This window comes from Martinezella tropici (assembly GCF_003287875.1).
GTDB lineage: Bacteria > Pseudomonadota > Alphaproteobacteria > Rhizobiales > Rhizobiaceae > Rhizobium > Rhizobium tropici_C.
In genome coordinates, this window is record NZ_QMKK01000058.1 from 1 (window position 1) to 57,281 (window position 57,281).

The window sequence follows — 57,281 nt, forward strand, 5'->3', positions numbered from 1 at the left end:
AGGGACACGAACGTGTGACCAGTTATTTACGTGGTCAGCGAAATCGATTTGTCATTGCTCCATGACCGGGCGATTGTGAGCAAAATGCTCATTTGCGCAGCCTCACAGCGGCAATGACGTGTGGCGTCAGGAACGCGGCAATCTCTGTGATGACATCCTTCAGATCGCCGGGTTCATGTGCAACGCTTTCAACGAATGCGTGCCATTGCCGTTGCTTTTCCTGGTCCTTGACAAAGGCGTCCGTCAGGGCGTCGGGTATCTCCGGGGGATCGGTGTTTCTCGACGTTCGAAAGTCGCTTTGATCGCACACGCCATTCTGTCATCATCGAAATCGAATGACCTGTTGAGAATCCAGATATCGTAAAAGTCCTTCATGCGGCTGTTTGCACGCCCCAGCATGACCATCGCCTGGAACTTTTCGGCAATGACCGTCTCCCGCGCATAGGCTCTGAGCCGGGCCGTCGGAAAAACGAGCATAGAAGGATAATCTAGCATCTCCACCCCAGGCTCGAGCGCATCGCCAAATCCGATGTCGATCGTCAGGGTAATCCGGGCGCCGCTGATAGAAGCGACCACCCGTAATCTGAGCCCACCATATTCCAGTCCCTCGCGAATGCGATCCACGCGGAGGGTTTCGGCGTCGAACGTGACGCCATCGTCAGCCTCTTGCGCTAAAATCTCTCGAAAGGTCTCAAGCATCGGTTCTGGTTCAGGATTGCCAAAGCCCAAAAGGTCAAGGTCGCGCGTGCCGCAGTGCGGATCGTCAAACCAACTCATCATCAGCATCGCGCCCTTCAGCACGAAACGGCCCGCATGGGGTGACTGGCTGAGCCGGAACAGCAATCGTTCAAGAGCGAAGCGCGTCAGGATCAGATCAAAACTTTGCCCGTTTGCCTTGGCGAGTTGCAACAGGCGAGCGCGCACCGAGGCTCCGAGATTTCTGATTCCTTAGCCATTGGCGGTCAGTGCCTCGAGATACGGACGGATTACGGTGCCAACACCACCGCGCTCGGCTTGGTCAGTGATTTCGCCGGGAGTAGCCCTTCGTTGCCGCAGCGTCTCCTGCAGCCCCTCTATCGCTACGGACAGGCCAATCTTGTTGCGATAGCGAAAGCAATCGGCAATCGTCTTGGCGATTCCAAAAACCTTCACCGGAACGCCTTCTACAACATGGGTCTCGACGCTTTCGTTAAGAAGGCTGTCTGTGAAACGCACGATGCGCATAGCAGGGCCTTCCGGTTGCGGAGCCCAGTCTTTGCGGCCTATGGCAAGCCAGATTTGTCTCGGAAGTTGATCCGTCAAGCCGTGGAAAGCGAGGGCCGAAACAAGGCAGATAACGGCCTTCGGGGCGCGTCTGGCAATCTCCGCCAGGCTATGATTGGCATCGAGCTCTGCATCGGGAAGTTGATAAAGACCGCGGGCAAGCCGCACGACCTCACCATTCCGTTCCATTCGGCTCACGGTCGCCGCCGTCACGCCTGCATTCCGCAGTTCCGCGAGACGTGCTATCCCGCGTTCAGCGAGCACGGTTCGGGCGATTTGGCGTTGCGTGACGGAAGCCGGCATTGATACGAGAACTCGGAGCATAGAATCTATTATCCGAGGATTTGTATCACAATCCTTAAACCCAAAAAAGCCGCCAATTGGCGAAGTCGCCAGCCGATAACAAACACTTGCTTTTGAATGGAGTCGAACCAACGAACCGAAGCCCTCAAACTGCTCACTCCTTGTCTCCACCGCTGCGAAAGGCTATATAAAGCAATGTATTCATTGCGGTAAAAATCGATGACGTTTGTCACTATGACAGTATTAGCCACGGTAAACGCCCCTTACGGGACGAGCCTTTCGGCTGAACAGTTGGCGTCGAAGATTGTCGACCCGGCAAGCGCCGACCATTACGACGCATCTGCGTTTGCGTTCTTTTCTGAAGTTAGCGAAAGCCTTCAGCATTCGTTTCTGGATGAAATGCACGTCAATCTTACTGATGCCTCCGTCGTTGCACAGCGGTTTTCCGACATGGCCGGATACGAATTGCCGCTTGCCCGGGCCGCCTAGTGACACAATCGCAAAATAGTCATTGGGCAGAGCTCTTTGACCAGGCCCTGAAAATAATCAGCCAAGTTAATTCGAAGTTCCCCGTTCTCGACAGCTGGAGTTTCGGCGGCGGCACTGCGCTGATGCTCCAAATCGGCCACCGGGAAAGTTTCGATGTTGATATCTTCATCGACGATCCTCAGGTGCTACCTTATCTCAATCCACAAACGCAGGGCTTCGCTCTCGATCTGTATCCTGACGCTTACACTTTCGACGGCACGCACGCTCTCAAAATCGTGTTCAAGGATATCGGAGAGGTCGACTTTATCGTCGCAACACACCTTACGTTTGGGCCCACGACAGAAAGAGAAATACGTGGGCAGAGGGTTTACCTCGAAACGCCAGCCGAGATCGTTGCGAAAAAGATTTTCTATCGCGGGGGCTCAATGCAGCCACGCGACATGTTCGATATCGCATGCGTCCGCGAGAGCGAAGGCCATGATTATCTCGTAACGGCGCTCATTCCATTCAAGGACTCATGCAGACGCGCGCTGAAAACGGCGCGCGTGATGGACGCCCGGCTCGCCGAGGCTGTTATGTCTAAACTTCTATACCAATCAAAATACTCAAGGATTCCATCGCAAGCACAGCAGATGACAATTGAGATTTTAGAGGCCGTTTGTGGCTATGGGCCAACAACCGAGGTTTAAGCGGGCTCTTGAAGAGAACCGAACCGACGGCCCCATTTTTACGAAGGCCATCTGTCTGAATTTCCCCAGTAACGGACATTAGTCCTTCTGGCATGTAATGACCGATTTAGGGACCGGAACCGGACTGACATCCCGGGATGGCAAGAGATAGCTTCTTGTGGTTGAGCATGTGGAAACCCTATCGCAAATGGCGATGCAAGCTCGGCAGCGGGTCGTGGAGGAACAGCGCGCCCCATGCCGAATTCGCGACGCAGGAGCCCCAAAAGGTAAACTTTGCGTGGAAAATGCAGAGCTTTGTTTGTAAAGCACCGGCCCACGTCAAAAAGCACAAAAGGGCTATGCCGCTAGCGTGTTATCGCTTCCAGTGCTTTTTGCAGATGCCGCTACGCCACCTCTTGCAGTTAGCCACGTCGCCGGAACTTCCCTGGCCGGCGCGGGTTCTCTTTCCCAAAGAAGAAAGGAGGAATATCATGACCGACGAACTCAGTGCTGGCTTCACAGGAACACCCGCAGAGCCCCTGACAGGTGTCCCGAAGGTGGCGAAGGGCGCCAAGGACGCCGTCGTCCGTGAGAGTGCCGCAGTGGTCGCGGGCGCCGCTGAGCATCCGCACGCGGCAACAGGGATTGTCCTTACGATCGGCGCCCTCGCCTTCGCGATTGGATATGTTCTCGGACGCGATGCGTCGTCAAATAGTTCGCGATGGTGGTGATCGGGAGTGCTGGCCCACGGAGCGCCATTTGCGTTGCGTCCCACGGTGCATACTCAATCATCTCGCTCTGATCGAAGAGCATACATCAGCGGTCAACCTCTCTCCGGCCGTGATCTCACTCGTCGCGTGATGCAGCAAGATTATCGGCGGAATCGGATGTGCTGTCCAACACCTTTGGATACGAGATTAAAGGACCTTAACATGCTATCTGGCAGGCAGATTTCGGCCGCTCGAGCGCTCGTCGGCATGTCGCGAGCAACGCTCGCTCTCGCTGCGAATATCTCAGTGCCGACGCTGAAACGCATGGAAGCAAGCAAAAGGCAGGTTGCCGACACGCGGAATGATGTTGCCGCAGTCCGTATAGCCCTCGAAACAGCCGGCGTGACGTTCCTCGAGGCCGGTGGCGTTGCGTCCGGTATGGGCGTCTCGCTGCGTAAGGCGAATGGTGCTGCGATCGATGTAGACGAAAGTGAGTTTGTACAGTACCCCGAGAACTTGGAGAACGACGCGCCGCCCGGCGCCGGTGGCTAGGTCCCGGGATTGATCGCTTACGCGCCCCGCAATAACCTTCATCTGCGCCCACCAATCGGCACGCACACCGCCAGCACTGAGGAAAACATAACAGAGCTTTCCGACGGGCGAGCGCGGCGGCAACAGATATGATTGGGTTGTTGGGTTGGTACCATGAGTATAAGGTTGGGCGCAGGCTGGTGACCGAAGATGGACGACCTGACAGATGACTTGCAAGACCAGCGCCAAGCTCAAGTTTCACATCGAGTAGGTGAAAAGCCACCTCTCCGAATTGGAATCCGGCGCGGTAAGGATCTCTCTTCGGGGCCTTTGAAGCGGTCCACCTTGGGATAAATTGGAAGCTTTCGGACAAAAGGCTAGGCTAGCTAATGTCGTCAGGAATAAAACCGCCGATCTGGCGTTTCCATAACCGAGCATTCAAGTCGTGGTCGCGAACATGCTTTGTACAAACTTGTTCTTTTCGGCGGACTGTTGCGGCGAACTGCCCCTGGTAAGGGTGATCATCCTCCACACATTAATTACCAGATACGACAATGATCACCTCGACCGCAGCATCCTTGAACTTCACAGAGCTTTTGGTGGCACCCAGGCCAGGCATGGTCTGGACCGTGATTGGCTGCCATTCCGACGTTATAGTAATGCTCGATGCTATCGCGTGCTTGATGGCATCGGCATAGCTAAGGGCGTTTACCCCTTGAGATCCATATTGTTCGTAGCCGAAAATGACCTCCGCCAGCAGTTCGCTCGAAGCAGAGTGGAAGGCGCGGCCGCCATTTTTCTCCATCTACATCGGCGCGGTCGCGCACCGACCTGGCCATCTCCGACAGGGAAAGGTAGCTCTCGTCGGCCGGACGCGAGATTTCATTCGGACGAGATTTCGCCGATCCGCTGGCCAGGGCTGACATCCACCTTGTAACCGTCACGCCCATCACGGCGCGAAGCGAGAACCTGCATGTTCGTGGGTCCAATCTCCGCGACGGGCGCCGGAGCCTCCCTCCCAGCCTCTTCCCGTCACGGAAATCCAGTCCGCTCTCTCACTCTGAGGGCATTGCGGAGATCTCCCCGCTCGAAGGGTTGACCGGGACCAATGCTCGGACGCAGCGGAAGGCTTTTCTCCTCCCGCAGATATTGAAGCGAGACGCTGGCGCTGCCGGGCGGGTGCGGACCCGAATCCTTGACTACGGCTTTATTAAGTCATATATGATTGATTATATAGATTATTAAGTCAAATATGATCGATTGAAATGAGCTCTCCCAAGACGAAGCCAGCACTGGAACAGCTGGGCCAAGATATCAGGAACGCGCGTCTGCGGCGTGGCATCGCCGTGGCGGATCTCGCCGTACGTGCGGGGACGTCGCCGAGTTCCATCGCGCGCCTTGAACGGGGTGATGCAGGCGTTGCCATTGGCACGCTTGCCGACGTTCTCGTTGTGCTGGGTCTTCTGGAGCGTCTCGCTGACCTGATCGATATCCGCAAGGACGATCTGGGGCTGGCGCTGGCAGCGGAGCACGGACCGCGCCGGGGCCGCTCCTTCGCGGCAAGGCTGAGAAAGCAGAAAGCTAAGACGGAGGAGAAGCAGGAACGGCAGGACGTTGTGGACCCTGATGGGGTTTCCTTCTGATGGCCGAGTTCGTCGCCCACGTCGCGCTTGGCGAAAGCCAAACATCGGTGGGCCAGTTGCGTTTCACGCATGCCGGTCCACGGCAATTCTCGACCTTCGCCTATGGCGCCGAATGGATCGAAGACCCGCGCGCCTTTGCCATACAGCCCGATTTTCCTCTTGAGGCCGGCCCATTCCACACTTCGGGACAGCCCGGCCACATGCGCGACGCATTGGCAGGCGCTTTCGCCGATGCGGCTCCCGACAGTTGGGGACGCAGGCTGCTCGAGCGCGCATATGGCAATGGCCTCAACGAATTCGAGTATCTGACGCTTTCCGACGATACCTGCCGACAAGGCGCGTTACGCTTTCTGGATGACCACGGCGAGGTCATTCGGGGCAAGGCAGCAGACGCCATTCCGCGTCTGGTCGATCTCGAAACCATAACGGCGATCGCGCGAGCCTATGAACAGGGCAAGGAAATTTCGCCCGAGGAGATGCAGGCCCTGGCCGGCGCCGGCGGCTCCGGCGGCGATCGCCCCAAAGCGAATGTCAGGGATGGCGATGTGCTATGGCTGGCGAAATTCACCTCGGTCCACGATCAGCAGCCCATAGAGCGCGTCGAGGTAGCGACCCTTCGTCTGGCCGAAGCCTGCGGCAGACACGCCGTTTCCAGTTGCTCTGATCCGGCGGTTCGACCGACGCAGGGCCGCACGAATTCCCTACATCTCCGCGCGCACCGCGCTCGGCAAGACAGGGGCGGAGCTGGGTTCCTATACCGAGATCGTCGATTTCATGCGCTCTTATTCCCCCGATCCTTCTCACGATTTCCGCGAACTTTACCGGCGTCTGCTCTTCACGATCCTCGTGTCCAACAAGGACGATCACCTGAAAAACCACGGCTTCCTTTATGTCGGGGCCGGTCAGTGGCGCTTGTCGCCGGTATTCGACGTGAACCCGGCGCCGGATCGCAACCCGCATCTTGAGACGGCAATCCTAGAGGGAGGAGCCCATGATCGGTCGATCAACCTCGCACTGGAAGCCTGCGAGTTTTTCGAAATTCCGGAGGCCGAGGCACGAGAGACGATCCGGACAATGGCGCAGCGTATTGCGGACGGATGGCGGGAAGCCCTTAGACAGGTTGGGGTCTTTGGCGCGCTGGCGCGCGACTATGAGGCTGCCTTCGTGGGCGATGAGTTGGAATTGGCGCGTAGCCTTTAATGCATATCTGGTGAATAATTGGCCATTATTGGCCAAATATGAACCTTTCCACGTCGATCCGGTAGGTGAACGGCGAAGCGGCCGCCCGCGACCATTTGGTGATGTGATTTGGCGAAAACGTGGTTCGCAGCTTTACGCACGCTGATGTGCTAAAATTCACTAAGACGAGCCTGTCTGCCACGGCAACCGCGAGCGCGCAAACTACAAACGACATTTCGTGCCATACATACTGAAGTGCCTCATGTCCACGTGAGCCAATCGTCCGCAAGAAAATGCCTTTGACCTGCTGATCCTCACGCCAGTTTGAAAGTGCCTGTGGCGTTCGGCCCCTTTTGCCGCGAGACCGGCTGTGTTCAATCCTCGATCACAATGGCTGCGACGCAGCTTTAGCCGACATCCGCTCGCGAGGAGTGCCGCGCCGCTGCTCATCGCGATCTATGATCATGATGATCTCGTCCGGAGAGAATTTTACCGATTTAAGATTGGCTGCTCCGGGGCCTTCCCATCCTAGGATATTGGATGATAGGTCGCTATCACCCGCTTTGGCAGGCCATAGTCCAGCTCTCGGCGGGGATCTGTTGCAACAATATAGCTCTTGAAAAGGATCGAACCAGAGACCCCTTGTGAAATTTATCTAATCCGAGTCATGCGCCTCTCGTGGGATAAGGTTCTGTCATGAAACCGAGTGGTTTGGCGCGCGTGACCGCCCTTGGCAGCATCCAGTATCTGAAACAGCAGCCGGGCCGGCGGACAGGGCCGCGGACGTGCCGTTGTCGGACAAATCCTCACGGCCAACCACAGGGATCTCCTGCGGGCGGCGACAAAAATGCGCCCAGATCGCTGTCGGCGCCGCTCCTACTGATAAACTGCCCCCGGCCTAGAGGTTGTATGGACGAACCGTGTCTATACGTATATACAATGATTGTCATACAACAAGGACGTCAAATGCTCAGCATAAGAGATGAGGAAGTTCGCACCTTGGCGGAAACCGTTATGCGCAAACGTGGTGCATCCAACTTGACCGCGGCAATCAAGCTTGCGCTGCAGCATGAGATTGAGCGTGCAGACGAAGCCATACCCTTGAAACGACACGTCGCAGAGATCCGTGCGCGAGCACTTGACAAGGCAAAATTTCCGCCTGCTCCACCCTTAACGAAAGACGAACGCGACGCACTCTGGGGCCAATAATGTTCATTGAAACCTCAGCATTCGTTGCCATCCTTGCCGACGAACCGGAAGGCGATAGCTACTTGGGCGCAGTCGATGGCGCGGCAACGCGGCAAACAAGCGCGCATGTCCGGCTTGAGGCGACCATCAACTTGGCGCGTATTCTTGGGCTGGAGGTCCCTGATGCCCAGGAGATGTTCGACGCTTTTCTTCAAGCGGCGAAAATCACTGTAGTTCCGATCACCGATGCGATCGCGCGTCGCGCGGTGGAAGCCTTTGCCGTTTACGGCAAGGGAAGAGGCCATCCCGCCCAACTCAACTTCGCCGACTGCCTGTCCTATGCCTGCGCGGACACTCTCAAGATGCCGATCCTGTTCAAAGGGCGCGATTTTGAAGAAACGGATCTTAAGAGCGCTCTATCCAGAGAGTGATGAGCCGCGTCAATCTATCAATAGGTGGGCCAAGGCCTGGGCGGAAGATGTCAAGGCACCATGGAGCTGCGAATTTACATCGCGACACTCTCAGCTAAGGGTAGAAATCTGTCATACCGAGCTGTCCCTTATGGAGAGGATGCAATCGGTTTTACGACGCGGTAGATACATATTAAGCTCCTGAAGGGATGCGAACCAGCGACCTCGTGGAATTGCTGGTTATTGCCCTCAGCGCTTCGGCGATATTGGCAGCAACCTTGATCGACGATGCATCCTTGCACTGATGCTGGAAGACAAACCGCTTAAATCTTCGCAAAATATTTAAGTGTTCAGCGTATTGCGCTCCTAACGAACGACCATTGCCGTGGGGCTTGATGATTAACGAACTGGATATGCCGACGGTTCTCTTCCTCCAGAAGACATCCTATATCGCCGGTGCTTTGACCTTGGGGTATCTGCGCCTGACATCGGAAGAAAGCCGTGGAGTTGGACTTCTAGCAGCAAGCTTTATTGTTCTCGCCGGAGGTTCGACCCTTGCGGGCCATGCAGAAATTCATCCGGCACTTTACGGCCCTCTCAGCCTTATCAATATTGTTCTCGCCGTACTTGGATATTGCCTATTGGGCTTCGCGTTTATTGTCATCAGCAACCCTGATCGAAAAATCAATACGTGGCTGGTTCTCATACCAGCAGCGGCAACGCTGGCAATCGGGCTGATCACGGCCTTCCACCTGAACAACACATATCGGGCGACGACTTTCACTTTTCTCGGTTGCCTGACGATGGCGGGCACGGCAGCTGTCGTGTTCCTGGACAGCTATATCGAGCCTCTTCCAATTCGGAAGCTGGTCGCGGCGATACTAGCGTCCGCCAGCCTACTCGCGTTGATCATGGGTCTGGAATTTGCATTCAATACCTTTCCCTTGCTCGACGTAGCGACCGGCTTCTTCCTGATGATAATTTCCAAATTCGTGCTTGCGATTGCCATCGTGATTTTCATCAGCGAGCGCCAACATATCAAGATCAAACGTCTGGCCGACCGCGACGCTCTTACGGGTCTGTATAACCGCCGCTTTTTTAATACGAACGTGCCCAAACAAGCCCAAGAAGGCGACGCCGTTCTCTATCTGGATATCGATCACTTCAAGCAGTTGAACGATCGCTGGGGGCACGCTGCAGGCGACGAGGTTCTAGCAACGATGGCGCAGGCAGTGCAATCGATCCTGCCCTCCTCGGCGCTGTTCGCACGACAGGGAGGCGAGGAATTTATCGTTTTTCTCCCAACAAATGCGGGAAACGCCCTGCTCCATGCCGAGCGGATTCGCAAAACCGTCGCTGAGCTTCGCTACCCTACCATTGCCTCCGAAATCGCCGTAACGACAAGCATCGGTATCGCAAAAGCTACCCACGAGGGATCGGAACTGTCGCATCTTTGCCGAGAAGCCGATCGAGCGCTGTATTTGGCGAAAGCCGCAGGGCGAAACCGTGTTTGCGATGCTACGCAAGACGTGTTTCCTGCCAAGAACCAGAACCTGGCGCGCTCCTCGTAAGTCCGCATTGCGAATGCGCCAGCCGAGCGCTCCCCGAGTGGGGCGGCAACACAGACGGGCGGAATCGAGAAGATCCCATGACGCGGCGAGGCCGCGCGAAGTGCCAAGAAGACGGCAAATGATCAAGACGGACGGCGAAGTTCCTGAGTAAAGCTTCGTCAGGCCGGAAAGGATCATCCGACATGGGAACATAACAGTCTCATGCCGACAGGATTTGCGAAGAAGAACCTTCGCTACAAATCCTGCTGTTGCGGTGCCCTCCCGCTGATGCATCAGGATGATATCGAGAACGACCTGTCGCTCCATATTCGTAAGCAACTGCTTACTCTAGGTCCGAACGAAGACTCTGGAACAAACCGTCTCCATCGCCGTTGGGATAGGCATCAATTCACACCCATTGGAGGATGGTAAAATGGGTCGAGGTATTTTGCTCTGGCTTCTCGGTATTCCCTTGCCGATCGTCATTCTTCTCGTTCTCTTCACGCGATAGGAGGCGTCAATGTCGGTCATTGAAGACGTCCCCAGAGGTACGGTTCCTGTCGAATCTTCCAAGCCCGCTATCGTCTGGGGCCCCATCATCGGAGGCGCCTTTGCCGCAACCGGAATTACCCTCATTCTTCTATTGCTTGGATCAGGTGTTGGGCTCACGATGGTTTCTCCCTGGTCTGACCAGAGCAATTCGGCGACAGCCGTCGGCATCACTGCGGCGATCTGGCTGGTGGTCGTTCAATGGCTGTCATCAGCGATCGGTGGCTATCTTACGGGCCGTCTCCGTACGAAATGGGTTGAAGTCCACTCCGACGAGGTCTTTTTTCGCGACACGGCACACGGGTTTCTGAGCTGGGCGCTGGCAACGGTGTTCGTAGCAGGGTTTCTCGCCTCTTCATTGACTTCGCTGGCGAGCGCGTCGGCCAATGCCGCCGGTCAAGTCGCGCAAAACGCGGTTAGCGCCGGCGCCGCTGCATCAACACGTGGTGCGGACGCAACCGCCTATTTTACAGACGCGCTCCTCCGGCCCGCAAAGGCCGCAGACCGCGCTCAATCCGACGATGGCGCAGCCGCGGCCGAGATCTCGCGGATCCTCGTACAGGGTGCGGCCAGCGGACAGCTTCCGGATGGAGACAAATCCTATATCGCAACGATCATTTCCGCGCGCACGGGCCTTTCCGAAACGGATGCCCGCAACCGGGTCGATGCGGTGCTCAAGCAAATCGATGACGCCAAGTCGGCAGCAAAAGACGCGGCTGACAAAGCCAGGAAAGCGGGCGCGACGAGCGCGCTGGTCGGGTCCCTATCGCTGCTGGTCGGCGCCTTCATAGCATCGGCGGCCGCGGCACTTGGCGGTCGTCAGCGTGATGAAGAAGAGGACTTGCTCGTGGATACACGCAGCCGACGTCCTTGAGCCGCAACGGCAAGCGTTTCGCTCTGCGTCATCGCGGTGGCGCAGAACGTCAGGCAACAAATGGAGACACCAACAGCCTCTATGTGGAGGCGTGCCTTGAGCCGGTTTGATAGTGGATCGGCGCGATCAAAGATTTATCCTTTCTCGAAAAAACGCCGGAGTGAATTCGCGAGATCGACGGGATTTTCTTCAGCGACGTGGTGGCCGCTTTCGATACCGTGACCCGTGACATCCGTCGCCCACGACCGCCAGATTTCCCTCGGGTCGCCGAAGAAACGCTCGAGATCGTCTTTGGTCGACCAAAGGCAAAGCAATGGGCATGTGATCCGCCTTCCGGCAACCCGGTCCTGCAGTTCGTCTTCCCGATCGACGCTCAAGCCTGCCCTGTAGTCCTCGATCATTCCGTGGACAACGGCTGGATTTTGGATCGCCGTCAGCAGGTCATCGTAGGCCTCTTTGCCCATGATATCCGGACGGATGGCATGGTTCCAAGCCCGAGGGTCGGCATTGATCGCTTGCTCGGGCTTTTCAGGCTGCGCGAAGAAGAACCAGTGATACCAGTCACGCGCAAAATGCCAATCCATCCGTTCGAGATGCTCCACGATCGGAATGCTGTCGATCACGGCCACCCTGGTGACGATCTCCGGATGATCGAGCGCAAGACGGAATGCCACATAGCTGCCTCGGTCATGCCCCGCCACGGCAAATTTCCGATATCCCAAAGCTTGCATCAGTGCCACACAATCAAGTGCCTTCGCCCGTTTCGAAGAATGCCGGCTGTTCTCGCTATCCACGGGTTGGAAAGACTTTCCAAATCCCCTGAGGTCGGGGCAAACAATCGTGAAGCGCGCAGACAAGAGGTCCGCGACTTGACCCCACGTCATATGCGTTCGCGGATGGCCGTGGAGCAACAACAGGGGCGGGCCATTGCCGCCGTGGCGAACGCGCAAAAGGCCGGGGCCAACGTCGATGTAATCCAGTGCCATTCCGCTGAACATATCCGGTCTCCTCGAATATTAGGTCGGCTGTTCTTACGCCCACCGCCTCGGTCATGATTTCCTCCTCTTCTTCTCAGCGCTCTCGTCGCTGAGTTCGATCCATACGGGAGCATGGTCGCTGGCGTGCTCCCAGCCGCGGACGTGCTTGTCGACCTCGGCCTTCGACAGACGGGCTGCCACCTCCGAGCTGAGCAGGAAGTGGTCGATCCGCAGTCCGGCGTCGCGAGCATACGCGTTTCGGAAATAGTCCCAGAACGTGTAGATGCGCTCGTCCGGATGCAGATGGCGGAGAGCATCGGTCCAGCCTTGATCGACGAGTTTCCTGTAGGCCTCGCGGACTTCGACGCGGAACAATGCGTCGTTCGTCCAGCGTTCCGGCTTGTAGACGTCCATCTCGGTGGGCATCACGTTGAAATCGCCGGCGAGAACGACCGGCACCTCAAGCTCCAGCAGCTCAGCGGCGTAGGCTTGAAGCCGCTTGAACCAGCGGAGCTTGTAATCGAACTTGGGTCCCGGATAAGGATTGCCGTTCGGGAGGTATAGGCCGCCGATTACGATCCCGTCGACGATGGCTTCGATGTAACGACTGTGCTCGTCTTCCGGTTCGCCCGGAAGCCCTCGCCTCGTAAGATGGGGTTCCTGCCCCTCTGCAAGGATCGCAACGCCGTTCCAGGATTTCTGGCCCTGCCACACTGCGCCATAGCCGGCGGCCTCGATCGCCTTGATCGGAAACTTCTCTTGCGGGGCCTTTAGTTCCTGCAGGCATACGACATCCGGCGCGGCCTCTTCCAGCCATCGGAGGAGGATTTCAAGCCTGCCGTTTATGCCATTGACGTTGTAGGTCGCCAGCTTCACGGTAGTGCCGGCCGATTTCCGCTTCGACCTTCTTGCGCGAGCTTCCGGCGCTCTTCACGGCCTTCTTGACCCTGTCCTTCGAGACGCCTTCCTTCTTCGCCTCGTAACGGACCTCGTGATCCTGGCCGCCTGCGACCTTCGCACGATCCTGGGCGCGACCTCTCGATGTGGTTGCCATGACAATGCCTCCTGACGAGTTTCGACCCACGAAAAACGGGCCTCGAATCAAGAAGTTCCATGGGCCAACCTCTTCGGGTTGAGAATGCTGGTTTGCAAACATGGTTCGGGATTTGCAGGCGATCGTTATCCGATCGTCTAGTCATACTGTTCACCATGACCGATCTGCGCACGACCAAGGTCGCTCACCGCCGGATCTTCGGCAGGATCAGGATCGGCAGCGTTTGCTTTCTCGAGAAGCCTTCCAGCCTCGAGGATCGCGACCACAATTTCATGCGTGCCCCAGCCAGCCGCGTTAGCCGATGCGACGAGACTGTCCAAAGCATCGCGCACGACGGCCTGTGCTTCCTTGGCGCGGTCAGCCTCTGTGTTGCCCGCCGGCGACGGAAACACATGATTTGCCGGCTCATGACCGGCCAAGGGTTTCGATTCTTCGCGGTCGGTGGTACCTGCCTCGCCGTCCTGGTGCGAGATCACGACATCAAGATCGTCCGAAAGTTTGGTCGCCTGGCTGGCGTTCATGATACCGATCGGTACGTCTTCTCCATTATCAGTCATCACCTTCACCTCGACGATCTTCTTTTTCTCGGTCATGGCAGCCTCCTTCAAGGGGAAACTTCCCGCGCCCTCGTCGGTTCCACCGGGCGTGACCCCGACCGGGCGCGCAGAGCGGTGATTGTCAATCTCTCGGCACGGCTTCAAAGCGATCGAACGACCTCCACAAGACGTTTCATGTCGGTGGGCTTCCCGAGATTGGGCACGTTAGCCAAAACATCATGCCTAGCGAGTTCCGCCGGATCGCTCGCACTGGCGAGGACGAACGGAACACCCCACGTCTTGAGAAGGACGGCGACAGGCGTAATGTTCTCGCCATTGAGAGTGACATCCAGAACAGCAGCATCCGGACGTTGGCTCCTCAGCAGCTCGAATGCTTGCCCGACCGAACTTGCCGGGCCTAGGACCTCAAATCCCCCTCTGGTCAACACGCTTTCCAGCTCCATCGCGATAAAGAACTCGTCTTCAACCACAAGAACGATCCTGCGCACGACGACCTCGCCTTTTTCAGGTTCGCTCATAAGCGTTTCCAAGGGAGTTTGATAATGGCTGTCAAACCTTTTGGATCGAAGTTAAGTTCCACAGTTCCGCCAAGATGTCGGCACGTGCCTTCGATCAACTCGGTGCCGTATCCTCTTCGCTTCGGCGGCTCCACCGCCGGGCCGCCTAATTCGCGCCAGTGGCAAACAAAGTACGACCGGCTCTCCGGTCCATCCTCCAATGACCATTCGACATGCAAGGCGCCGTTTGGAACGGAGAGGGCGCCGTACTTCAACGCATTTGTCGCCAGCTCATGGAACATCATGCTGACGGGCACGATCTCCGAACTCGGGATCTGCATTGTGGGTCCTTCGCAATGGACCCGATCCGTTCCAGGCTCGCTGACCGACTGCCTCAACAGGGTTTCAAAATCGGTTGCTTCATTGATAGCGGCGATCTCCTGGGCATGAAGCGTGACCTCGAGGCGTCCCAGGAAGCGATCACGGTAGTCAGTGCCTGTGAGATCTTCGGCATCCATCTGCATCGCAAGCGATCGCACCACTGCGAAGAGATTTTTCATCCGGTGGCGTGTTTCCGAAATGATGAAATCCTTCTCCGCGTCCTGACGCTGCCTTTCCGTCACATCGTCGAAGAGAACGAGGATATTGTTGCTGTTATCATCCGGATGGACAAGACGCCGTGCATCGACGAGGAAAGTGCGGCGGCCGATGGTTGGGAAGTCGTGCGCCACTTCGTATCCGATGACAGCGGCGGCTTTTGGGATAATCGCGGCGATCAGCTGCCGGAGTTCGGTAACATCCCACTGACCGTTGCCGAGATCAAAGAAACTCTCTCCCAGAATATCGTCGCGCTCGACCTTGAAGGTTTTCAAGAATGCATTGTTTGCGGTTGCGACGCACAGGTTCTGATCAAGGACGACAATCGGCTGCGTCATGGTATCGACCACGCCTTGCGCTTGGACATGTCCGCTTCGCAACAAGCGATATAGATCTTCCAGCATCATCGCCAAGCCCTCCCAGCAGCACCCGACATGTTTCGTAGCTTTCTATTAAAAGTAATGGAGCACCGAGAACTGGCAAGACAGTGGATTAAGGAATGTTGCTCGACCAATCCAGCTGGCGCGCAAGGCCTTGTCTTTGCAATGGCGGTAATGGATGGTAAAGCGACAACGCTTTACGATGAACAATACTTCATCGACGCATTGCGACTAATACCAGCCAACTAGAAAAAGCACACCTATCTAGCGCGGACTGGCAGGGGGCTACAGTCACGCCACCCGACCGACGATTTGCCGCCAGACGCCCTGCGGCTCGACAAATCTCGCCGTCCGTGAGGGCCTTCACTCCGCCGCCGCAGTTCAGCTCCCTCGGTCATGATTGCGGTTGGTGTGCCGAAACAGCTCCAGCTTTTCTGCGAGTTCGATCTCTGAGACGGGTTTCCCAATAGTTGCAAGCACCACTTGGGAATACTCCGCCGCGATCGCCTCCTGACCTGTGACGAAGATGCTCGCAATCCCCTGCCGGGAAAGCCAGATCGCCGCATCAGGGCCGGTGCGTCCATCAGCAAGATCGATATCGACAAGCACTCCGTCGATACCGCCGAGATCCTGTCTTTTAACAAGGTCGGTGAAGCTTATGGCAGATCCTGCGAAGATATGCCCCAAATCTTCAATCATGGCCTCAATTTGAAAGATGATCAGTGGATTGTCTTCAAGACAGAATATGCGAAGCGGAGACGCCGAAGATGACATGGCTAAAAAGCCTCCTAGAGGTCAAGGTCCTTCGGTGACACGCGCGCGAGGGGACCGATCTGAGTACAGCTTAGCCCCTGTGGATGGAACAGGATGGTGGGCGGCGTGCCAAAGAGGTTGTACAACGCCGAACGGATATACCGTGTTCCATATCCGCTTCTTTTAGGTTCCGAGACTGGCGGACCTCCTCTCTCAAGCCATTCAAGATCCAGGTTCCCATCTTGTGAGACGGACCATTTCAGACTTATCCGGCCCTCTGGCTTTAAAAGGGCACCATATTTAAGCGCATTCGTCGCAAGCTCATGGAAGCACAAGGCAAGCGTCGTCGCGGCTTCGGCACTCAGCAAAATCTCCGGCCCTGTGAAACTAATGCGATCCGCGCCCTTTGCCCGATATGGGCTGAAGGTCAATTCGACAATATGGGAGAACTCGGCTGCATCGCCGTTCGCTTGGAACACCGCGGAATGCACATTGGCAAGAGCTGCAAGCCGACCGGCGAAATCATCGGCAAACTCATCCAGCGAGACGGCACGCCGACGGGTCATCTGGAAGATGGAGGAGATGCTGGAAAGAATGTTCTTCACCCGATGATTAAGCTCGCGCCGAAGTTCGCGCTCGCGCTCAATGTGATCGCGAACGTCTCGCTGGCGCAGGCGCGCCAAGAGGCTCGATTGAACACCACTCAGCAATTCGAGCGCTGTTACGGGTCGTTGGTAATAGATCTGCCGCGAGCGAGGCCAAGCGGCCGACAGTTCAGCCTGAACGCGGGTCGGAGGAACCATCCGATCCAACAGGACGAGGACAGGCATCTCGGACCATTCTGGCTGCTCGACAAGGTGGCGACCGATCGTCTTCTGCACCTCCGGATCAAGTGCCTCCTGGGTCGCAACCAGCACGCCGGGCGTTTGCGCCAACAGCACCGTCAATTGTTCCAGGCCTTCCGCCCGCCGCGCAGCTACGCCATTCTGAGCTAGGAGCGTCTCCAAATGTTCGGCATCGCGCCGATAGGGCGCCATTACCAAAACCCAGTCGAGATGGCTATCATTCGCGGCCACGAGCGATTAGGCCTCCGGAATCGGGTTATATGGGATCACCGTGACGCCGGAACTTTGAATGAACAATTCCCGTACGTCGAGATCGTGCGGTCCGTGCCGCTTCTTCACGACCGTTATGCTGCGCCGCAGCCTGCCCTCGTGCTCGGTAATTCGCAGCAGCAGCACCGTGTCGCCCAGAAAACTTACATCGACATCAATGCCGATCCCTTGGCCGAGCAGACCGTGTTGCGCGACGATAAGGATGGTAAGCACACCCGCTCGAGCGAGAAATTTCAGGAGCGATTGGATGTCGCGGACCGCCTTCTCACGATGCGGCAATGAATTCAGATATCCGGTGAAACTATCGATGACGACGACCTTCACCCTTTCGCTGCTCACCGCTTGCTGGACAATCTGACCGAACTCACCTGGCGAGATCTCATTGGGGTTGAAATCCCGGATGATCAGCTGACCATCCTTATGGAATTGACGCAAATCCATGCCCAACCCCTCCGAACGTCGGAAGAAAGTCTCTATTCGTTCCTCAAACAGGAAGAGGCCTACGCTCTCGCCCCGCTTGAGAGCCGCAGTCGCATAGAGCGAGGCCATAGTCGATTTGCCAGTACCCGCCTGACCTATGACGAGGGTGGTGGTTCCTGCTTCCTGCCCGCCGCCGAACATGTCATCGAGGGTATCCACGCCGGACTTGATCAACTGTGGCTCGACGGTTCTCGCCACGGCGCCCGGTATGATGCGCGGGAATACGACCACGCCCTCGCCTTTGCGGATCGCCATGTCGTGATAGCCGTCAGCGACAGGCACACCGCGCATCTTACTGACCTCGATGCGGCGGCGAACCGCGCCATATTCCTCAAGCGATTTGTCGAGACGAATGACACCGTGAGCAATACCATCAACCTCTTCGCCTGTTCGATCGGTCTCTGGTGTTTGGGTGTCAAGCAGCAGAGCCACGATGTCGCGTTTGGCAAGAAACGCCTTGAAGGCGATCAGCTCACGACGGAAGCGGGGTGAATCGCCTGTGATCAACCGTATTTCCAACAGCGAGTCATAGACCAATCGGCTGGGTTTATGCTCCTCGATTGCGCTTTCGATCATCTTCCGCGTCTCGTCCAGACGCAGTTCAGCCGTCTGAAAAATCGACTGGTCGGTCGCTCCCTTGATCGAATCGGAAGCCGCGAGCTCTTCCACCCGGATGCCCTCGAGCGTCCAGCCGTGGGACAGGGCGATCGCCTCCAGCTCCGCCCTGGTCTGTGACAGGCTGACATAAATGCAGCGCTCCCCGTTCGCCGCACCGGCACGGAGGAATTGTAAGGCTGCGGTCGTCTTGCCCGACCCAGGCGCACCTTGAACGATATAGAGATTTGATGCGGGCAAACCGCCGCGAAGAATTTCGTCCAGTCCGGGAATACCGGAACTGACCATTGTCAGCTTCTTGCTCTCAACCACGTTCACCTCTCGCTTACGCCTAAATTGACGACGTACAACGCCCGATCACGATATCGAGTTCCTGGACTGCGAAATAACTATGCGGGCAAACCGCCTGCGTTCCGAACGCGGTCTCGGCCTGAGCTTCTTCGTACGGTCTTCGAGCTCGCACCTTGTTGCAGAAAGGCGCCCGCTGCCGCGGACGCCATCGTGTCTTCGAATTGCTGTGCTTTTCAAAGCCGGTTCATGCGATATCGCTGGCGCTCGGCTTCGATTTGCTCAGGCGTATAGGGTTCGGCTGCCTCGTCGAAGCGGGTCCATCCCTCTTCCGCATAGAGTGCCCGCCGGGATGCAATGTCGACGGGCCGCGACCGGTCGAGGATTGCCTGGGCCTCCGGCAGCTTTGCCTCCTCAACCCTTGCCGTCACAACCGAACCTCCACGACGGATGCCTTCGGCGTAGACATGCGCCTCGTCTTCCGGGACACCTTCGCTGATCATCGCTCCGACGATACCTCCAACGGCACCGCCAGCGACAGCTCCGGCTACCGCTCCCGCGGCGGTGGCCGCCAGCCAGCCCGCCGCGACAACGGGGCCGACGCCCGGGATGGCCATGATACCAAGGCCGGCCAAAAGACCGCCGGCGCCGCCTGCGACAGCTCCGACGCCAGCACCTGTTCCTGCCCCCTCGGCTGCGTAAGTGCCCTGCCCTTCGACGTCGACGCCATTGGCCTTGTTTGTAACGATGCTAATGTCGTCAGATGGGATGCCTGCATCCTCGAGAGATTTCACCGCAGCTTTGGCGTCGTCATAACTGTCATAGAGTCTGGTAATGGTGCGCATATCGCGTCTCCTTGTTCTCAATTCGTTACTTGGCCATCGTGACATTGCCCTGGAAGTCCAGAGACACGCCCGTGTCCTTGCCGTCCTTTTTGGCAGTCGCTCGCCAAACGCCCTGATCATCCAGTTTAAGCCCCGTGACGTCGGTGTAGCCGGCGGCTTCGATGCGGGATTTGGCCTGATCTTCTGTGAAGCTGTTCTTGCCAGCAATCGGCGCTGCCGGATTCTGACCGGTGTTGACGGCCGGAGTTGTCTGGGAGGTCGACGGCGTCTGGCTCTGGGCCAAGGCTGCCGTCGCCGATAGAAGAAGTGCGGCGGCGAAGATGGATCTCTTCATGGAAGTTTCCTCCTGTTACGCTAATCGAACAAGAGAAAGCTCAATTTGTTCCGCACGTTATGGCGACTGGCTGCGCTCGGGACGAAAGGCGCGACGAGTTCCAGCATGGCCGGGTCGGTCCTACGACGCGCGCAAAAGATTAAGCAGCGCGGCTATGGAACAAGCAGACCAACAGAGCCGCTGGCAAATTGTCTCCACAGCCAAAGAGGCCGGGCTAACGTACCCCCATAAACGTAGCCCGCAAGCCGCATTGATCATTGCACGAGCTCAATATTTCACCCTCGACGGAACTTTCAGCTCGCCGATCGAGTTGCTTGGAGCGGAATAAGGAGGATCATCAGATATGGAAATGCAACGGCCTTTCGAACGGCGCCGGACGATAAGAGGTGCCGCCTATTCTCTGGCGGATTTCCAGAAGAAATACGGACTCGATGACGCGACGGCCGAAGATCTGTTCGTTCGGTTCGGCCCTTCTTCGATCGAGCTTGATTTGCTCATGGCAGCGAAGTGGAAAATATTCTCCTTCGACGACCTCACGAAGGAAATGCTCTTACGATCGGCTTGCCCGAAGGAAAACAATCCATCTTTGGCTAAAGGAAGAAACTTTACTGGCCGTCAACGAAGAACAAGATGACGAAAAATGCCGTAAGCGTGCCTACAGGATTTGGGAGGAAGAAGGGACGCCCGAAGGGCGCCATCTCGGCGATTGGCAGCGAGCGGAGGATCAGCGCGAGGAGACGGAGCGAGAGGCCGAAAGGCCACTCGCTCCGACGTGATATTCATCGACGGAATTAGTCCATTCATCAGACGCCTCGAATGGCAAGGCAATAGAGTGTGCTCTTTCAGTGGCCTGGCACTTCTACAGGTGCCAGCAAGCCGTAAAACCTTATAGGATTTTGGTCAAAACCTCGAAATTATCCGCTCTACGTCTGCAAATTCCCCAGCGCCGCGTTTCGTGGATTATATCCGTAGCCTCCACCTGAGACGATCGCGTCATCAAGGAGATGAGGGCTGCAGCTTCCTTGTCGTCGAAAATTCCCGATTGAAGCTCAATTGTTCCGCCTGTTCGCACCGCAATGCTAACGCTCAGCATCTACGCCCATCCAATTGTCGATCACCGCGTCATAAACTCCCGGACAAGCGAGACGTTCCAAAGCTTTTCGAAATATCTGATACATATTGCGGAACTGCTTAATCAAATGCCCTGTGAAAAGGCGCCGGTCCCCAACATGCAATCCAATCACTTTCACCAAAATGGTGCCAACTCAGCTAAATTAAGTCTCGAGTTGGCAACCGTCCGCAAGGGCGCAACGCAACTTGAGACGACCTGACAAGTTGGCTTAAAAGAACATGGTCTTGCGTCCTTCCCACGCGAGATCCAGTCATAAGGACCTGTTGGCCACAGCCCGAGAACAAAGCTTTCACATGGCCGTTCGACCTCATGTTGATCGATGAGAAGAATGTCACGACCGTCGCCAGCCCTCGTGAAGGAACCGCTGCGCTCAGGTGTTCAACCCGCCGTCAACGTTGAGGGTCACGCCGGTGACCTGCCTTGCCGCAGGACTCGCCAAAAATGTCACGGCGGTAGCGATGTCTGAAGGTGCCCCATATCGACCCAACGGGATGAGGTTCCGCTGGAATTCGGAATATTCCCCGTCCGCCGGGTTCATCTCCGTATCCGTCGAGCCCGGTTGTATGAGATTGGCCGTGATATCGCGCGGTCCCAGTTCCTGTGCTAAGCCCCGGGTGAAAGACTGGAGTGCCGATTTCGTCATGAAGTAGACTGTGCCCGTCGCGCCGACGATGCGGTCGGCACCGGCGGAGCCGATCGTGATCACTCGCCCGCCGGCGCCGAGATACGGAAGGGCGGCCTGCGTCGAAAGAATGGTGCCGCGGACATTTACCGCAAGGAGCGCATCGATGTCCTCGACCTTGATGTCGGCAATCGCTCCGTAGAGTGCGATCGCGGCGTTGTTCACCAGAATGTCGAGGCCGCCAAGCTCCTTTGCCGCTTCATCGACCGCCCGCCGGATCGCGGTCGGATCCGCGCTGTCGGCCTGGATCGCTATGCCGCGCCGACCGTGGGCCTCAATCGAGGCGACGACCGCCCTCGCGCGATCCGTCGAATTCTGAAACGTCAATGCAACATCGGCGCCATGCTCGGCAAGCGCAAGAGCGATTGCTGCCCCTATACCGCGAGAGCCACCGGTCACAAGCGCTCTCTTTCCCTTCAGATCAATCATCTCGACTCCATTTATGTAGTGATCGATACATAATGCATATGGACGTTGAAAATGGGAGTCAACGGGTTTAAGTAGCGATCGATGCAAAAAGATCGAAACGGGACATCATCGAAAGCCCCAACGACAGGTTCCGCACGTGGCCGTCCCCGCGCGTTCGACCGTGACGCAGCCCTGACCTGCGCCATGCGGATGTTTTGGATCAAAGGTTACGAAGCGACGTCGATCTCTGATCTGACGGAAGCCATGGGCATCGCGACGACAAGCCTCTATGCGGCGTTCGGCTCGAAGGACGAGCTCTATGCGGAAGCACTGAGGTACTACGCTTCTTACTACGAACATCTGGTCTGGGGACGTTTCCGTGATGCGACCACGGCACGCGAGGCGGTGAAAGCGTACCTTCATGACTCGGCCGCCGCCATGACCGGTTCAGACTGCGACCTGCCTCACGGTTGTCTGGCGACCCTCGGCACGGTCGGCAGCGATGGACACGAGGAACTTGCCGAGCTGATGCGCTCGACACGGGGGCTAGCTTTCGATGTGCTCGCGTCGCGTCTGAAAAAGGCGGTCGACGAAGGAGAGCTTCCCCCGGCCCTCGATATCGCCATGGTCTGCAGGTTTCTCCAGACCGTTCAGAGCGGGATGGCAATCCGCGCCCGTGACGGAGCGGAAAGAGCCGAGCTCCAAAGCGTGGCCGAGATCGCCATGGCCGGCTGGGACGGCTTTGTCTCAAAAGCTGCGGATTGACCCGTTTTTGAAGTCAACCCCTGGAATTGCTACGGGGCTCAGAAATACCGTTTCCGGAACATTCCACCTGACGGGACGTTGAGCGCGACAAGGAGAAAGCTCATGGCTCAATGGTGGAGTAAGCCCGTCATAGTCGAAACTCGGAAGACGGGAGACCGTTTGACAATCTCCAGCGCGGAGCGCGCGGCGGAATTCATGCTCAACGAGTGGCCGACGCTCGAAGATGGTCAAGCCTATCACGCTGCGATGAAAGCACTTATGGCGGTTCAGCAGGGAAAAATTGAAGAAAACGAAGCCAGAGAGGCATTTCTTGCAGCGCTGAAGGAAGGCGACATATATATTTTCGAGGAGTGAGGTCATACCATCCTCATAGTTTGTCGATACTCTGCATCCGGATACTCATCAACGGATATGCTGGGCCGCGGGAATTCCGTTCCGATTGTGGAGCGCGGATATCCGCCGGTGAAACCGGCCATCTCGCAGTGCGTTCAGATTTCGGCACCTTGAAGCTCAATAACCTGGGAAACCTGGCGACTATAATCCGAAGGGAATGTGATGACGTCGCAATAGAGGTTACCTCGGTGAAAGTTGCCGATAGTCACTGCCTTTGCATGGTTGCTAAGGGCCTTCGAGTGTTCCGTTGTTGGATGGATCGCTCCTAACGCATGAACAAGCCACCGCTGCAGACAACTGTCTCGCCGGTGACAAATTGCGCACCTCGACCCTCAACGAGCCAAAAGATAAGATCGGCGATCTCGGACGGAGACGCGACCCGTCCAAGCGGAACCTGCCCGGCGGCTTCCTCCAAACGGCCACCAAGTCCTCTTACCCCCTCAGTGTCAACCGGACCGGGCGCAACCGCGTTCACGCGAATCCGCCTGGGTGCCAGATCAGCCGCCATGCTCCGCGTTAGGCTGACGATCGCTGCCTTGGTTGCGGCGTAAAGCAGCTGATCAGGGCGCGGGACAAAGGCGTTGATGGATGAAAGATTAACAATAAGACCGCCATCGGTCATACTGCGGCTCACCAATTGGCTTAAGAGCAGCGTCCCTAGGACGTTCACGTCGAATACCTGCCGGTACTGCTCAATTTGAAAGTCACTTAAAGATGTAGGGGGAAAGACCCCTGCCGCGTTGATCACCGCTGCGGCGGGGGATGGGAGGCGATCCAACTCCGCTTGAAGCGCGATTGGGTCTGTGACGTCCGCAACAAGCGGTATCGCTCTTTCGTTCTGCGCGAGGGCGGTCCGAACTGTTTCGTCTTGATCAAGCGCTCCGACCTGCCAACCTTGTGCAACGAAGATTTCGACGCACGCACGGCCTATTCCTCTTGCTGCGCCCGAAACGATTGCGAGAGGTCTTTCGTCGTTCATTTTGTCCTTCCGAATCAACCGCACCGGCGCTCGTTGAGCGGCGCACTTCGAGGCCCCATTCCTTCATTCGTGAACCGATGTCTGTGAAACAAATCGTGCGGCAATGTGTTCCGGTGGTATGCGAATTTTTGGAAACCTGGAGACTTCGGGATTGCGTGATGTCGGACAAAAATTTCCACGTGCGCTGGGATTCCGCCGCACTAGCCTCATTGCGGGCACGCATTCAAAGCTTCGAATGGCCGCGCGAGATTGCCGATAGCGGCTGGCGCTATGGCTTATAATATCTACGCATCGTAGGTGTCGCGTGATCTCTCCGTGGCAAGCTTACGCACTGGCACGAAGTTCCGCTGGAAAACTGCAGGGTAGGCTAAGGGACGCCAGAATTCCCGCCTAGAGGGCGGCTCTCAGTCTGACGCGCTCCTCAGCTGACAGGCGACTTGCCACAGCAATCAAGAGATTAGCCAAAACATGATCGTCTGCCGATCGATTGTTTTGGCTTTGGTAGAAATCGCTGGTTACGCTGATCCGACAAGCTGTACTCGGCGATTTGCCGTAGCCGGCAAGAAATGTAGTGAGCGCTTCCGTTAACTCTTGATTAAGATGATCGGCATGGGGCACGGAGGTGAACCAGGATTGTAGCTGCTTCTCCGCTCGACGCCCATCGCGTCTATCGTCGTATTTCTTCGCGGTCATATCCTTATAGGCACAGAACTTCATCGGCGCGAAGAGCCACTTGCCATCTTCGGTTTGGAGAGCATACCAAGCGCGAGCATATGCCAGGCGACGCCGGAGGTCAGCGCTGCTGTCTAGCTCTGCCTTGAACCGCTCAATATTTTGAAGCACATGAGAAAGTGTCGGTGCGATCACGGACATTTAAGCTCCCCTTCTGGTAGTTCATTCCTGTGTGAATTTGTTGGATCAAATACGCCGTTAGATCGTGTGTCAATATTTCAGGAATTAGATGATTTTGTTTTGCCTCTAAGGAGCTTTGCAGGAAAGCTCGGCCACGACGGCCGATTGCTTCAAGACGGCAACTCCGACTGCCGCCAAGTTTGCCAGCCCAGACAATTAATCCTGCGTTCAGGGTGGTGCGGCTAGTTAAGCGGCAATCATTGCCCCAGTTGCCGTCAACGGGGTGTTGCAACGAAGATCTCAGGCTCCGGGTTCTCGTTTCTGGAACTCTGCGTTCGAGAAACGACGAGACAAAAGCGAAAGACACATGTCATCTAAAGATACTGTCAACGATTCTGCTCCAACTCCTCAGATGGCTCATTCGGATCGCGAATTCGGAATTCGCGCCGCTCTTTTGTCCAACGATCAGCTGAGAGCGATGGCAGCAAAGTTTGCGGAAACTCGCACGCTTGATCTCCTTAAATTCAATGGCTTCGATTTCTATCTCCGGCATAAGGAGAACGAAAACGAAATCCTGCGGGTCTATCGCGCTGCAGCTGCGGATGTCGATGCTGGCGAAAGCATCACGCCGGCTGCCGAATGGCTACTCGACAACCACTACATCGTCGAAGAGGCAATCCAGGAAGTTCGCCGCGATTTTCCGAAGAAGTTCTATCGCGAACTGCGCAAGATCAATCTCGACGGCACGGAGGTGCCGCGCACCCTCGCGCTCGCCTGGCTCTACATGGCGCATGCGCACAGCAATATCAGCAATGCCGGCATGACCGCGGTGACCGAAGGGTTCCAGGACCGCGAAACCTTGCGGATCGGCGAACTCTGGGCGCTTCCTTCGCTGGTGCGCTACGTGTTGATCGACAATCTTCGCCGGGTGGCATCGCAGATCGATAAGAGCCGCGAAATGCGCGCGGCTGCCAACACGGCGGCCACCGAGGTAATTTCGCTCGGTGACGCCGGCGCAGCGCAACATCTGGAAACGCTGGCCGCCAATCTCGACGACACGACCTTCGTCACGCAGCTGCATTATCGTCTTCGCAATGCGCTGGAACCAACCGAAGCTGCGCTGAACTGGCTGGAGGCAAAGCTTTCCGCCAAGGGAACGGATGCAGAAGCCGTCATGTCGGCCGAGCAGATCCGTCTCGGCGCGGCCAATGCGCTGATGGGCAGCATTATCAAGAGCCTGCGCGAGATCAACGACACCGACTGGTCGGAGTGGGTCGAAGAGGTCAGCACCATCGACAAGCTCCTCTGGCAGCAGACGGATTATGCAGAGCTCGATGCCGGATCTCGCAACAGCTACCGCCGCCAGATCGAAAAGCTTGCAAAGCGCTCCGACAAGACAGAAATGGATATCGCCGAGGCCGCCGTGCGGCTGACCGACCGTGCAAAAAATGAAAGCAGGGACGGATCTGCGAGCAATATCGGCTACTATTTCGTCGGCAACGGGCGCCCGGCACTCGAGGCGGAGATCGGCTTCCGGCCGACGCTCAGCCTGCGGTTCATGCGGATGGTCCGCAAGCTGAACTGGCTCTCGATCGCCATCCCGGTGCTCCTGTTGACATTGCTGGCGCTCGTCTTGGTCGAATGGGCATTCGTCGACGCGGGAATGCCGCTGTTTGCGACGATCGTTCTGCTGTTGATGTTCGCGCTCCCGGCATCCGAGGGCGCGACCGGCCTCTTCAATTTCTTTGCCACATTCTTCATCACGCCGGATCGTCTCGTCGGCTATGAATTCAAGAAGGGCTTGCCGGCCGACGCCCGCACCCTCGTCACCATTCCTTCCCTGATCGGCAGGCGCGAGCACGTGGATGAGCTCGTCCGCAATCTTGAGGTACATTACCTTGCCAATGCCCGCGGTGAGATCTACTACGCACTCCTGACCGACTGGCCGGATGCTGAGGAAGAAGAGACCACCCGCGATCTCGACGTTCTCGATTATGCACGCAGCAAGATCGCCGAATTGGAATCACGTTATTCGGAAGAGGGCAAGCAGCGCTTCTATCTCCTGCATCGCCGCCGACAGTATAACGCGGCCGAAGGCGTCTGGATGGGTTGGGAGCGCAAGCGCGGCAAGCTGCACGAGCTCAATATGCTGTTGCGCGGCAGCCAAGACACGAGTTTTATTGCGGGCTTCGATCTCGTGCCGGCCGACGTCAAATACGTCATGACGCTGGACAGCGATACGCGCGTTGTTCGCGATACCGTCGTCAAACTCGTCGGCAAGATGCATCATCCGATCAACCGCCCGGTTTTCGACCACAAGAAGCAGCGCGTCGTCGATGGCTATGGCGTGCTGCAGCCGCGCGTGACGCCGTCGCTGACGACGGGCAAGGACGCATCGACCTTCCAGCGCGTCTTCTCGGTCAATCGCGGTCTCGACCCTTACGTCTTTGCGGTTTCCGACGTCTATCAGGACATCACCGGCGAGGGTACCTTTACCGGCAAGGGCCTTTATCATGTCGACGCCTTCGAGGCCTCGCTGAAGGGGCGGATCAGCGAGAACTCGATATTGAGCCACGACCTGCTCGAAGGCTCGATGGCGCGATGCGGTCTGGTGACGGACTGCGAACTGGTTGAGGATTTCCCCATCCGCTACGAAGTGGAGGTCTCGCGTCAGCATCGCTGGGCACGCGGCGACTGGCAGCTTATTCCGTACATTTTCGACGAGCGCCGTGGCATTACCGCGCTCGGCTGCTGGAAGATGCTCGACAATTTGCGTCGCTCGCTGACGCCGATCGCCTGGTTCTTCGCTTCCGTGCTCGGTTGGTACTGGATGGATCCTTTCGGCGCGCTTATCTGGCAGATCCTGCTGATCTTCAGCCTGTTCGTTGCCCCGACATTGTCGCTGATCAATGGCATCATCCCGCGAACCAGCGACATCATCCTGCGGGCGCATCTCCATACCGTCTGGAAAGATATTGAGAATGCCAATGCCCAGGTGGCGCTGCGCATCATCTTCATCGCCGACATCGCCTGCGTCATGGCTGATGCGATCGGCCGCTCGCTCTACCGCATGTTCGTCAGCCGCAGGCTGATGTTGCAATGGCGCACCGCCGCAAGTGCGCAGGCCATGGCTCAGAAGACGATCCTCGGCCATTACAAGGTCATGTGGCGTGCCCCCCTCCTGGCCATTCTGGCACTAGTCTTCGCCGCCTCTTCCGGCGACATCGCGTGGCTGGTCGGGCTTCCTTTCGTGTTTCTCTGGGTGCTGTCGCCAGCCATCGCCTGGCTGGTCAGCCAGACGGCGGAAACCGAGGATCGGCTTGTTGTGCCCGACCACGTCCGCAACGAATTGCGCAAGATCGCGAGACGTACCTGGCGCTATTTCGACCACTTCGTCGTTCCCGATCAGCACTTCCTGCCGCCCGACAACGTTCAGCAGACGCCGCATGCCGTCGTCGCCATGCGTACGTCGCCGACCAATATCGGAGTCTATCTGCTGTCGGTCATCTCGGCGCGTCGTTTCGGCTGGATTTCGTTCGAGGACGCAGTCAAGCGCATTGAGCAGACGATCGAGACAGTCGAAAAGCTGGAAAAATATAAAGGTCACCTCTTCAACTGGTATCATACCGACACGTTGAAGCCGCTGGGCCGCAAATATGTATCCTCGGTCGATAGCGGAAATTTTGCCGGCCATCTGATTGCCGTTTCATCCGCATGCCGCATCTGGGCTCAGTCTCCCCTTGCCCATATCCACACCGATCTCGATGGCATCGGCGATGTCGCGGCAATTCTGCGCGAGGTGCTTTCGGAGCTTGATGACGATACGCGGTCGAACCGATCCCTCCATGACCGGCTCGACGGCCGTATCGCCGAGCTCGAAGCGGCGGTCGCGACCGGTAAACGCGAGAAGGAATTCTCCTCAGGCCTTATCGAACGATTTGCCGGGCAGGCTCGGGAAATCCGCGAACTTGCCGGAAGCCTTGACAGGGAAGTCAAGACCACGCGGAGCGAGGAAGTCGTCCATTGGGCGGAGAAGCTGGTCGAAACCTGCGAACTTCATCAGGTCGACAAGGCTTTCGATCCCACACAGGCACCTGATATCAGCGAAAGGCTGATCCGGATCGGCAATCGCGCCCGTGAAATCGCCTTCGATATGGATTTCAGCTTCCTCTATCGACCGGAACGCCGGCTGCTGTCGATCGGCTTCCGTGTCGAGACGGAAGAAGTAGATGCCGCCTGCTACGATCTGCTCGCTTCGGAAGCGCGTCTGACGAGCCTCTTCTCGGTCGCCAAGGGTGATCTGCCGACCGAGCACTGGTACAAGCTCGGCCGCCATGTCGTGCCTGTCGGCACGCGCGGTGCGCTGGTCTCCTGGTCCGGCTCGATGTTCGAATATCTGATGCCGCCTCTCGTCATGCAGGAGCGTAGCGGCGGGATTCTCAACCAGACCAACAATCTGATCGTTCTCGAGCAGATGAACTATGCTCGCAAGCTTGGCACGCCATGGGGTATCTCGGAAGCGGCCTTCAACGCCCGCGATCATCAGATGAACTATCAGTACAGCAACTTCGGGGTGCCGACGCTCGGTCTGAAACGCGGTCTCGGACAGAACGCCGTCATCGCACCTTACGCCTCGTTGCTGGCCAGCCAGTACAACCCGGTCGCAGCCCTCGAAAACCTCGAGCGGTTGCGGGCCGTCGGTGCACTCGGCATGTATGGTTTCCATGACGCCGTCGATTTTACGGCAAGCCGCGTGCCCGAAGGGAAGCAATGCGCGGTGGTCTATAATTACTATGCGCACCACCACGGCATGTCGATTGCCGCGGTTGCCAACGTGGCTTTCGACGGCCTGCTGCGCGAGCTGTTCCATGCGGATCCGATAATCGAGGCAGCCGAATTGCTGCTGCAGGAAAAGGCGCCGCGTGACATCCCCGTCATGGCCTCGAAGCACGAAACCGATGCGCCCGCGACCATCCAGGGCGACCTGATGCGTCCGGAAGTGCGGCGCCTGGAAGATCCGGCGTCACGGGAGCGCGAGTTGCTGCTGTTGTCGAACGGCCGTTACTCGACCATGCTGACGGCGACCGGCTCCGGCTACAGCCGCTGGAAAAATCTCTCCGTCAACCGCTGGCGTGCCGATCCGACCGAGGATCGATGGGGCTCGTTCATCTTCATGCGCGATACGGCATCGAACGAGTGGTGGTCTGCAACGGCGGAGCCGCGCTCGATAGCCAACGAGCATGTTCGGGTGAGCTTCAGCGACGACAAGGCGGAGTTCATCAAAACTGTCGGTGAGCTGACAAGTGGAATGGAAGTCTTCGTCGCAAGCAATTACGATGCGGAAGGCCGCCGCCTGACGATCAGCAATACTGGCACGGAAGATCGGGTCATCGAAGTGACCTCGTACATGGAGCCTGTCGCCACTCTCGATGCCGTCGATACGGGTCACCCCGTCTTTGCCCGCATGTTCCTGAAAACCGAGGTTGCCGCGAAAGGTGATGCGATCTTCGTCGAGCGCCAAAAGCGCGGCGTGACGGATCCCGAAGTCGCCATCGCCCATCTGATCGTCGATACGTCCGGCGAAGATTTGCCGACTTACCATGAGACGGACCGCATGCGCTTTCTTGGACGGGGTCGTACTCTGACGGAAGCTGCGGCCTTCGATGCCGGTGCGGAACTTTCCAATAGCAGTGGCTTCACGATGGATACCTGCCTGTCGCTGCGTCGGACGCTTCGCGTGCCGGCCGGGGAAGAGGTCAGCGTAACCTTCTGGACCATTGCCGCGGCCGAACGCGCCGAACTCGAAGCAGCCGTCGAGCACTATCGCCGGCCGGAAAGCTTTGCCCAGGGTCTCGTTCAGGCCTGGACGAGAACGCAGAGCCAGTTGCGCCAGATCGGCGTCAATTCGAAGGAGGCTGCCGCCTATCAGCGCTTTGCCCGCTACATCATCTATCCCGACATGGCACTGCGCGCCGACAATAAGACAGTTCGCGAAGGCCTGAAATCGCAGTCCGTCCTTTGGGGAGCGACTCTCTCCGGCGATGCACCATTGATGACCTTGCGCATTACCGACGAGCTCGGCACGGATCTCGTCAAGGAATTGCTGCGTGCGCAGGGCCTCTTGCAATCGCGCGGGGTCGAGGTCGATCTCGTCATCTTCAACGAACGCTCCGGTGAGGCGGCTGCCGAAATGCAGCGCACCATCGACCAGCTCTGTGACGCGGCGCGTCACGCCAGCGAGGTCGCCGGCATCCAGCGCAATATCTACGTCCTGCGCAAGGATCTGACGTCTCCTGAAGCCTATGATGCCATCATAGCCGCCTCGCGCGTCGTGTTGCGTGGTCGCGATGGCAGTCTCGTCGATCAGCTGCAGAAAGCCCGTTCCGTTTCCGGTTCGCCCGCGCTGCTTGGTCAGTGGGGCGACTCCACCCTGGTGCCGCGTATGGTTCGCGATACTGCTGGGACGCCCCCGGTCGATGGCAGCGATCTTGCCTTCTGGAACGGTTATGGCGGCTTTGCGGCCGATGGCAGCGAATATGTCGTGCGCCTGTCCGGCGGCGAACAGACGCCGCATCCATGGGTCAACATCATAGCCAACGAGAGCTTCGGCTTCCATGTCTCGGCGGAAGGCGCCGCCTTCACCTGGAGCCAGAATTCCCGCGACCATCAGCTGACGCCCTGGACCAACGACATGGTCACAAACCGCCCGGGTGAGGCCTTCTACTTGAAGGATCTCGATCGTGGCTCCGTCATCGTGCCCTACGCGTCACTGGCACAGCGCTCAGACACGCGCTTCGAAGCCCGCCACGGCCTCGGCTACTCGGTCTTTTCGACGGTTCAGGACGAGATTTCCCTGGAAGTCACCCAGACCCTGAATATGGAAAAACCCGTTAAGCTGACCCAGCTGCGCATCCGCAACGATGCAGGTGAAGCACGCAAGTTGCGTCTCTACGGCTATGCCGAATGGATTCTTGGCAACAACCCGACGAAGAGCAAGCCCTTCATCATATCGAGCTTCGACAGCGAGAGTGGAGCGGTCTTCGCGAAAAATCCGTTCAGCGTAAGCTTCGGGACGCGTGTGGCGGCATTCGCTGCAAGCGAAGCACCATCGAGCGTCTCCACCAGCCGCCGCGAGTTCATCGGCCGGCACGGAACGATCCAGCAGCCGCGCACGGTTTCGGCCGGCTCGCGGCTCTCCAACGCCGTCGATCTCGATGGTGATCCGGCAGCTGCCATGGCATTCGATCTGACGATCGAGCCGGGCGAAGTGCGCGACATCTGCTTCTATATGGGTGACGCCCCCTCGCAGGAAGAAGCGGCAGCTCTCATCGCCGACATCCGCTCCATCGGTTTTGCAGAGGTTCTTGAGAAGACGCGTGAGTTCTGGAAGAGCTTCACCGGCAAGGCGCATGTCTCGACACCGGACCAGCGGCTTGACTTCATGGTCAACAATTGGCTGCCCTATCAGACTTATAGCTGCCGCATCATGGCCCGCACCGCCTTCTATCAGTCGAGCGGTGCGTGGAACCTGCGCGACCAGTTGCAGGATTCGCTGGCCTTCCTGCTGCATTCGCCTGAGATCGCCCGCAAGCAAATCCTCAATACCGGCCGCCGTCAGTTCCCGGAAGGCGATTTCCAGCATTGGTGGCTGGAAGATAGCGGTGCCGGCGTTCGCACGAACATCTCCGACGATCCGGTCTGGCTCGCCTATGCCCTCGACCAATATTGCACCGTGACCGGCGACGCCTCGATCATGGACGAGATGCTGCCCTTTGTCGAAGGTGCGCAGCTCAGCCCCGGGCAGTACGACGCCTTCCTGCAGCCGCGTGTTTCCGACGAGACAGCATCACTCTACGAACATGCCGCTCTCGGCCTCGATCTTACGATCAAGCGCACGGGCGTCAACGGTCTGCCGCTGATGATGAGCGGTGACTGGTGCGATAAGATGGATCGTGTCGGCATCGCCGGCCGTGGCGAGAGCGTGTGGCTGGCATGGTTCCTCGCCGGCGCCTTGCGCCGCTTCATCGCCTACGCGGAAACGCGCGGCGATACGCAACGCGTCAGCCGTTGGTCGGATCATCTTGAAAAGCTCAAAGCCGCGATCGAAACGACCGGCTGGGATGGCGAATATTATCGCCGTGGCTACTACGACAACGGCGCGCCTCTCGGCTCCAGCCAGTCGACGGAAGACAAGATCGACTCGATTGCCCAATCCTGGAGCGTGCTCTCGGGCGAGGGAGATGCCGATCGCAGCAACATGGCCATGAACGCGGTCCTCGATAAACTGGTTGATGATGAGGGTAAGCTCATCCGCCTGCTGACGCCGCCATTCGTCAAACCGGTCAATGATCCGGGTGTGATCAAGGCCTACCCGCCGGGCGTCCGTGAAAACGGTGGCCAATACACCCATGCAGCCACCTGGACGGCTCTTGCCCTAGCCCGGATGGGCCGCGGCGAAGATGCCTGGCGCGCGGTCGAAATGCTCAATCCGATCAACCACGCACTCGACAAATCCTCTGCGGAGACCTATCGCGTCGAGCCCTATGTAATCGCCGGCGACGTTTATGGAGAAGGTGACCTCAGGGGCCGCGGCGGCTGGAGCTGGTATACCGGTTCGGCCGGGTGGTTCTATCGCGTCGCAATCGAAGGTATCCTCGGTATTCGCACCGAAAGCGGGCGGTTGCACGTCAAGCCTGTGCTGCCGGCCGGATGGGATGGCTACTCGGCTGCGCTGGAACTGCCCAACGGCAAATACGAAATTTCGGTTTCGAGAGTTGACGCGACAGGAGGATATTCGGTCACGATCAACGGGACCGCAATGGATGATCAGCAGGAGGGATATTTGCTCGCAGCATCGTAATCAGTCACGATCAGCCCGGCGGCCGCGCGCTGCGCGAAATACTCTCCCATCAGCGGCGTCGGCACGTTGTCGGGCGTGGCGCGGGTGCGCGTCATCGCCGACATCCAGATGCGATTGAGCAGAAGAAGGCAGCTGCCCCGCACCAGGTCAGCAAATGCGCCGTACTCCCGCTCGCTCGTAACGTCGCCGGCTTTGACGATGAGGCGATCGCTTGCGATTACGTCCGCCAGTTTACCTAGCGCCTCCTCGTCGGTGTCGGTGGCGAGCACATTTTCGCCACTCGCGATAAACCGTTCGAGTAGGCGCCTGTGCCGTCAGCTACCCTTGTCACGACGAACGTTCGTCTGGCTCTTATCGCTTCGTCTCGGTGGCCGCGAGTTCATTGAAGTACTCGGCGAGCTGGCGCGGTTCGTGGCCGAGAATCGCTCGCAGCGTCAGAGCGTTGGCGCGCAAGCCGGTGCGGTCGTAATGCGCGAACATCGGCCTCAAGGGTGCAATGTCGTCACCAAGCGAGTTCGCATCGATCCGCTCTGCCCGAACCGATCGGCCAAGCGCTTCGCCCATGAGGCGGGCAACGTCGTGGCGGTTAAGCCAGCCGTCGGACGCGAGCTCATACGTGCCGTAGAGCAGGCGGTCTTCAGTGAGGGCGATGGCCGCGACTTCGGCGACGTCACGGTAATCGACTCTGCTGAAGCGTGTGTCACAGGACCAAGGCTCAGCCAGTACGCCGGTCACAGCCACCTTCTTCCACATCGCCTCGAAGTTCTGAAAGTAAAGCGCGGGGTGCAGGAAACTGTATTCGATCCCGTATTCGAGAATCATGTCTTCGACTGAAGCCTTGGCGGAATGGTTTGAAAGGCCGGCGATCACAGGATGGAAGACCGAGGAAAATACGATCCGCCGGACACCCGCGCGGACCGCGGCCGTCACGAAATTTCGGCCAATATCGGCCTCGCGGGGGATGAAAGCCGGTGCGATGTAGAAGACCCGCTCTATGCCTTCGAGCGCGGTCGCGACACTCTTCGGATCGGTCAAGTCCGCGACCACCGTTTCTGCTGCTCCATGTTCACGGACCGAACTCTCTCGGCTGTGGTCCCGGACGAGACCACGGATGTGCGCCCCGCGGACGGCCAGAGCGGGCACGACATGACCGGCGAATTTGCCGGACGCGCCGACAACAAGTGTCGATATGTTTGTCATGGTTGTTTTCCTGTTTCGCTTTGGCAGGGAACGATGCGAATCGACAAAAGGATCGATCCGTTCCGTGGACTTATCGTCTACGGAATGGAACAATGGATCCTGATGATTGACCTCAATGACTTGCGCGTCTTCAACAAGGTGGCCGGTCTGCGCAGTTTCTCTGACGCAGGGACCGCCCTCGGTATGCCCAAGTCGAGCGTCAGCCGGGCGATCAGCCGGCTCGAACGTGATTTGGCAATCCGATTGTTCCAGCGGACGACACGCGATGTGGCGCTGACGCAGGCGGGCCAAGCGCTGTACGAGCGCGCTCGGGATCTGCTCGCCGGACTTGAAGACGTTGCGGTCTTCACAACCAGTTTGGCGGACACGCCGCGTGGCAGGCTCACGATCAGCGCCGGAATCGGGTTCGGCATAAATGTTCTCGGCCGACAGTTGCCTGGCTTTCTTGATCGTTATCCGGAGATCAGCGTTTCGATCGACCTCACCAGCCGCAATGCTGAACTGGTTTCCGAACAGGTGGACGTGGCGATCCGCATGGGACCGCTTGCCGATTCAGCACTGGTCGCCACCCGCCTCGGGACACTGACGCAATATATCTGTGCGGCAAAATCCTACCTGGATCGATGCGATCACCCGAACGAACCGCAAGACTTGCTTTCCCATCAGATCATCGACTTGCCGACGGCGAGCAGTAAGCCGCGACCGTGGCGTCTGGTTAGGGGAGATGAGAGCCGGAATATCTCACCGACGGCCAGAGTTGAGGTCAACGATATGTTGACAATCTGCGCACTGGTGAGGGGTGGCGCCGGGATCGCCGCTGTGACCGCCTATTTGTGTGGTAACGACATTCTTGAGGGAACACTCGAACGAGTGTTGCCAGAGTGGTCGCTCCCGCCGCTGCCGGTCAGTTTGGTGTTTCCCAGCAAGCGGGAGGTTTCGCCCGCCGTACGCGTCTTCGTTGACTACCTGCGCGAGACGAACGTTGCCGGGAATGACTGGCTGGCAGATCCGTTGCTGGCGAAGGGCAGGTAGTTTGCACTTGGCAACAGCAAATCCGCTCGCGTCCATCTGTCAATATGCATTCGACGCTCCGGCTTATTGGGTCGAGGCTTCCGGGCACCAGACAGATCCGCGGCATGAGTTTCAATCGGCGCCCAACGATTTTCACTTTGGAGCAGGAAGATATCGTGCCCGATCTCGTCACCATTGCCAAAGGTCTGGGAGGCGGTTTCCAACCGACCGGCGCAGTGATGCTGTCACGCAGGATCTATCAGGCATTCGGGCGTTTAGCACATTCTCTAGAAAAAGGAGCCGGACATTTCGGGTGCGCCTTCAAGCGCATGGGCCATGAATCCCACGGCGGCCTTCAGCTTGTCCCGTTGGATCGGTCCTCCGAGGCAGACGCGAACCGCTTCCTGCGCAGGTCCATCGACCGTGAAGGCATCGCTCGCGACGACACCTAGGCCGGAGGAACGCATGTGGCTTCCGAATGTCGAACGCGTCCAGCCATGAACGAGCGGCAGCCAGATATTGAAGCTTATCGCGTCGCCGCGATAGCTGCCAGCGGGCAGCACGTCCGCGATAAGCGCCTGCCGTGCTGCGGCTTCGGCTCTGATGAAGCGCAGGATGCTGTCGGCCGTTCCGTCCTCTATCCAGCGCGTGGCAAGCGCGGTGGCAAGCGGCGAGGCCATAACGTTATTGGCGCGCATCGCTGCGACGAACGGCCAGCCTGCCTTCGAGTCTGGCGCGACCACGTAAGCGAGCCTGAGACCTGCACCGATACATTTGGCGAGCCCGCCGATATGCCAGGTCAAATCCGGCGCCATGGCGGCGAGCGGCGGCGGGCTATGCTGCGGGATGAAGCCATAGGCATCGTCCTCGACGATCGGCACGTGATACTTGCGGGCAACGGCGCAGATCTCGGCGCGGCGTCCTTCCGGGATGGTTAGCGTCAGCGGGTTCTGCAGCGTCGGATTGAGATAGAGAGCCTTGGGCTTTCGCGTCTCGCAGGCCTCGGCAAATGCGGCGGCAATAATGCCGTCCTCATCCATCGGCAGGCCGACGAGGTTGAGGCGCAGCTGCGCGGCGATCGACCGCATGCCGGGATAGGTGATGTTTTCCGAAAGCACCGTTTCGCCCGGCTTTGCCAGCATGCCGAAGATCGCCAGCAGCGCCGGATGCGCTCCGGGGGTGACGAATATCCGCTCCTGCGACGGCACCAGCCCGCGCCGGCTAAGCCAGGCAGCCGCCGCCTCCTTGTCCATGCCAGCACCACCAAAGCCTTGGTAACGAAGCAGAGAGACGAGATTTGTCGCGACTGACGACAGCCCTTCCCGCATGCGGGCCAGCAGATCCGGGTCGTCCGGCTCCGGCGGCATGTTCATGGAGAAATCGACCGCCGACGTTCGCCGGATATCAGGAACGGCATCGGAGGAGAAACCGAGCCGCTCCTTTTCCAGGCCACCGGTCACGAACGTACCGCGGCCAACATGAGTCTTCACCAGCCCGCGCTTTTGCGCTTCTACATAACCGCGTGCGACCGTCGTGAAGTCGATGTTGAGCTGCTTGGCGAGTTCCCGCTGCGGTGGCAGTCGATCCCCAACGACAAGGTTACCGCTGCGCAGGTCGAGTTCGATGACATCGGCGATCGCCATGTAGCGCGGGCCGCTGCTGCGGCTGAGGTCGGGAACCCATCGTTTCATGTGTCCGCAATCCGGTTAAACTGTCTTTATTGACCGTATATTGTTGCATCGGCCTCTTGTCACCTAAAATAATATACCGGCCGCGTTTTCTTGTGGCTCGAGGCGCTAGCAGCCGCTCGCAAACACTCACTCGCAAAATTGAATGCATATTGGAGGTATTCATTATGTGCATTGTCGCTTCCATTTTCGGCAGCCTTTTGGCGCAGCTTTCGGCAACGAGAAGTGCAGAGCAAGTAAATGACGGGAGAATTGAATGCTTTCTTCGACAATTTGAACGCATTTTAGGCAAACTTCATATTGGCATGGCCTTTGCAATTGAATGGCGTACCCCGCGACGGGGCCTGACATCAACATAGGAGCCATTCATGCCCGCAGTTACCGCACCCGCCCATGCCGACGGCGATTTCCTTGTCGATTACGAAGAAAAGGTCTTCGAGGATGTCCAGGCCAAGGAGGGTGAGAAAGCCCTCATCACCTTCCATACCGTCGCCTTCGAGGGATCGATCGGTCTCGTCAACCTTCTCCAGGCCAAGCGCCTCAAGCGCAAAGGCTTTGAGACGTCCGTGCTGCTTTACGGTCCCGGCGTAACGCTTGGCGTGCAGCGTGGCTTCCCCAAACTCGGAGCGGAAGCTTTTCCGGGCCATCTCAACTTCAACAACCAGATCAAGGGCTTCATGGAAGAAGGTGGCAAGGTCTATGCCTGCCGTTTCGCGCTGCAGGCGCTTTACGGCCATGGCGAAGGCTCGCTGATCCCCGGCATCACCCCGATCAGCCCGCTCGATGTCCTCGACCTCATCCTGATCCACCGCCGCGACGGCGCCTTCATCCTCGACACCTGGACGCTCTGACCGACCGGAGGCGGGGCGGGGCCCCGCTTTCATCCGCCCAAAAGGAGTTCGCCATGGAAAAGAAATCAATTGTGCGGGCCGCCGCAGTGCAGATCGCACCTGATCTCACCTCACGGGAAAAGACGCTGGCCCGGGTTCTGGAAGCAATCCATGAGGCCGCGGGCAAGGGTGCCGAACTGGTGGTCTTCCCGGAAACCTTCGTGCCTTGGTATCCCTATTTCTCCTTTGTCCTGCCGCCGGTGCTTTCCGGCAAGGAACATGTCCGGCTCTACGACGAGGCCGTCACCGTGCCGAGCGCCGCGACGGAATCCATCGCCGCAGCAGCTCGCAATCACGGCATCGTCGTCGTGCTTGGCGTCAACGAGCGCGACCATGGCTCTCTTTACAATACCCAGCTCGTTTTCGACGCCGACGGGGCGCTGATCCTCAAGCGCCGCAAGATCACCCCGACCTTCCATGAGCGGATGATCTGGGGTCAGGGCGATGCTTCGGGCCTCACGGTGGTCGAAAGCCATGTCGGCCGGATCGGCGCGCTTGCCTGCTGGGAGCACTATAATCCGCTCGCCCGCTACGCGCTGATGGCCCAGCACGAGGAGATCCACGTCGCCCAGTTCCCGGGCTCGATGGTCGGGCCGATCTTCGCCGAGCAGATAGAAGTGACGATCCGCCATCATGCCCTGGAAAGCGGCTGTTTCGTCGTCAATGCGACAGGCTGGCTGACCGACGAACAGATCACCTCGATCACGCCGGACCAGGGGCTGCAAAAGGCCCTGCGCGGCGGCTGCATGACGGCGATCGTCTCTCCGGAAGGCAAGCACCTCGCCCCACCCCTCGCCGAGGGTGAAGGCATGGTGATCGCCGACCTCGATATGAGCCTGATCGTCAAGCGCAAGCGGATGATGGATTCCGTCGGTCACTACGCCCGACCCGAACTCTTGCATCTCGTCATCGACGGACGTGCGACCGCACCAATGGTCGCCTCCCGGACATCTTTCGAAACCGCCCCCGCTTCCACCGAAAGGAGCAATTCCGATGGACACTTCGACAACACGTCTTCCGACCGAGATTCTGATCAACGAGTTGCAGTCCTTCGGAGCCAGGCTGGTTGATCCGAAGGCGGGTCATGAAAGCCGCCGTGGCGGCGCCGGCCCCTCTGACCACAAGCCGATGACTATTGACGGCATGACCGTCATGGTTCCTGTCCACACCGCACCCGCCTTCGAAAGCCCCTATCTGGTCGAAAAACCGGATGAGGAAGGCAAGAGCCGCATCAGCCGCGATGGCCGCGTGCTTGGCGAAGTCTCCTTCCCGCTGCGGCCCCGCTTCTACGAGCGCAGCACGGCGGATGGCGTTCCCTATTCGCAGGTCGCCGTCCTGCACGGCCGCGATGTGCTGGCAACCACGGTGCTGCAGACCTGCATCCGCTATCAAAGCCGCACCAAGACCTGTCAGTTCTGCGCCATCGGCCAGTCGCTCGCCGCCGGCCGCACCATTGCTCACAAGACGCCCGAGCAATTGGCGGAAGTTGCCAAGGCCGCCGTCGAGCTCGATGGCGTCAAGCATATGGTGATGACGACGGGCACACCGAAGGGCTCCGATCGCGGGGCGTCCATTCTCGCCGACAGCGCACGCGCCATCAAGGCAGCTGTCGACATCCCGATCCAGGCACAATGTGAGCCGCCGGAAGACGATGGCTGGTTCCAGATCATGAAGGATGCCGGCGTCGACGCGCTCGGCATGCATCTCGAAGTCGTCACACCGGAAATCCGGGCGCGCATCATGCCGGGCAAGGCGCAGGTCTCGATCGAGAAATACATGGCCTCCTTCAAAGCCGCGGTCGAGGTCTTCGGCCGCGGCCAGGTCTCGACCTATATTCTCGCCGGTCTCGGCGATACTCGCGAAGCGATCCTCGACATCTGCGAGAAGCTCGTTGCCATCGGTGTTTACCCCTTCGTCGTGCCCTTCGTGCCGATCTCCGGCACGCCGCTCGAAAGCCATCCGGCGCCGAAGCCGGACTTCATGCATTCGATCCTGTCTCCGCTCTCGAAAATGCTCATCGACAGCGGCCTGAAGGCCGCCGACATCAAGGCCGGCTGCGGCAAATGCGGGGCCTGTTCAGCCCTTTCGACCTACGAAAGGATGCTGACCAAATGATGCTCGAACCCTTCGCCCCCTATCGCGCCGCCGAGTTCCAGGTGAAGTTCGCCACATCATATTGGGAAAGGCGGGAAGCCCATGCGCTTCGCCGTGCCGTCTTTTGCGATGAGCAGAAGATTTTCGACCAGGACGACCGGGACGCGATCGACGACCACGCCATCCCCATCGTTGCACTGTCGATGATGGGCGTCGCCTCCGACCGGTTGGTCGGCACGGTGCGCATCCACGAGGAAGAACCGGGGCAGTGGTGGGGTTCGCGCCTCGCCGTCCACGAGGATTTCCGCAAGATCGGTGCGCTTGGCGCAACACTGATAAAACTAGCCGTTTCCTCGGCCAATGCGATCGGCTGCCACACCTTCCTCGCCAATGTGCAGGTGCAGAACGGCCTGCTCTTCCGCCGGCTCCATTGGGATGTGGTCGAGGAATTCGAAATTTACGGCAAACCGCATCTCCGGATGAAGGCCAACCTCGCCTGGTATCCGCCCTGCCCCACACCGGAAGCCGGTTTCGTGGCTCTACCGAAGAAGGCGGCGTGACCATGGCGATCGATGTCACGGCACTCGCCGCCAAACTTGCCGCCTCTTCCGGCATCGCCGCTAAGGCGGACATCGGTCCGGTTGCCGCCGGTCTGGGATTGGGGGGCCAGCCAGTCGCCGTCGGAGATGACTGTGCCGCCCTGCCCGATGGCGACGGCTATCTCCTCTTCGCCATCGAAGGCTTCATCAATGAATTCGTCGCAGCCGATCCGTGGTTTGCCGGCTGGTGCGGGGTGATGGTCAATATTTCCGACGTCGTCGCCATGGGCGGCCGACCGGTTGCCGTGGTCGATGCGGTCTGGGCGAATGGCGAGGTGAATGCCTCTCCGGTACTGGAAGGAATGCGCGCTGCGGCCGCCGCCTATGGCGTGCCCATCGTCGGTGGCCATACCAATATCCGCACCGACCGCCACCAGCTTTCTGTGGCGATCCTCGGCCGAGCGAAAAAGCTGCTGACGAGTTTCGATGCTAAGCCGGGCGACATCCTGCTCGCCGCCGTCGATCATCGCGGCCGTTATCGCGAGCCGTTCAACAACTGGGAGGCAGCAACCGACGCGCCGCCTGGGCGGCTGCGTGGCGACCTCGAAATCATGGCCGGGATTGCTGAAGCCGAACTGGCTTTCGCTGCGAAGGATATCAGCCAGGGCGGCATACCCGGCACGGCGATCATGCTGGCGGAGTGCTCCGGGGTCGGCATCGATATCGATCTGACGGCCATCCCGCTGCCGGAAAGCGTCGCGCTGGAGCGCTGGCTGTCGACGTTTCCGAGTTACGGCTACCTCCTGTCGGTCGCGCCCGCGAATCTGGAAGCCGTCCTCAAAACCTTCACCGCGCGCGGCATCGTCGCCGCCGCTATCGGCACGGTCAATGCCGGCAGCGAGGTCGCCATCAGCGCCGATGGCAACCGCGCGGTCATCCGCGACCATGCCAGGGTGCCGCTCCTGGGCCTTGGACCGGCAGCCGCCGACGAAAGACGAGAACGGGAGGATGCTGCATGAACCGTCCTCTGCGCATCGCCATGCTCGCCCATTCGACCAATCCGCGCGGCGGCGTTGTCCACGCCATGCAGCTTTCCGAGGCACTGACGGCGCTGGGCCATGACGTCGTCCTGCACGCTCCCGATTCCAAAGGAAACGGTTTTTTCCGCAAGGCGGAATGTGGCGCGATGCCGTTTCCCGTCGGCCCCACCGTCTCCGACGTGACCGCCATGGTAGAACAGCGGATCGCAGACTATGTGCGGCATTTCGAAAAGCCGGCAGCGCGCGCATTCGACGTCTTCCACGCCCATGACGGCATTTCCGGCAATGCGATGGCGGTGCTGAAGCAACGTGGCTTCATCCGACGATATGCACGAACCGTCCACCATGTCGATCAGTTCGCCGATCCGCGGCTGATGGAATTGCAGGACCGTTCCGTCGATGAGGCCGCCCTCTTCTTCACCGTCAGCGCCAAGTGGCAGCACTATCTGGAGGGAAAAGGAAAATCGGCATCCGTCGTCGGCAACGGCGTCGATACCACACGTTATTCGCCGAACTGGAGCGGGGAGCAGACGGCACTGAGGGATCGTCTCAAACTTCCCGCAGGCCCCTTATTCCTCAGTATCGGTGGGGTGGAAGCCCGCAAGAACACGATCGGTATCCTCGATGCCTTCCGGCAATTGCGCGCCGTACAGCCGGAAGCGCAGCTGGTGATCGCCGGCGGCGCGTCGCTGCTGGACCACGGGGGTTACCAGGATGAATTCCGCTCTGAACTGGCGCTGCTGCGCGAACATGCCTCCGCCGTCCACCTCATCGGCCCGGTCGCCGACGAGGACATGCCGAACCTTTACCGTCTCGCGGATGCGCTGGTCTTCCCCTCGCTGAACGAGGGCTTCGGGCTCGTGGTTCTGGAGGCGATGGCGAGCGGCGTGCCAGTTATCGTCTCGTCGATCGCGCCGTTCACCGAATATCTCGCCGGCGACGATGTCATCTGGTGCGACCCGCGTCATTCGGCCTCGATCGCCGAAGCCATGGCGCTGGCCCTCGTCCCGCAAATCCGCAACCGCGTCATCCCGCGAGGGCTGGACGTGGCCGGCCGGTTTTCCTGGCGGCGTGTCGCCGAAGCCCACCTTGTCGCATACGCAACCTTGAAGGAGACTACCGATGCCTGAAATGCGCTTTGTCATAACGTGGCCCGATGGTCAGGAAGAGAGCTGCTACTCTCCTTCGCTGATCATCCGTGAGTTTTTCACCGAAGGAGAAAGCTATCCGGTGGCGGATTTCGTCGACCGCAGCCGCAAGGCTCTCAAGATCGCAAGCGATCGGGTGGAGGCGAAGTACGGGTTCGCCTGTTCGTCCGCGAACGACCAGCTTGCCCGCATAGAAAGTGCCGCCGAACCCTTCCTGAAGGACGCGGGCGCCCGCGTCCGCTGCGATACCTTTATTCTCTGAGAGGATCAGTCGATGCCCCATAATCTCAAGCAGCATTATTCTGCAGTTGTCGTCGGTGGAGGTCAGGCCGGGCTTTCCGCCAGTCATTACCTCAAGAAACACGGCATCGATCACGTCGTCTTCGAGAAGAAGACCATCACTCACAAATGGAAGGACGAACGTTGGGATGCATTCTGCCTGGTGACGCCGAACTGGCAATGCCAGCTTCCCGACCACCCGTATGACGGGGACGATCCGCATGGCTTCATGGTCAAGGACGAGATAATCGCCTATGTCGAGCGCTTCATCAAAAAGGTCGATGCGCCGGTCGTTGAGAATACCACCGTTAGATTGGTCGAACGTATGCCACACGGCGCGTTCAGCGTCGAAACATCGGCAGGGACCGTGACGGCGGACAGCGTCGTGCTAGCGACCAGCCTTTATGCTCGGCCGGCAATCCCGCGCGCCGCCGAGCGGCTGCCGGACGAGATCCTGCAGCTTCACACAGTCGATTATCGCAATCCGCAGCAACTGCCGGAAGGCGCGGTGATCGTCGTTGGCTCCGGCCAGTCCGGCTGCCAGATCGCCGAGGACCTGCATCTCGCCGGTCGCAAAGTGCACATGGTCACCGGCAACGCACCGCGATGCGCCCGTTTCTATCGCGGCCGGGACGTCGTCGACTGGCTCTCGGATGTTGGGCAATACGAGATCACCGTCGAACATGACGGGATGACCAAGAAGAAGCACGATACCAACCACTACCTCACTGGCCGTGACGGCGGGCGCGATCTCGACCTCAGGAAATTCGCGCTTGAGGGGATGAAGCTGTACGGCCGGATGGAGGGCGTGTCTGGCGGCAAGATGCTGTTTGCGCCGAACCTCAAGGCCAATCTCGATAATGCCGACCGGGTCTATAATGGCATCAACGCCCTGATCGACAAGCATATCGCCGCCCATAACATCGATGCGCCACCGGCCAGCGTCTATTCTCCCCTATGGGAACCGGCGTCGGAACCGGCGGAACTCGACCTTGCCGCCGAAGGCATCTCGTCCGTCATCTGGGCTACGGGTTTCACACCGGACTGGTCCTATGTCGGACTGCCGATCTTCGATGGCACCGGCTATCCAGTCCAGCGACGCGGTGTGACGGGTATAGACGGTGTCTATGTGCTCGGCCTGCCATGGCTCTGGACCTGGGGCTCGGGTCGCTTTCTGGCGGTGGGCAAGGATGCGGAACACGTGGTCGGCCACCTGGCGGGCTACCTTGAGAGGGCCGACGAGAAGTCCTTCAGACAAACCGCGACGGGTCGATGATCAGATGAGTGTCGCATTTCTCAATACCTCGACGAAAACGTCCGCCAAGCGCGAGCTGATGGAGCGCGCGCTTGATCCCCATATCCTTCTCGGCATGCCGCATCTCAATCCTTTTGGCCTGTCCGAGACATGGCTGATGAAAGAGCTCGGACATCGCCACTGGCTGATGCTAGCGCAGCAAATGGACATGGAAGACGCCGACTTCCGGACGCCCGATGGACGCGAGGCATATGCCGCGATCTGTGCCACATCGCTTATGCAGGCGCGCCTTGAATTGGCCAGAGCCAACGATGTGCTGGTCGTTCATTCCTCTATGTCGCAAGTGTCTCGCACACAGCACGCCAGCATCCACTATGTGTCTATTGATGCCGGTATAATTGCTGTTGTCGAAATCCTGTCGGCGTTCGTTGCGAGAGAAACAGGCGGCGACAACCGATCGCTGACCAGGATGGGAGTGACCACGGGCCTGGCCCAGCCTCGCCTCTCCAATTCCCTTGCTGCAGCGGCAGCGGCGTTCCGGCGCGGTCAATCAGATGTTGTCTCCGATATCTCCCTAGCAGAGCTTAGGCTTTCCAGAACAATGATCATCCGTCCGAGTCTCCAAGAGGAATTCAACGGCGCGGGACTGCTCTATTTTGCAAATTTCCAGGCACTTGCCATGAGAGCGATCGAGGATACTCTGCCGCCGTCCCAACTGATGCGGCGCAACGTATTTTTCAACGGCAATATCAATCCCGGAGAGGCAATCGAACTCAAGGTTCGAAGTTCGGATGATAACGTCAGATGGATTGTCGAATTTTATCGAACAGACGGGTCAAGACTGGGCTTAGTCACAACGTGGTTTGCCTAGGTGTATTTACTAGGGTCGAGACCCATCGAAATCACTAGTGCCCGACAATGGGCATCTGGCGTTTCTCAGCCTCGTCGCTCTGCTCGACGAATTACACCGGGGAAGCCTCCGCTTCGTGCCTTAAAATCATCAGCGCTCTGTTGGCCGTCAAACGAATTTTTGCAACAGAACCATCCTGACAATATCCCGAACGAACCGCACCAATCCTAGGGCAGGTCAGATAGGCGTGTTGCTGAGGCTCGGACCGTGAGCCAGATTGGGAATCCTGAGCTCAGCGATGAGCCCTCCGGTCTCTCGGCGACACAATTGCGTCGTTCCTTTGTGTGACCGTGCAATGTCTGCGACGATTGAAAGCCCCAGTCCGAAACCTGCGTCGGAATCTTTTCGTGCGGCGTCTACCTTGAAGAACGGTTCGAAGACTTTTTCGCGCAGGCTATCGGGAATGCCTGGGCCGTCATCAATCACGCGGATCGTAAAACCTTCGGCTTCCCCGATGAGTTGCACATCGACTTGCTGCGCAAACTTCACGGCATTGGCGCAGAGGTTGGTCACGGCGCGTGTGATGGAGGTGGGACGGCAATGGGCGATCAGCTTGTTAGGCCCGGCATAACTTATCTTGAACCCGACGTCGGAAAAGTCGCTGCACACCGTCTGCAGAATGCTGGCCACATCGACACGCTCAATCTCTTCGGTTGCATAGTCATCGCGCAGGTAATTGAGGCTTTCGGTCAGAAGCTTGTCTATATGGTCTATATCGGCCAGTAGCATCTCCCGCACGCTGTTGTCCTCCATTCGTTCGGTGCGCAATCTAAGCCTCGTCAGCGGCGTTCTGACATCATGACTGATCCCGCGCAGCATGCGCGTGCGCGCTTCGACCATGGTTTGGATGCGGTTGTGCATTCCATTCAACGCTCTTGCGAGCGATGTGATCTCGATCGAACCACGCTCTTCGAATATTTGGGACCCATCGTTGATATCGGCTTCTATCGCCGCCTTCGAGATCCTCTTAATCGGCTCGGTTACAGTCTTTATCGCAAAGACAAAGAAGAAGGTGATCAATGTAATAACTGCGGTAAAGTAATAAAAGCCTTGAGTCAGGAACGTGGTCGTCAAAATCGCATCCGGAAAGCCAAAGAAGAGAAGCATAGTGTCATCGTCGACGCTTTCCGCGATGACGCGGCGGCCATCCTTGAAGGCGCGCCATCCGCCAAGCGGCGGATCGCCATCGGGCGGGAATAGAAAGTCAACCGTCTTCTCCGCAATTCCCTGCATTTCCGGAGAGGTGGTAAAGCTCTCGACGACAGAATTTGGGGCCAGAGAGACGTCGAGCCCGGCGCGATGCGCGTTCTCCAGGATGATATTGCGCTCCGACGCCGGTGCATTGCTCAACAAGGTCGCGATCGTCTTGACCTGTTCCGCAGCATTCTCGAGGTTCGGAACCGCGTAGCTGTCTCTGACGCGTTTTTCCAGCGTTCTTCCGCCGAAAATGACGACCACCAAAGCCGCGAGAATGATGACGATGATCTGTCCGCGAAGCGTCTTCGGCATGGTGAGCTGACGTCTAGGCATCAATTTCTTCCACGACTGCGGTGAATATATAACCACCGAGACGAACTGTTTTGAGAAGCACGGGATCTTTGGGGTCTGCCTCGATCTTCTGCCTCAGCCGGCTGATGTGAACATCGATGCTTCGTTCTACTGGTCCGGCAAGACCGGCATGGGTGACAGCCAGCAACTGTTCTCGTGTCAAAACGCGGCCCGGATTGGCGCAGAATGCCATAAGCAGATCGAATTCGTGGGTGGTCATCGCGACGCGCGCATTGCTAGGGTCATGAACCTGACGGCGAACGGGATCGACCCGCCAGCCATCAAACCGGAACTGACGCTTGCGGGGAGTGTCGCTTTTGCTGGGAGCGAGCCTTGCTCGCCGAAGCAGTGCCTTGATCCGTGCGGTCAATTCTCTCAAAATAAAGGGCTTCGTGACATAGTCGTCCGCGCCTATTTCCAGACCGATAATGCGGTCAATGTCACTGCTGACCGATGTCAGTATGAGGATCGGGATATCGCTCGACGCCCGCAATCTGCGGCAAATACTGAAGCCATCCTCGCCTGGAAGCATGACATCCAGCAAAACCAGGCTGAAATCCATCGCCCGCATCTTGGCATCCATGGTGGATCCATCGCCTGCGATTTCGACCAGCATACCCTGCTCGATCAGACTGACGCGCACCATATCGGCAATCTGGGCATCATCTTCAACCACAAGAATACGAGGCGTCTCCAGCCCTGTTCGTCCGTTCTGATCCATCGCATCCTCACCTTTGCCGGGCTCTGCCCTCGAGCCCAGTTCGATCTAGCATAGCAGTGCCGGTCATTCGGCGGCGTTAATATTAAGTTTTGTTTCAAACGCGGTGTCCGACCTCCTCTTCAGAAACAAAACTTAACACAACTCAATACATTGGACGCACACCATATGGGACATACCGATCGTGCGATCCGCTCCGCTCGGTCAGGACGCACGCCTGTCAAAATGGAGTGCTCATGTCCCCGCCCACCTCAATGAAGACTCGCCGTCCGGCGACAGCACGGCACGCAATGTCTCCTTGGCCATCTTCTGTGCCGGCCCTCGGTATCGAAATAGCATCCCTGAACCTGTCGGGGACGCCATGATGACGACCAATGCATTTATCTGCAGCATAGCAGCCGTCGCTGTCCTTCTCAGCGCCTGCTCCGACGAGGAGCAGCCAGCCAAAGCTCCCCGTCCGATTCGCGGTGTGGCCGTCAAATCGGAACTTCTCGGTGACACCTTCAGCCAAACGGGTGAGATCCGCCCTCGGTACGAAACGCCGATGAGCTTCAGACTCGACGGGCTCTTGGTGTCTCGCGTCGATAATGGCTCGGAAGTCAAGGCCGGGGATGTTATCGCATCAATCGACAAGACACCGGCCCTCAACAACGTCGCATCTGCCAAAGCGCAGCTCGATGCAGCGACCTCGGACGTATCGATCGCCGAGCTCACGGCGAGGCGCAACTGGGAGCTCTTTTCCAAGAATGCCGTTTCGCGGGCACAGGTGCAGCAAGGAGATGCCAATCTTCAGGCCGCCAAGGCGAAGTTTCAAGTCGCATCCGCATCGCTCGCCAATGCCGAACAGGCACTTTCCTACACTGAGCTGCAGGCAGGTAGGGACGGCATCATATCCGGGGTCTCCGCCAGTATCGGACAGGTCGTCTCCGCAGGTCAGACAATCCTGACGCTTAGCTCCAACACCGAGCTCGACGCTGTCTTCGACGTACCGGAACAACTTCTCAGCGAGGACCTCGCCAACAGCGACGTCGGCATCAGCCTGGTCTCGGATCCCACGACAACCGCAACCGGCAAGGTGCGCGAAGTGACTCCAATGGCAGATACCGCAACACGCACCTACCGAGTTAAGATCGGGCTGCAGGTTCGCTCCGATCAATTCCCGCTCGGCGCCGCAATCAACGGCAGGGTCATTCTGTCGGCAAAGCATCTTTTCAAGATCCCAGCCTCCGCCCTGACCAATGCCGGCGGGAAGCAGGCCGTGTTCGTATACAACGCCAATCAGAAATCTCTCCAGCTTCGTCCAGTGAAGATCGAGCGCTATGCGGACCACGACATGTATGTCTCGGACGGTTTGGCCGACGGCGAAATCGTCGCGACGGCTGGCGTCAGCAAGCTACGCGATGGCGAAGCTGTAACCGTAGAAGAGGACGCTCGGCCATGAACATAAAAACGTTTTCCGAGCAGGCGCGTTTCAATCTTTCAAAATGGGCAATCGATCACAAACCGGTCGTTATTTTTCTGATGCTCGCCACGTTGATCGCCGGTGCACTGAGCTACCAAAAGCTCTCGCGAAACGAAGACCCGCCCTTCACGATCAAGACCATGGTGGTCGGCGCGCGTTGGCCGGGCGCGAGCGTGAGCGACACCGTAAACCTCGTCACCGATAAGCTCGAAAAGAAGCTCTCCGAGACACCGCATGTCGACTATACCCAGAGTTATACACGACCGGGTCAGTCTGTCATCATGGTCAATCTGCGTGACGATACGCCGCCTGATCAGGTCGACGGCATCTGGTACACGGTTCGCAAGAAGATTTCCGATATTGCCGGCACGCTGCCGGAGGGTGTTCAGGGGCCGTTCTTCGACGACGAATTTGGAGATACGTTCGGCAGCATCTATGCATTCCGTGCTGAAGGCTTCACGCAGCGTGAGCTCAGGGATCGCGTCGAGGCAATCCGCCAGGAGGTGCTCGCTCTGCCGGATATTGGCAAGGTAAATATCCTGGGCACACAGGAAGAGCAGATCGTCATTCAATTCTCAACCAGCAGGCTGGCGAGCCTCGGTATCGACCCATCCGCAGCCATTGAAGCCATCAGGGCTCAAAACGCCGTCAACCCGGTGGGCACCATCGAAACCAGTGAAGAAAAGATCTCCGTCCGGGTTAGTGGCGCATTTGCCTCCGAGGACAATTTGAGGGATGTGACGCTAAAACTCGGTGGCCGCTATTTTCGCCTGGACTCGATTGCTGACATCTCACGCAGAATCGCGGATCCAGCAGCCGCAGCCGTGCGTGTCAATGGCAAGGAAACGATCGCGCTTGCGGTGTCGATGGCCAAGGACGGAAACCTCCTCGAATTCGGCAAGGCGTTGAATGAGCATATGGATGCGATTGCCGCCAAGCTTCCTTATGGCATCGAAATGAATAAGGTAGCGGACCAATCGACAGTTGTTCAGGACGCCGTCAATGGCTTCATGAAAGTCCTCATCGAAGCCATCGTCATCGTGCTCGGTGTATCGTTCCTATCGCTGGGCTGGCGTGCCGGCCTTGTGATCACGGCATCTATTCCACTCGTGCTCGCACTTACCTTCGTCGGCATGGAGATGACCGGCATCGGCCTGCAGCGCATCTCGCTCGGCGCCTTGATCATCGCTTTGGGGCTGTTGGTCGACGACGCTATGATAACAGTGGAAAGCATGATCTCCTGCCTCGAAAAGGGCAAATCCCGAACGGCCGCCGCAACGCATGCTTATGAGACGACCGCCTTTCCCATGCTGACAGGCACACTCGTCATGATTGCAGGCTTTCTTCCGATCGGGTTCGCAGCATCAAGCGCCGGGGAATATACGTTTTCCCTGTTCATGGTGGTGCTGATCGCACTTCTGTCCTCGTGGATGGTCGCGGTCTTGTTCTCGCCCATCCTCGGCACATGGATATTGCCGCGCAAAATCGCCCACGCTCACGATAAGATCAGCCCGACGGCGATCATCTTCCATAAGGTGGTCAAATGGACGATAAGGCATCGGATCATCACAATCGTCAGCGCGTCGACGGCACTTGCACTATCAGTCGCCGGCGCAGGTCAGCTGGAACAGCAATTCTTCCCATCGTCCGACAGGCCGGAACTGCTCGTCAGCCTGACCTTGCCTCAGAATGCGTCGCGTGAAGCAACCGACAGCCGCGCCCGCGAGCTTGAAGCCATTCTGAAAGCAGATCGCAACATCGATCACTTCACAACCTATGTCGGTTCGGGCTCCATTCGTTTCTATCTACCTATGGATCTCCAACTCGATAACGATAATGTCACTGAAACGGTAGTCGTCGCCAAAAGCGTCGAAAAAAGAGAGGCTGTACGCCGCCATATCGAGACAGTTCTCTCCCACCGCTTCTCTGATCTCGTGACGCGCGTTTCCCCACTCGAGCTGGGTCCGCCGGTGGGATGGCCGTTGAAGTTCAGAGTTTCGGGTCCAGATTACGAGCAGGTCCGACGTCTCTCGGCAAAAGTCGCGACGATCGTAGCCCAGCATCCCATGACGCGCGACATCAATCTCACCGCCGGCGAACCGCAGAAAACGGTGACGATCGACGTCAACCAAGTTCAGGCGCGTGCCTTGGGGATGAGCTCGGAATCGATCGCAGGCGAGGTCGCGGCAACCTATTCAGGGTCAAAGGTGACGACCGTAAGGGACAAGGACAAGCTGGTCGATGTCTTGGTCAAAGGTGCCGATGCCGAGCGCAAATCGGTTGCCGATATTGGCAATCTGCAACTACGAGCCAGCGATGGCGGCTATGTGCCGCTGCGCCAAGTGGCAACGATTGCCGATGGCATGGAAGATCCAATCATCTGGCGGCGCCAGGGCCAACCGATGATCGTCGTGCAGGCTGATGTCGACAAGACGGCCCAAGCGGCGACGGTTGCCGCCAAGGTCGACCAGCAGCTTGATGCTTTGCGCTCCGATCTTCCCATGGGCTATTCCATTACCGCAGGCGGCATCACGGAAGAGTCCGAGAAAGGCAACTCATCGATCCTCGCCATCATACCGATGATGTTGTTCGTCATTGCATTTCTTCTGATCGTCCAGTTGCAGAGCTTCTCTCGAATGGCGGTCGCACTGCTGATGGCGCCGTTCGGACTGATCGGCGTGGTCGCAGCCATGTTGCCCACGGGCACGCCCATGGGTTTTGTCGCGCAGCTCGGCGTCATCGCCCTATCGGGCATGATCATTCGAAACGCGGTCTTGCTGATCCAGGAGATTGACCAGAATGTTGCAAACGGCCTGGCTCCCCGCAAGGCGATCATTTCAGCCTCTCTTCATCGTGCCCGCCCGATCCTCTTGACTGCATGCGCTGCGATTCTCGGCATGATCCCGATCGCGACGGAAATCTTTTGGGGACCGATGGCCTTTGCAATTATCGGAGGGTTAGCCGTTGCAACGATCCTGACGTTGACGCTGTTGCCAGCGATCATGTCCCTTCTGCTCGCAAAGGAAGCGGCCCGGCCTCGCCCAGAGGAGGATCTTCAAGCTGAGCATCAGGCTTAGATCCACGAAACGCCAGGCAATCGACGCTTTACCTCACTTTCCCTACCGTAATCCGAATTGAAACAGGATTGTTTCTCTATGACGAAAATTTCGCCACTATCCTCTTTGGGTCGTGAAATCAGCTGGGCCACCCACCGCTTCCGGTTTTATAATATGGCACCGCTTCTTGTGACGATGATTTTAGCGAGCTGCAGCTCGGTGCCATTGACGAAGTCAGGTACGCTCAAATCCTACGATCAACTTGGCTCTGTCGAAGGAGTTCTAAGCAAATCCCGAAGCTTTGCCGACTCGCAGGTTCTGCTAGCCGCCAAGACCGTCAGCATTTCTCCAACCAGACTATCGCCGCAAGTCTATACGAAACTCCGCGACGAAAAAAATGGCGAACTCGTCGCGAATGTTCTCGACCGGACGTTGTGCATCGATTTGAGCGACAAGTTCCGTGTTGTCAGCCCCGAAAAAGGAGCAGATTTGAACATCCAAGCTGTCATCACGGACATCGTACCGACGCAGAAAGTCGCCGCCGGCGTATCGGAAGCAGTAACCTTGGGGAGTTCGGTAGTTCTCCCAGTGGGTGTTCCGCGTCTTCCAATCGGGCTGGGCGGGCTTGCGGTCGAAGCGGAAGCGATCGACTCTAACGGCACACAACGAGCCGCTATTATCTGGTCGCGTGGCGCTAATTCGATAACAAACAGCCCTCGAATATCCGAGATTGGCGATGCTTATGGTCTGGCATCATCCTTCTCCGACCAGTTCGCCCAGCTGCTATCCAAGGGAAAAAAGCCTCAAGGCCTCAACCTCTCCATTCCCTCGCCTCAGAAATTAAGCTCGCGGCTCGGCGGCACACCAAAATATTCGGCATGTACTGCTTTCGGTAAAGGAACCGGGTTGGCAGGAGCGTTTGGAAATTTGCTGGGGGCGCCGCCGTCTTGGACGGATAAATCAGCCGGCCTATAGCGCCAGCAGGGGGCGATCCGCATACCGTCACCAACGCACGTCACGGCTGAACACTCGCCCTCAAACAACCTCCGTTAAGTCGAGCCATTCGACAAATGGTCTCCTCTCGCACCTCGATGACCTGTTCAATGCCCGATATGCTGCCAATAATAAAGCGGCGGCGTCGAGTGATGATGACACGCATGCGGCTCGCAACTTCCCAGCAGATCGCCGGGAATGTCGCGATGATCGTGCTTGCGTTCTGAGCGCCTACCTTGCCGCCGTTTGGGAGATATCAACCGACAAGAACGACTTCATGTCCAACATCTCGGCGCAGTCTTTCACTCAAGGGAAGCCGTCAAACACTTCAGCGATCTGCGGCTCTTTCTACGCTCTTGAATGAATATGAAGCGGCGACGCGAAGATTGCCGATCGCGCTACCTTCTTCTGAATTGCGGCCAGAACTATTGCGCTGGGGCTTGGTTAGCAGCACTTTTGCGAGGGTTGAGGTGCCGTAGCCATACCTCAATCATGAGGTCACCCGAGGTATATACTTGCAAAATCATCATGGCTCCTCTTTTCGGGGGCTCGGTATTTTCCGACAGGGCCGTCCGCGTATATACACGAACGGCCCTATTGATCGTCATGACGCGATCCTGATTTCCACCAGAGCCTGTCTTTTATTCACCATGACCTGCTCGATGGCCGCTTTCAGCGTTGGCAGCAGATCGTCAGCTTCCGCCACCTTTGCCGTCCAGGCGCGGCTTGCGGCGGCGACCTGCGTGAAATCCGGCGACGGCGAGAGCGAGACGAGCGGCATGGCGTTCGACTTTGCCGCATACCCGTCCGGATAGATGCCGAGCACCGATTGGCGTACCGCGCCCCACTCGGAATTGTTCAAGACGAGGATGAGAAGCGGAATGCCGGCCGCTTCCGCAATCTGGTGGCAGGCAACGGGGTTGGAGAACATGTAGGAGCCATCGCCCATCGTGGCGATGATCAGCCTGTCCTGCCGCGCTAGCTTCATGCCCAGCGCTGCCGGGAAACACCAGCCGAGCCCGCCCGAATGAGGTTCCTGATACCAGGTGTCGGGTGCTTGCAGGGTCAGCTCCTCCAGCGGCGCGCCGAGTTCGGACAGGATAGCGGCGTCCCTACCCTCGATCGCCTTGGAGAGGCAGGCGCTGACGAAGCCTTTGGACATGACCGGACCTCGGCCTGCTTCCGCACGCTCCAGAACGATAGCGCGCCGCTCCGCCGCAGCACCTGCGACCTCGGCACGCCGCGCATCGCGCGATTTTACCGTTGTCGGCAGCAACATCGAAGCAGCAGCGGCAAGTTCGACGATCACCTCGGCCGTGTCGCCAACAAGGGCGAGGTCACAGGGAAAGTTGCGCACCGGGAAGCGTGAATAAAGCGGGTCTTGCCCGATATGAACGACCTTGCAGTCCGGCTCGAGCGAATGAATGTCCGGCGACCATGGCGCAAGGCTGTCGATCACCAGCACGAGATCGGCCTTGGCAAGCCATTCGGCCGGATCGCCGCCCACGGCCATAGGATGGTCGGTCGGTGCGGCAAGTTGGATCGCCCAATATTGGCAAATCGGAATACCCCACTCCTCGGCGAGGCGCGATAGGGTCTCGAAACCTTCCGCCGAGCCTGCACCGCGCTGTGCGATGATCAAGGGGGCCTTGGCTTCGCTCAGCAGTTTCGCGGCTGCGTCGATATCGGCGCGGCGCGGCCCAGCGCTCGCGGCCGCAATCGTCGCCCGGCCTTCGAGCTCGTCCGACGGGCAAGGCTCACAGAGAACTTCGCGCGGCAGGCTCAGATAAACCGGCCCACGTGGGGTGGAATTGGCGATGGCAAAGGCCCGGTCGACGATGTCGACGGCCTGTTCGGGAAATTTCAGCTCGTAGTCCCATTTGACCGATTCGCGGATCATGGCGGCCTGGTCACGCATTTCCTGACCCCAGCCGATCGGTACCGTCCGGGCGCCGAGACGACCCTTTTCGACGACGGGCGTGCGGCCGGAAAAGACGAGCATGGGAACATGCTCGGTCGCCGCGTTGATCGCACCAATAACGCAATTGGCAAGGCCGACATTGGTATGCGCCATGACTGCCTGTGCGCGTCCCGTCGCCAGATAGTAGCCGTGCGCCATGCCCATGGCCGCGTTTTCATGCGGGATGACGATGGCCTTCGGTAGCGGGATCTGCTTGGCCGAAGCTTCTGCCAGACCCTCGATGATCGGCGGGAAATCCGTTCCGGAATTGGCGAAAATGTAATCGACGCCCACCGCCTTCAGGCGCGCAAGCAAAGCGCCGCCGGCCGTTATCGTTGGAGCCTTTTCGTCCGTCATGAATGTTACTCGCTTTCAGTATGTTAGAGGTGGCTGGGAAGCCAGGTCGCAAGGATCGGGAAGGCAATGAGGAGCGCCAACCGGACGAGATCGGTGACGATGAAGGGAGCAACGCCTTTGAAGATTTTCGAGAAGCTTAGCTCCGGCACGACGCTCTTGATGACGAAGACATTCATGCCCACCGGCGGATGAATGAGCCCGAGTTCCACGGTCATGACAATAATGACAGCAAACCAGATCGGATCGAACCCGAGCGACAGAATGACCGGATAGACGATCGGAACCGTCAGGATGATCATCGCCATGGCATCCATAAGGCAGCCAAGGACGATGTACATCAACAGGATCAGCAAGAGTACGCCATAGGGATTCAAGCCAAGCCCGGTCAGGAATGCCGTTACCTTCTGTGGCGTACCGGTAATCGTAAGGAAATAGCCGAAGATCAATGCACCGATGAGGACGGTGAAAACGGCTGCGGCCGTGCGCGTCGCCTGCAAAAGCGACGTCAGGATCTGGCGCCGCCCGAGCTTGCGGCGGAGAACCCCGATGATGAACGCACCGCCAGCACCGACGCCACCGGCCTCTGTGGGTGTGAAGAGACCGCCATAGAGACCGCCGATCACGAACAGGAAAAGAGCGAGCGGTGCCCAGATGTCCTTGATCGCCTGGAGGCGCTCGCTCCACGAGCTTTTGGCCGCCGCCGGCAGCAGGTTGGGACGTACAGCGCCTAAAATGACGATGGTCGTCATATACATGAGGACGGCGATTATTCCCGGAATCAGGCCCGCCATGAACAGCTTGCTGATATCCTGCTCGGTGATGATTCCGTAGACGACGAGCACCGTCGAAGGCGGAAACATCGCGCCGAGCGTCCCGCCGGCTGCGATCGTCCCCGCGGCGAAGGAGTCCGGATATTTCAGCCGCCGCATCTCGGGATAGGCGACGGTGGAGAAGGTTGCAGCGGTGGCAACCGATGAGCCGGAAATGGCGGCAAAGCCACCGCAGGCAAGGATCGTGGCCAGTCCCAGGCCACCTTTCAGATGGCCAATGAGCGTGTTGGCGGCGCGGAACAGTTCCCGGCTCATGCCGGAATTCGAAACGAACGCCCCCATCAGCAGGAACATGGGGATGACGCCGAAGGTGTAGTCGGTGACGGTGCGCATCGACGTCTGACCGATCAGCTTCAGCGCCGGGCCGAATCCGGCGAGAAGGC

Annotated in this window: 52 protein-coding genes and 3 pseudogenes (1 of these 55 running past the window's edge); 31 read left to right on the forward strand and 24 right to left on the reverse strand. The window is 58.3% G+C overall.

Annotated features, from left to right (window positions below; genetic code table 11):
* Positions 1–88 precede the first annotated feature (88 nt).
* Both DQ393_RS30345 and DQ393_RS30350 read right to left on the reverse strand, forming a co-directional pair.
* A pseudogene (locus DQ393_RS30345) lies at positions 89–945 on the reverse strand (nucleotidyl transferase AbiEii/AbiGii toxin family protein).
* A gap of 3 nt (positions 946–948) precedes the next feature.
* Positions 949–1,566 (reverse strand): type IV toxin-antitoxin system AbiEi family antitoxin domain-containing protein, encoded by a 618-nt coding sequence (locus DQ393_RS30350; RefSeq protein WP_112345411.1) that lies wholly within the window; start codon positions 1,564–1,566, stop codon positions 949–951.
* Between the two features lie 219 nt (positions 1,567–1,785).
* Here DQ393_RS30350 and DQ393_RS30355 point away from each other — a divergent pair, with 219 nt between their 5' ends.
* From DQ393_RS30355 to DQ393_RS30370, 4 genes are all read left to right on the forward strand, one after another.
* On the forward strand, positions 1,786–2,055 hold the full coding sequence (locus tag DQ393_RS30355; protein ID WP_112345412.1) for a hypothetical protein: 270 nt from the start codon (positions 1,786–1,788) through the stop codon (positions 2,053–2,055).
* Positions 2,055–2,744, forward strand: a complete 690-nt coding sequence (locus tag DQ393_RS30360) for a nucleotidyl transferase AbiEii/AbiGii toxin family protein (RefSeq protein WP_112345413.1) — start codon at positions 2,055–2,057, stop codon at positions 2,742–2,744. The genes DQ393_RS30355 and DQ393_RS30360 overlap by 1 nt, the downstream gene beginning before the upstream one ends.
* A 470-nt stretch (positions 2,745–3,214) precedes the next feature.
* The gene (locus DQ393_RS30365; RefSeq protein ID WP_112345468.1) at positions 3,215–3,454 is read left to right on the forward strand and encodes a hypothetical protein; all 240 of its coding nucleotides are present in this window, start codon (positions 3,215–3,217) and stop codon (positions 3,452–3,454) included.
* A 201-nt stretch (positions 3,455–3,655) separates the two neighbouring features.
* Positions 3,656–3,985, forward strand: a complete 330-nt coding sequence (locus tag DQ393_RS30370; protein ID WP_112345414.1) for an XRE family transcriptional regulator — start codon at positions 3,656–3,658, stop codon at positions 3,983–3,985.
* Between the two features lie 514 nt (positions 3,986–4,499).
* Here the strand turns inward: DQ393_RS30370 and DQ393_RS30375 are convergent.
* Positions 4,500–4,769, reverse strand: coding sequence for a hypothetical protein (locus DQ393_RS30375; protein WP_181592448.1), 270 nt, complete (start codon positions 4,767–4,769; stop codon positions 4,500–4,502).
* 460 nt (positions 4,770–5,229) lie between these two features.
* On the opposite strand from DQ393_RS30375, the gene DQ393_RS30380 reads away from it, so the two are divergent.
* The 7 genes and pseudogenes from DQ393_RS30380 (at position 5,230) to DQ393_RS30405 (ending at position 11,357) form a co-directional block, all read left to right on the forward strand.
* A complete protein-coding gene (locus tag DQ393_RS30380; protein WP_112345415.1) occupies positions 5,230–5,607 on the forward strand; it encodes a helix-turn-helix domain-containing protein in 378 nt (125 codons plus the stop codon).
* Positions 5,607–5,855: pseudogene (locus DQ393_RS33995) on the forward strand (HipA N-terminal domain-containing protein); the annotation flags it as partial. The gene DQ393_RS30380 and the pseudogene DQ393_RS33995, both read left to right, overlap by 1 nt.
* A gap of 457 nt (positions 5,856–6,312) precedes the next feature.
* Positions 6,313–6,807, forward strand: a complete 495-nt coding sequence (locus DQ393_RS34000) for a type II toxin-antitoxin system HipA family toxin (RefSeq protein WP_245430515.1) — start codon at positions 6,313–6,315, stop codon at positions 6,805–6,807.
* A 993-nt stretch (positions 6,808–7,800) separates the two neighbouring features.
* The gene (locus tag DQ393_RS30390) at positions 7,801–7,995 is read left to right on the forward strand and encodes a hypothetical protein (RefSeq protein WP_245430516.1); all 195 of its coding nucleotides are present in this window, start codon (positions 7,801–7,803) and stop codon (positions 7,993–7,995) included.
* A complete protein-coding gene (locus DQ393_RS30395; RefSeq protein WP_210260850.1) occupies positions 7,995–8,405 on the forward strand; it encodes a type II toxin-antitoxin system VapC family toxin in 411 nt (136 codons plus the stop codon). Before DQ393_RS30390 ends, DQ393_RS30395 begins: the two co-directional genes overlap by 1 nt.
* Positions 8,406–8,779: 374 nt before the next feature.
* On the forward strand, positions 8,780–9,955 hold the full coding sequence (locus DQ393_RS30400; protein ID WP_112345417.1) for a GGDEF domain-containing protein: 1,176 nt from the start codon (positions 8,780–8,782) through the stop codon (positions 9,953–9,955).
* A gap of 499 nt (positions 9,956–10,454) precedes the next feature.
* On the forward strand, positions 10,455–11,357 hold the full coding sequence (locus DQ393_RS30405) for a hypothetical protein (RefSeq protein ID WP_112345418.1): 903 nt from the start codon (positions 10,455–10,457) through the stop codon (positions 11,355–11,357).
* 134 nt (positions 11,358–11,491) lie between these two features.
* Here the strand turns inward: DQ393_RS30405 and DQ393_RS30410 are convergent, their stop codons facing one another.
* The 6 genes and pseudogenes from DQ393_RS30410 to DQ393_RS30435 all read right to left on the reverse strand — a co-directional run bounded on the left by DQ393_RS30410 (position 11,492) and on the right by DQ393_RS30435 (position 15,446).
* Positions 11,492–12,355: an alpha/beta fold hydrolase gene (locus tag DQ393_RS30410; RefSeq protein WP_112345419.1), complete on the reverse strand. Its 864-nt coding sequence runs from the start codon at positions 12,353–12,355 to the stop codon at positions 11,492–11,494.
* A gap of 51 nt (positions 12,356–12,406) precedes the next feature.
* Positions 12,407–13,210: an exodeoxyribonuclease III gene (gene xth / locus DQ393_RS30415; RefSeq protein ID WP_112345420.1), complete on the reverse strand. Its 804-nt coding sequence runs from the start codon at positions 13,208–13,210 to the stop codon at positions 12,407–12,409.
* A 4-nt stretch (positions 13,211–13,214) separates the two neighbouring features.
* A pseudogene (locus tag DQ393_RS30420) lies at positions 13,215–13,388 on the reverse strand (DUF3606 domain-containing protein); the annotation flags it as partial.
* Positions 13,389–13,525: 137 nt separating this feature from the next.
* Positions 13,526–13,981, reverse strand: coding sequence for a hypothetical protein (locus DQ393_RS34365; RefSeq protein ID WP_245430509.1), 456 nt, complete (start codon positions 13,979–13,981; stop codon positions 13,526–13,528).
* 104 nt (positions 13,982–14,085) lie between these two features.
* Positions 14,086–14,463: a response regulator gene (locus DQ393_RS30430; RefSeq protein ID WP_112345422.1), complete on the reverse strand. Its 378-nt coding sequence runs from the start codon at positions 14,461–14,463 to the stop codon at positions 14,086–14,088.
* Entirely contained in the window at positions 14,460–15,446 is a 987-nt protein-coding gene (locus DQ393_RS30435; RefSeq protein WP_112345423.1) for a sensor histidine kinase, read from the reverse strand. The genes DQ393_RS30430 and DQ393_RS30435 overlap by 4 nt, the downstream gene beginning before the upstream one ends.
* A gap of 27 nt (positions 15,447–15,473) precedes the next feature.
* Here DQ393_RS30435 and DQ393_RS33255 point away from each other — a divergent pair, with 27 nt between their 5' ends.
* The gene (locus DQ393_RS33255) at positions 15,474–15,668 is read left to right on the forward strand and encodes a hypothetical protein (RefSeq protein WP_146759004.1); all 195 of its coding nucleotides are present in this window, start codon (positions 15,474–15,476) and stop codon (positions 15,666–15,668) included.
* Between the two features lie 132 nt (positions 15,669–15,800).
* On the opposite strand, the gene DQ393_RS30440 is transcribed toward DQ393_RS33255, so the two are convergent.
* From DQ393_RS30440 to DQ393_RS30460, 5 genes are all read right to left on the reverse strand, one after another.
* Complete coding sequence (locus tag DQ393_RS30440; protein WP_112345424.1) at positions 15,801–16,193, reverse strand: response regulator; 393 nt, start codon at positions 16,191–16,193, stop codon at positions 15,801–15,803.
* Positions 16,194–16,207: 14 nt separating this feature from the next.
* Positions 16,208–17,248 carry a sensor histidine kinase gene (locus DQ393_RS30445; protein ID WP_112345425.1) on the reverse strand — a complete coding sequence of 347 codons (1,041 nt, stop codon included), beginning with the start codon at positions 17,246–17,248 and terminating at the stop codon, positions 16,208–16,210.
* A 6-nt stretch (positions 17,249–17,254) separates the two neighbouring features.
* Positions 17,255–18,670 carry an ATPase domain-containing protein gene (locus DQ393_RS30450; protein ID WP_432422048.1) on the reverse strand — a complete coding sequence of 472 codons (1,416 nt, stop codon included), beginning with the start codon at positions 18,668–18,670 and terminating at the stop codon, positions 17,255–17,257.
* 236 nt (positions 18,671–18,906) lie between these two features.
* Entirely contained in the window at positions 18,907–19,515 is a 609-nt protein-coding gene (locus DQ393_RS30455) for a general stress protein (protein ID WP_112345427.1), read from the reverse strand.
* A gap of 25 nt (positions 19,516–19,540) precedes the next feature.
* Positions 19,541–19,849, reverse strand: a complete 309-nt coding sequence (locus DQ393_RS30460) for a PepSY domain-containing protein (RefSeq protein ID WP_112345428.1) — start codon at positions 19,847–19,849, stop codon at positions 19,541–19,543.
* Positions 19,850–20,192: 343 nt separating this feature from the next.
* On the opposite strand from DQ393_RS30460, the gene DQ393_RS34010 reads away from it, so the two are divergent.
* Together DQ393_RS34010 and DQ393_RS34015 are read left to right on the forward strand one after the other, a co-directional pair.
* Positions 20,193–20,483 (forward strand): hypothetical protein, encoded by a 291-nt coding sequence (locus DQ393_RS34010; RefSeq protein WP_145646888.1) that lies wholly within the window; start codon positions 20,193–20,195, stop codon positions 20,481–20,483.
* A gap of 28 nt (positions 20,484–20,511) precedes the next feature.
* On the forward strand, positions 20,512–20,625 hold the full coding sequence (locus tag DQ393_RS34015; protein ID WP_245430517.1) for a DUF2934 domain-containing protein: 114 nt from the start codon (positions 20,512–20,514) through the stop codon (positions 20,623–20,625).
* Between the two features lie 726 nt (positions 20,626–21,351).
* On the opposite strand, the gene DQ393_RS30475 is transcribed toward DQ393_RS34015, so the two are convergent.
* Positions 21,352–22,092, reverse strand: a complete 741-nt coding sequence (locus DQ393_RS30475) for an SDR family NAD(P)-dependent oxidoreductase (RefSeq protein ID WP_112345430.1) — start codon at positions 22,090–22,092, stop codon at positions 21,352–21,354.
* 81 nt (positions 22,093–22,173) lie between these two features.
* On the opposite strand from DQ393_RS30475, the gene DQ393_RS30480 reads away from it, so the two are divergent.
* Complete coding sequence (locus DQ393_RS30480) at positions 22,174–22,836, forward strand: TetR/AcrR family transcriptional regulator (protein ID WP_432422047.1); 663 nt, start codon at positions 22,174–22,176, stop codon at positions 22,834–22,836.
* A 102-nt stretch (positions 22,837–22,938) separates the two neighbouring features.
* Positions 22,939–23,190, forward strand: coding sequence for a DUF982 domain-containing protein (locus tag DQ393_RS30485; RefSeq protein ID WP_112345432.1), 252 nt, complete (start codon positions 22,939–22,941; stop codon positions 23,188–23,190).
* A 304-nt stretch (positions 23,191–23,494) separates the two neighbouring features.
* Here DQ393_RS30485 and DQ393_RS30490 read toward each other — a convergent pair whose 3' ends face one another.
* A complete protein-coding gene (locus DQ393_RS30490) occupies positions 23,495–24,208 on the reverse strand; it encodes an SDR family NAD(P)-dependent oxidoreductase (RefSeq protein ID WP_112345433.1) in 714 nt (237 codons plus the stop codon).
* Positions 24,209–24,366: 158 nt separating this feature from the next.
* Between DQ393_RS30490 and DQ393_RS34170 the strand changes: the two genes are divergently transcribed.
* A complete protein-coding gene (locus DQ393_RS34170) occupies positions 24,367–24,489 on the forward strand; it encodes a hypothetical protein (RefSeq protein ID WP_281024059.1) in 123 nt (40 codons plus the stop codon).
* A 109-nt stretch (positions 24,490–24,598) separates the two neighbouring features.
* Here the strand turns inward: DQ393_RS34170 and DQ393_RS30495 are convergent, their stop codons facing one another.
* A complete protein-coding gene (locus DQ393_RS30495) occupies positions 24,599–25,081 on the reverse strand; it encodes a hypothetical protein (RefSeq protein WP_112345434.1) in 483 nt (160 codons plus the stop codon).
* A gap of 346 nt (positions 25,082–25,427) precedes the next feature.
* On the opposite strand from DQ393_RS30495, the gene DQ393_RS30500 reads away from it, so the two are divergent.
* Positions 25,428–33,920: a GH36-type glycosyl hydrolase domain-containing protein gene (locus DQ393_RS30500; protein ID WP_112345435.1), complete on the forward strand. Its 8,493-nt coding sequence runs from the start codon at positions 25,428–25,430 to the stop codon at positions 33,918–33,920.
* Here the strand turns inward: DQ393_RS30500 and DQ393_RS34020 are convergent.
* Both DQ393_RS34020 and DQ393_RS30510 read right to left on the reverse strand, forming a co-directional pair.
* On the reverse strand, positions 33,887–34,189 hold the full coding sequence (locus DQ393_RS34020; protein WP_245430511.1) for a hypothetical protein: 303 nt from the start codon (positions 34,187–34,189) through the stop codon (positions 33,887–33,889). The two genes, DQ393_RS30500 and DQ393_RS34020, sit on opposite strands and share 34 nt — an antisense overlap.
* Before the next feature lie 82 nt (positions 34,190–34,271).
* Positions 34,272–35,120 (reverse strand): NmrA family NAD(P)-binding protein, encoded by an 849-nt coding sequence (locus DQ393_RS30510; RefSeq protein ID WP_245430512.1) that lies wholly within the window; start codon positions 35,118–35,120, stop codon positions 34,272–34,274.
* Here DQ393_RS30510 and DQ393_RS30515 point away from each other — a divergent pair.
* On the forward strand, positions 35,067–36,152 hold the full coding sequence (locus tag DQ393_RS30515) for a LysR family transcriptional regulator (RefSeq protein WP_146759005.1): 1,086 nt from the start codon (positions 35,067–35,069) through the stop codon (positions 36,150–36,152). The genes DQ393_RS30510 and DQ393_RS30515 overlap by 54 nt on opposite strands.
* A gap of 266 nt (positions 36,153–36,418) precedes the next feature.
* Here DQ393_RS30515 and DQ393_RS30525 read toward each other — a convergent pair whose 3' ends face one another.
* On the reverse strand, positions 36,419–37,822 hold the full coding sequence (locus DQ393_RS30525) for a PLP-dependent aminotransferase family protein (RefSeq protein WP_112345437.1): 1,404 nt from the start codon (positions 37,820–37,822) through the stop codon (positions 36,419–36,421).
* Positions 37,823–38,187: 365 nt separating this feature from the next.
* Between DQ393_RS30525 and DQ393_RS30530 the strand changes: the two genes are divergently transcribed.
* From DQ393_RS30530 to DQ393_RS30570, 9 genes are read left to right on the forward strand one after another with little or no spacing between them, the layout of a single operon-like run.
* Positions 38,188–38,670, forward strand: a complete 483-nt coding sequence (locus DQ393_RS30530; RefSeq protein ID WP_069610638.1) for an MSMEG_0572/Sll0783 family nitrogen starvation response protein — start codon at positions 38,188–38,190, stop codon at positions 38,668–38,670.
* A gap of 53 nt (positions 38,671–38,723) precedes the next feature.
* Positions 38,724–39,779: a Nit6803 family nitrilase gene (locus tag DQ393_RS30535; RefSeq protein WP_112345438.1), complete on the forward strand. Its 1,056-nt coding sequence runs from the start codon at positions 38,724–38,726 to the stop codon at positions 39,777–39,779.
* Positions 39,703–40,824 carry an MSMEG_0568 family radical SAM protein gene (locus tag DQ393_RS30540; RefSeq protein ID WP_181592451.1) on the forward strand — a complete coding sequence of 374 codons (1,122 nt, stop codon included), beginning with the start codon at positions 39,703–39,705 and terminating at the stop codon, positions 40,822–40,824. The genes DQ393_RS30535 and DQ393_RS30540 overlap by 77 nt, the downstream gene beginning before the upstream one ends.
* Positions 40,821–41,363 (forward strand): MSMEG_0567/Sll0786 family nitrogen starvation N-acetyltransferase, encoded by a 543-nt coding sequence (locus DQ393_RS30545; protein WP_112345439.1) that lies wholly within the window; start codon positions 40,821–40,823, stop codon positions 41,361–41,363. Before DQ393_RS30540 ends, DQ393_RS30545 begins: the two co-directional genes overlap by 4 nt.
* A 2-nt stretch (positions 41,364–41,365) precedes the next feature.
* Positions 41,366–42,361 (forward strand): sll0787 family AIR synthase-like protein, encoded by a 996-nt coding sequence (locus DQ393_RS30550; protein ID WP_112345440.1) that lies wholly within the window; start codon positions 41,366–41,368, stop codon positions 42,359–42,361.
* A complete protein-coding gene (locus DQ393_RS30555) occupies positions 42,358–43,512 on the forward strand; it encodes an MSMEG_0565 family glycosyltransferase (protein WP_112345441.1) in 1,155 nt (384 codons plus the stop codon). Before DQ393_RS30550 ends, DQ393_RS30555 begins: the two co-directional genes overlap by 4 nt.
* Positions 43,505–43,792, forward strand: coding sequence for an MSMEG_0570 family nitrogen starvation response protein (locus DQ393_RS30560; protein ID WP_112345442.1), 288 nt, complete (start codon positions 43,505–43,507; stop codon positions 43,790–43,792). The genes DQ393_RS30555 and DQ393_RS30560 overlap by 8 nt, the downstream gene beginning before the upstream one ends.
* A gap of 12 nt (positions 43,793–43,804) precedes the next feature.
* A complete protein-coding gene (locus DQ393_RS30565) occupies positions 43,805–45,085 on the forward strand; it encodes an MSMEG_0569 family flavin-dependent oxidoreductase (RefSeq protein WP_112345443.1) in 1,281 nt (426 codons plus the stop codon).
* 4 nt (positions 45,086–45,089) lie between these two features.
* The gene (locus tag DQ393_RS30570) at positions 45,090–45,935 is read left to right on the forward strand and encodes a Pnap_2097 family protein (RefSeq protein ID WP_181592452.1); all 846 of its coding nucleotides are present in this window, start codon (positions 45,090–45,092) and stop codon (positions 45,933–45,935) included.
* Between the two features lie 216 nt (positions 45,936–46,151).
* On the opposite strand, the gene DQ393_RS30575 is transcribed toward DQ393_RS30570, so the two are convergent.
* Both DQ393_RS30575 and DQ393_RS30580 read right to left on the reverse strand, forming a co-directional pair.
* On the reverse strand, positions 46,152–47,432 hold the full coding sequence (locus tag DQ393_RS30575; protein ID WP_348628034.1) for an ATP-binding protein: 1,281 nt from the start codon (positions 47,430–47,432) through the stop codon (positions 46,152–46,154).
* A 64-nt stretch (positions 47,433–47,496) separates the two neighbouring features.
* Positions 47,497–48,243, reverse strand: coding sequence for a response regulator transcription factor (locus tag DQ393_RS30580; RefSeq protein WP_112345446.1), 747 nt, complete (start codon positions 48,241–48,243; stop codon positions 47,497–47,499).
* Between the two features lie 358 nt (positions 48,244–48,601).
* Between DQ393_RS30580 and DQ393_RS30585 the strand changes: the two genes are divergently transcribed.
* From DQ393_RS30585 to DQ393_RS30595, 3 genes are all read left to right on the forward strand, one after another.
* Positions 48,602–49,681, forward strand: a complete 1,080-nt coding sequence (locus tag DQ393_RS30585; protein WP_245430513.1) for an efflux RND transporter periplasmic adaptor subunit — start codon at positions 48,602–48,604, stop codon at positions 49,679–49,681.
* On the forward strand, positions 49,678–52,779 hold the full coding sequence (locus DQ393_RS30590; protein WP_112345447.1) for an efflux RND transporter permease subunit: 3,102 nt from the start codon (positions 49,678–49,680) through the stop codon (positions 52,777–52,779). The genes DQ393_RS30585 and DQ393_RS30590 overlap by 4 nt, the downstream gene beginning before the upstream one ends.
* 153 nt (positions 52,780–52,932) lie before the next feature.
* On the forward strand, positions 52,933–53,733 hold the full coding sequence (locus DQ393_RS30595; RefSeq protein ID WP_112345476.1) for a DUF3313 domain-containing protein: 801 nt from the start codon (positions 52,933–52,935) through the stop codon (positions 53,731–53,733).
* 622 nt (positions 53,734–54,355) lie between these two features.
* Here the strand turns inward: DQ393_RS30595 and DQ393_RS30605 are convergent.
* Together DQ393_RS30605 and DQ393_RS30610 are read right to left on the reverse strand one after the other, a co-directional pair.
* The gene (locus tag DQ393_RS30605) at positions 54,356–56,068 is read right to left on the reverse strand and encodes a thiamine pyrophosphate-requiring protein (protein ID WP_112345449.1); all 1,713 of its coding nucleotides are present in this window, start codon (positions 56,066–56,068) and stop codon (positions 54,356–54,358) included.
* Positions 56,069–56,091: 23 nt separating this feature from the next.
* Positions 56,092–57,281 carry the 3' portion of a TRAP transporter large permease gene (locus DQ393_RS30610; protein ID WP_112345450.1) on the reverse strand. Its footprint extends 109 nt past the window's final position, so only the last 1,190 of its 1,299 coding nucleotides appear in the window; its start codon lies off the right edge, out of view — the gene reads right to left on this strand; the stop codon is at positions 56,092–56,094.

Excerpts from the sequence above, each read along its gene's own strand:
- DQ393_RS30350 (WP_112345411.1), bottom strand. The coding sequence starts at position 1,566 with ATGCCGGCTTCCGTCACGCAACGCCAAATCGCCCGAACCGTGCTCGCT.
- DQ393_RS30355 (WP_112345412.1), top strand. The coding sequence starts at position 1,786 with ATGACGTTTGTCACTATGACAGTATTAGCCACGGTAAACGCCCCTTAC.
- DQ393_RS30365 (WP_112345468.1), top strand. The coding sequence starts at position 3,215 with ATGACCGACGAACTCAGTGCTGGCTTCACAGGAACACCCGCAGAGCCC.
- DQ393_RS30370 (WP_112345414.1), top strand. The coding sequence starts at position 3,656 with ATGCTATCTGGCAGGCAGATTTCGGCCGCTCGAGCGCTCGTCGGCATG.
- DQ393_RS30375 (WP_181592448.1), bottom strand. The coding sequence starts at position 4,769 with ATGGAGAAAAATGGCGGCCGCGCCTTCCACTCTGCTTCGAGCGAACTG.
- DQ393_RS30380 (WP_112345415.1), top strand. The coding sequence starts at position 5,230 with ATGAGCTCTCCCAAGACGAAGCCAGCACTGGAACAGCTGGGCCAAGAT.
- DQ393_RS30390 (WP_245430516.1), top strand. The coding sequence starts at position 7,801 with ATGCGCAAACGTGGTGCATCCAACTTGACCGCGGCAATCAAGCTTGCG.
- DQ393_RS30395 (WP_210260850.1), top strand. The coding sequence starts at position 7,995 with ATGTTCATTGAAACCTCAGCATTCGTTGCCATCCTTGCCGACGAACCG.
- DQ393_RS30400 (WP_112345417.1), top strand. The coding sequence starts at position 8,780 with ATGATTAACGAACTGGATATGCCGACGGTTCTCTTCCTCCAGAAGACA.
- DQ393_RS30405 (WP_112345418.1), top strand. The coding sequence starts at position 10,455 with ATGTCGGTCATTGAAGACGTCCCCAGAGGTACGGTTCCTGTCGAATCT.
- DQ393_RS30410 (WP_112345419.1), bottom strand. The coding sequence starts at position 12,355 with ATGTTCAGCGGAATGGCACTGGATTACATCGACGTTGGCCCCGGCCTT.
- DQ393_RS34365 (WP_245430509.1), bottom strand. The coding sequence starts at position 13,981 with ATGACCGAGAAAAAGAAGATCGTCGAGGTGAAGGTGATGACTGATAAT.
- DQ393_RS30430 (WP_112345422.1), bottom strand. The coding sequence starts at position 14,463 with ATGAGCGAACCTGAAAAAGGCGAGGTCGTCGTGCGCAGGATCGTTCTT.
- DQ393_RS30435 (WP_112345423.1), bottom strand. The coding sequence starts at position 15,446 with ATGATGCTGGAAGATCTATATCGCTTGTTGCGAAGCGGACATGTCCAA.
- DQ393_RS33255 (WP_146759004.1), top strand. The coding sequence starts at position 15,474 with ATGTTTCGTAGCTTTCTATTAAAAGTAATGGAGCACCGAGAACTGGCA.
- DQ393_RS30440 (WP_112345424.1), bottom strand. The coding sequence starts at position 16,193 with ATGTCATCTTCGGCGTCTCCGCTTCGCATATTCTGTCTTGAAGACAAT.
- DQ393_RS30450 (WP_432422048.1), bottom strand. The coding sequence starts at position 18,670 with ATGGTCAGTTCCGGTATTCCCGGACTGGACGAAATTCTTCGCGGCGGT.
- DQ393_RS30455 (WP_112345427.1), bottom strand. The coding sequence starts at position 19,515 with ATGCGCACCATTACCAGACTCTATGACAGTTATGACGACGCCAAAGCT.
- DQ393_RS30460 (WP_112345428.1), bottom strand. The coding sequence starts at position 19,849 with ATGAAGAGATCCATCTTCGCCGCCGCACTTCTTCTATCGGCGACGGCA.
- DQ393_RS34010 (WP_145646888.1), top strand. The coding sequence starts at position 20,193 with ATGGAAATGCAACGGCCTTTCGAACGGCGCCGGACGATAAGAGGTGCC.
- DQ393_RS30475 (WP_112345430.1), bottom strand. The coding sequence starts at position 22,092 with ATGATTGATCTGAAGGGAAAGAGAGCGCTTGTGACCGGTGGCTCTCGC.
- DQ393_RS30480 (WP_432422047.1), top strand. The coding sequence starts at position 22,174 with ATGCAAAAAGATCGAAACGGGACATCATCGAAAGCCCCAACGACAGGT.
- DQ393_RS30485 (WP_112345432.1), top strand. The coding sequence starts at position 22,939 with ATGGCTCAATGGTGGAGTAAGCCCGTCATAGTCGAAACTCGGAAGACG.
- DQ393_RS30490 (WP_112345433.1), bottom strand. The coding sequence starts at position 24,208 with ATGAACGACGAAAGACCTCTCGCAATCGTTTCGGGCGCAGCAAGAGGA.
- DQ393_RS34170 (WP_281024059.1), top strand. The coding sequence starts at position 24,367 with ATGTCGGACAAAAATTTCCACGTGCGCTGGGATTCCGCCGCACTAGCC.
- DQ393_RS30495 (WP_112345434.1), bottom strand. The coding sequence starts at position 25,081 with ATGTCCGTGATCGCACCGACACTTTCTCATGTGCTTCAAAATATTGAG.
- DQ393_RS30500 (WP_112345435.1), top strand. The coding sequence starts at position 25,428 with ATGTCATCTAAAGATACTGTCAACGATTCTGCTCCAACTCCTCAGATG.
- DQ393_RS30515 (WP_146759005.1), top strand. The coding sequence starts at position 35,067 with ATGACCGGCGAATTTGCCGGACGCGCCGACAACAAGTGTCGATATGTT.
- DQ393_RS30510 (WP_245430512.1), bottom strand. The coding sequence starts at position 35,120 with ATGACAAACATATCGACACTTGTTGTCGGCGCGTCCGGCAAATTCGCC.
- DQ393_RS30525 (WP_112345437.1), bottom strand. The coding sequence starts at position 37,822 with ATGAAACGATGGGTTCCCGACCTCAGCCGCAGCAGCGGCCCGCGCTAC.
- DQ393_RS30530 (WP_069610638.1), top strand. The coding sequence starts at position 38,188 with ATGCCCGCAGTTACCGCACCCGCCCATGCCGACGGCGATTTCCTTGTC.
- DQ393_RS30535 (WP_112345438.1), top strand. The coding sequence starts at position 38,724 with ATGGAAAAGAAATCAATTGTGCGGGCCGCCGCAGTGCAGATCGCACCT.
- DQ393_RS30540 (WP_181592451.1), top strand. The coding sequence starts at position 39,703 with ATGGACACTTCGACAACACGTCTTCCGACCGAGATTCTGATCAACGAG.
- DQ393_RS30545 (WP_112345439.1), top strand. The coding sequence starts at position 40,821 with ATGATGCTCGAACCCTTCGCCCCCTATCGCGCCGCCGAGTTCCAGGTG.
- DQ393_RS30550 (WP_112345440.1), top strand. The coding sequence starts at position 41,366 with ATGGCGATCGATGTCACGGCACTCGCCGCCAAACTTGCCGCCTCTTCC.
- DQ393_RS30555 (WP_112345441.1), top strand. The coding sequence starts at position 42,358 with ATGAACCGTCCTCTGCGCATCGCCATGCTCGCCCATTCGACCAATCCG.
- DQ393_RS30560 (WP_112345442.1), top strand. The coding sequence starts at position 43,505 with ATGCCTGAAATGCGCTTTGTCATAACGTGGCCCGATGGTCAGGAAGAG.
- DQ393_RS30565 (WP_112345443.1), top strand. The coding sequence starts at position 43,805 with ATGCCCCATAATCTCAAGCAGCATTATTCTGCAGTTGTCGTCGGTGGA.
- DQ393_RS30570 (WP_181592452.1), top strand. The coding sequence starts at position 45,090 with ATGAGTGTCGCATTTCTCAATACCTCGACGAAAACGTCCGCCAAGCGC.
- DQ393_RS30580 (WP_112345446.1), bottom strand. The coding sequence starts at position 48,243 with ATGGATCAGAACGGACGAACAGGGCTGGAGACGCCTCGTATTCTTGTG.
- DQ393_RS30585 (WP_245430513.1), top strand. The coding sequence starts at position 48,602 with ATGATGACGACCAATGCATTTATCTGCAGCATAGCAGCCGTCGCTGTC.
- DQ393_RS30590 (WP_112345447.1), top strand. The coding sequence starts at position 49,678 with ATGAACATAAAAACGTTTTCCGAGCAGGCGCGTTTCAATCTTTCAAAA.
- DQ393_RS30595 (WP_112345476.1), top strand. The coding sequence starts at position 52,933 with ATGGCACCGCTTCTTGTGACGATGATTTTAGCGAGCTGCAGCTCGGTG.
- DQ393_RS30605 (WP_112345449.1), bottom strand. The coding sequence starts at position 56,068 with ATGACGGACGAAAAGGCTCCAACGATAACGGCCGGCGGCGCTTTGCTT.